This is a genomic window from Streptomyces sp. NPDC057002 (assembly GCF_042673825.1).
Taxonomy (GTDB): Bacteria; Actinomycetota; Actinomycetes; order Streptomycetales; family Streptomycetaceae; genus Streptomyces.
Genome location: NZ_JBHURZ010000010.1, coordinates 174480 through 231092 on the forward strand (window position 1 = coordinate 174480; position 56613 = coordinate 231092).

Sequence of the window (56613 nt, forward strand, 5' to 3'; positions counted from 1 at the left end):
CGGGAGTCGTGGCTGTGTGAGACGGACGCTGTTCATGAAACGCCCAGGACAGGCAAATCGCCGGCAGCGATCTCGGCTGGTCCCTCCACGACGCCGGAAGTAAGTGCGACTCGTACTGAAGCCGGCGTCGGACCGCCCGGGTGTGGTCGCGGACGCGGAGCAGGCCGATTACGTCTCCGTCAAGCCTTGGTGGACAGCCGGTAAGCACACGAGGCCCGGCCCAGCCGCGGCACCGGCCGGGCCTTGCGCTCAGCCACAGCCGAGATCGCGCACTTCCACTCCGGCCGAAGCGTCGACCTGTTATCTCACCGCCAGGATGACCCACCATCCGGCTCGTGCCGGGCTCGCACTGGCTGACCATCCGCCCGGAAGGCGACACGGACATCGATCTGCTCATGACCTTGGTCAGCGTCACCCTCCAGGCCCACCAGGGAGGACCGGGTTCAGACGGCACACCGCCCACGCCGTGCAATGATCATCTCGGCGCGGTGATCGTGCCCGAGCATGCCGGTGACGGCTGAGCGGACCATCCAGGCCGCCGGACAGTAGGCCGAGGCGTCGCGGCGGTGATCTCTGCGTTTTCGTGTGCCAGGCTCACGGGAGCGCTTCGAGACGCTCTAGGTGGTCCTCACCCCACTGACCGAGTGGGGTGAGAGCGGCAAGGAGCGAGTGACCGAAATCGGTCAGTGAGTACTCCACCTTCGGTGGGACCTGGTCATGGACCTCGCGGTGCACCAGGCCTCTGGCCTCCAGCTCCCGAAGTTGCAGGATCAGCATCCGCTCACTGATACCCACCACCGTCCGGCGCAACTCGCCGAAGCGCAGCGGCCCCTCGCCGAGCCAGAACAGGATCAATCCCTTCCATTTGCCTCCCATGACGTCGATGGCAGCGTCCAGGCCGCAGGTATAGCTCTGCTTCCGCACCAGCACTCCCCCTAACAAAACTGTGGGTACCAGACAGAATTGTAGGTACTTGTAGAAATGCTAGTGCCACCGGAGCATGGATCAGGCGTCGCACCAAGAGGGCATCAATTCCGTGCGATGCCGGCTATTTGACCCGTTTCACGCTTCAGATGAATCGGCATCAGGCAGGAGCAAACTTATGACCGGGCACCATCGCACTCCCGTGACCGTCGTCGGGCTGGGCTCGATGGGCAGCGCAGTGGCTGAGGCATTCATTGACGCCGGACACCGGACCACCGTCTGGAACAGGACAGCATCGAAGGCCGTGCCGCTCGTGTCCAAGGGCGCCGTGCACGCGCAGACTATGGACGAGGCAGTCGCAGCGAGTCCGCTGATCATCGCCTGCCTGACCACATACGAGAACACCATCGAGGCCCTGGAACCGGCCGCTGCCACGCTCAAGGGGCGGGCCCTGGTGAGCCTGAACAGCGGTTCGCCGGCCGGTGCCCGTCAGATGGCCGAATGGGCGCTCGGGCACAGCGCGCGTTACCTCGACGGGGCGATCAAGAACGTGCCGTCCGCCGTCGGAGCCGAGGACACCCTCCTGTATTACGGCGGCGACGACACCGTCTTCGACGAGTTCGCGGCGACGCTGCGGGTGTTGGGCGGCGACACCGTCTACCTCGGTACCGACGCCGATCTCGCCGCCCTGTACGAGATGGCGGTGGGCGGCACCCTGCTGCCCGCGCTCGTCGGCTTCTTCCAGGGCGCGGCAGCAGTGCAGGCGCGGGGCCTTGAGGTGGCCTCAATGGTGCGGTTCAGCATCAAGTGGTTCGAGATGATCAACTCGGTGCTGCCGGTCTTCGCAGAGGAGATTGACCGCGGCGACTACAGCAAGCCCGCGTCCTCAGTAAATCTGTTCCTGGCCGGAGCCGCCCATGACGAGGAACTCGGCAGGGAAGCAAACCTCGACATGGAGTGGCACAAACCCTTCCACGCCTTGCTGCAGCGAGCCGTCGAGGCCGGCTACGGCGACCACAGCATCTCCGCCCTGACAGAGATACTCAAGAACCCGGCGCCGACCGCCTAACCCGGGGGCGCACACAACTGTCGCCGGGAAGGTTCACCGGGGCAGCCTCGGCAGTGTTGGAGTCAGCCGTGCATTCTCCTTGTGTGCGGCGGTAGCAGTCCCGAAGAAAATGGATTGCCTTGGGGACAGCGCTCACGTTGGCCGGGCAGCATGGCTGAACTGCATACCGATCGCCTCACCCTTCGCCGATGGCGTGAATCCGACCTTGAACCATGGGCGGCGATGAACGCCGATCCCAGAGTTCGGGAGCACTTGGGCGACGTACTTACCCGTGAACAGAGCGATGCCTCTGTGGCGCGATTCCAGGCCGAGTTCGATCGTCGAGGCTATGGCTGGTGGGCGGTTGAGGTGCGGGCCACAAGTGAATTCATCGGCTTTGCGGGCTTGGACGAAGTGGACGAGGCCATGCCGTTCACTGGAGTGGAGATCGGCTGGAGGCTCGCCCGAGCATGACCCGGGACCCAGCCGACGACTTCGACGACCTCACAGCTCCCGAAGGGTCACTGCGTCCGAACGTGCTGTATCGAATTGCCCGCCGTACGAGGGTCTGACGTTCTCGGCTGGGTCGCTTGATCAGGCTGCGAGATAGCAACACCCCAGCTTCACAGCGGGTTGGTTGCGGGCGGGTCGGCGTAGGCGCCGTGCAGCATGCCGGTGGCCTGTCCGACTTCGATGAGATAGCCGTCCGGGTCGCGTAGATAGCACCGCAGCTCGGCCTTGCGGTCGATGGGTGGGGTGAGGAATTCGGCGCCCTTCGCACTCCATTCTCGGTGGCATGCCTCGATGTCGGCGACCCGGAGGTTGAGGAAGCTGCTGATCGTGCTGGGGTCGGTGGGTGGGCGCAGGGTGACGTCCGGCTTGTCCGGGGTGGGGCCGCCGCCCGGGTTCATGATGATCCATCCGTTGGCGAGCTTGATGGTGCAGGGGTTCTCCTCAAGCACCACCTCACCGCCGAGAACGTCAGTGTAGAAGGCGCGGGATCGGGCTACGTCGGTCACCGTCAGAAAGTGAGTGAGAAGGAGCCCGGAATCCGGGGCAGGAAAACCATCACGGCGCATGCAAGACCTCCAGGCAAATAGAAAGTTTCCTTTCATAGTGGTGGATGGGTGTCCGTAGGCAAGGATGGACACGGCAGGGACAGCCGACAGCCTGTCCGCCCGAGGCAAGGCGGGTCGATGCAATACATCGGCGCCTTCCTCGGCTCTTCCAGCCTGAAGCCCCTCCGACCCGACGCGGCTACGCCGTCGCCCAGTCAAGTCCGAGGTCGAGACGGGCGTTGGCCCGCTGCGCGGACGGCGTGGACTGGGGGACGAGGAGGCCGTCACGACAGCCGATTTCCTCGCCGCTCACACGGCGGCCGGGGACTCACTGCTGGGCGGGGTTCTGGTATCGCGGGGCGAGTGTGCTCGTGGACGAGGAGCGGAGCCCGAATTCCGCCGCGGCGATGCCATCCACCGCCTCGCCGTCGACCAGTCCGGGCACACACACGACCTCGCCGGTTTCCAAGGCCCTCAGCGAAGCGGTCACCACGTCCTCGACGGGCATGCCTCCGTCGTCGTGTACTCGGGCTACATCACCGGCTACCGGATCCTGGCCCTGGGCGAGATGGAACTCGGTTGCCGTCAGCCCGGGGCACAGCACCTGGACACGAACCGGCGCACCGTCCAACTCTGCGGCAAGGGTTCGGCTGAAGGTGACAACGTAGCCCTTGGTCCCTCCGTAGACCGCTCGCACCGGCAGCGGGTCCGGCGGAAGCGAACCGGCGAAGGCGAGGGTGGAAGCCACATTCACCACGGTGCCGCGGCCGCGTGCCAGCATGCCCGGCACGGCTGCACGAGCGAGCCGGGTGAGCGCCACCACGTTCACGGCCATCACCTGCTCCAGCAGTGCGGTATCGGTCTCGGCGAAGGGGCCGTAGCCGTTGATGCCCGCATTGTTCACCAGCAGCTCGACGTCGTCCTCGGCGGTCCGCCGGGCAACCCGGTCCAGGTCACCGGCATCGCCCAGATCCGCGACGACGGCTTCCACTCCTACGTCGTGCTGCCCGGTCAGCTCCGCGGCAAGTGCGCGCAGACGCTCTGCGCGACGCGCCACCAGCACCAGATCGTGACCATCCGCAGCGAGCCGACGTGCGTAGGCCGCACCGATGCCCGAGGAGGCACCGGTCACGATGGCTGTTCCCCTGGCGGGAAGTGATTCGGGATGGATAGTCATGAAGTCCTCCTTGCATTCGTGATTCGGCGGAGACGTCCCTCAGGTGGGCACCACCCGGGTCCAGGGCCGTCTCCGGCTACGCGGTGGTATGGCGCTCGATGTCGGCAGTGATGATCTGCAGGGCCTCGGTGATGCGGTCGTGGTGGGTGCGGTGGGAGACCACGCACACGCGCAGGGTGTAGCGGCCGTCGACCACCGTGCTGGAGAGCACGATGCGCCGGTGGCCGTTGATCCGCTCCAGCAGTCGGCGGCTGGCTTCGTCCGCCAGTTCGGCGGCGGCCCGACTGCCGTCGGCGGGACGGACGCGGAAGATCACGGTGGACAGGTCCGGGCGCTGCGGGACCTCCAGCTCCGCGACGCCGGACAGCGTGTCATGGACGTGTTCGGCCAGGTCGAGCTTCTCGTCCAGAGCCTTACGGAAGGCGTCCACCCCGTGCAGGTGCAGGGGAAGCCAGGCCCGCAGACCACGGATCTCGTGGGTCAGCTCGGGCCCGAGATGACCGGAGTCCGGGACGCTCCCCGCCGCCCCCATGTCCTGGAGGTAGCTGCCGGTGCCGTCGTGCGCGGCGTGCAGGGCGGCGAGGTCGCGGACGACCAGGGCGCCGGTGCCGAACGGCATGAACAGGGTCTTGTGCGGGTCCAGAGTGATCGAGTCGGCCTCCTCGAAACCGGCGAGGCGCTCTGAGCCGCGTGCGGTGAGCCGGAAGAAGCCTCCGTAGGCCGCGTCGATGTGGAACCACACGTCCTCGCGGCGGGCCAGGTCGGCCAGCTGCGGCAGCGGGTCGACGGTGCCGGTGTCGGTGGTGCCGGCCGTGGCCACCAACAGGAAGGGCCGCAGCCCGGCGTCCCGGTCGGCGCGGATCATCGCGGCGGCGGCCTCCGGGTCCATCCGCAGGTCCGGTGTGTGCGGCACGGTCCGTATGTGGGTGGCGCGGATGCCGGCGAGGCGGGCGGCCTTGGCGACGGAGTGGTGGGCGAAGGCGGTGGTGTAGACGGTGCCGTCTGCGAGTTCCTCGCCGAGCCTGTCGTGCCGGGCGGCGACCGTCGCGGAGAACGTGGCCATCGAGCCACCGCTGGTCAACAGGCCGCCGCTGCCCTCCGGGAGGCCGCACACGTCGCGGGCCATCCAGCGGATCACGCTCTCCTCCAGCGCGGCGAGGGCCGGAGCCACCGAGGCCAGGCCGCCGTAGCGGTTGACGGCACGGTTGTAGAACTCGGCGAGCGCGGCCGAGTACAGACCGCTGCCCGGGATGTACGCCAGATGGCCGGGCCCGGCCGTCTCCAGAGCGCAGTCGGCGGCCTCGTCCAGGCGCGCGAGCAGGGCCTTCAGGTCGCCGCCCCGGTCGGGCGGGGGTGCCAGGAAGGACTCCACGAGCTCGGCCTCGGCCTGCGGGGACAGGGGGCTGGTCGCGGGGCGGGCCGCGAGATTTTCGGTGCGGTCGACGACCCGGTCCAGGACGAGTCGGCCCATCTCGGTCATCGCGGCGCGGTCGGGTTCCAGGGGGAAGGGGTGCATGAGGCAGTCCGAAGGCGGTGAGAGGGAGTACTGAGGCGGCAGCGGGGCCGGCTTGGCGGCCGCAGTGCGTGACCAGAATGCACCGCCGAGCGCGGCACGCGATGGCGTAGTGAGTGCCAGTACGGCGATGCGGCGCAGGATTGTTCGCCGATACGGCCGATACGCTGCATTTCATGCCACACCCCATGTACGACCGCATCGACCGGGCAATCCTGGACCACCTCCAGCGCCACGGCCGCACCCCCAACGTCGACCTCGCCGAGGCCGTACGCCTGTCCCCCTCGTCCTGCCTGCGCCGCACCAAGGCGCTGGAGGAGGACGGGGTCCTGGCCGGCTACCGGGCCGATCTGGACCGCGAGCGCCTAGGCCTCGGACTGACGGTGTTCCTCTCCCTCAAGGTCGAGCACTCCCGCACCACCTCCCAAGTGGTCGAAGAGGCACTCAAGGCGATCGACCACGTGGTCGCCTGCCATGTCGTCTCCGGCGACGCCGACTTCTTCGTCGAACTCGCCGTACCGGACCTGCGCACCTTCGAAAAGGTGCTCACCGACCAGATCCTGGCCATCGGCCCTATCCGCGACGCCCGCAGCACCTTCTGCATCCGCACCGTCATCGACCGCGGCCCGCTACCCCTCACCTCCTGGCCAGCCCCACGCCCGTCTGACGTTCAGCGGCGACAAGCCGGTTGATGAGTTCACCCAGATCTGAGAAGTCCTGCCGCGTGACGTCGAACTCCGTGGCCGGCGGGCCGACGCGGAGGCGCCGAACGACAGGCGGATCGGCCTCGGCCGCCTGGTTCCGCCAGTCCGGTGGGATGGCCGGCAGGCGCCCCATGTCGCCTTCGACCACGAGGGACTGAACATCTGGGCGTTGGAGCGTGAGCACGGGTTCCAGCCGCTGCCAGATCGCGTCGGTGACCGGGCATCGAGTGGATGCCGCCGTCACGGCGCAGCCTCAGGGCGGTCGCGCGGAGCAGGTCGCGGGCCACCTCCTCTCCGTCGCGGTCGAGGAGGCTGTAGGGCTGTCCGAGAACGAGGTCGAGTTTGCCGATGTCATCGTCCGCAATGGGCAGCGAGACCAGGGGGCCAGTGGCCTGCGTGGGAAGCGCCTTGCAGACCGGCCGACTCGACAGGAACTCGAAGGCGCGGAAGGTCCAGCCATCCGGCCCACTGATCGACATCGGGCTGTACCTCTGCGTGCACGAGCCGTGCCAAGAAGGCCAGAAGCACCTCATCGTCGTGAACCGCGAGTCTGTCGACGCCAGCCTTATCAGGGACTCTTGGGTCTCATGGCTTGAGCGGGTGGCGTCGCGATCGAGGTCTCCAACACGGCGAGGCCGGTCCGTCACCACGCGGCCGATGCGCCCGCACCGGCGTGCTGCACGCCGCACGGGTCTGGCCGACCTACGCTCCAGCGCTGCCGTCCATCGGCCACCGCTGAGGGCTCTTTTCGCTGAAGAGCCACCCATTCCCTCGCCGCTACAGGCGGTCTGACCAGCACCCCAACACGCCTGGCACCCCATCAGAACGAGCGTCAAATCAGCGTCACGTCCGGCCCGAGCAGCGTGGTCTCCGAGACCTGCGGGCGAAGGATCATGGCCCGAATGACGATGGGGTAGCAGAAGGTGCCGGGAGGGTTTCCATTACCCGAGGACGTCGCGGTCGACATCGGTATCGGTCGCCGCCAGCACCGCGATCCGAGTCCGGGTGGTATCGAGCACGGCGAAAGCCAGGTCCGAAGTGTCATGGTGGAACCAGTCCGTGAATGCCATGAACCGCAGCCACCGGTGATCTGCCGCGCGCCGCACCGCTTCCAGAACAGGGATCCCGGCGGGCAGCCCCATGAGCGCGTAGAAACTCTCCCAGGCGTACAGCCTTGCGTACGCACCGCCCTGCTCCTGGCCGTTCACTCCGCCGGCATACGAAACCGAGAAGAGTTCGTTGAGAACATCGTCGGGTGTCGTCACGCAGGCGAGCGCGCTTCCCCGGCGGCTGCCCTCACCTTCCAGGCAGCGCAAAGGCAGTTCCTTGAGGAAGGAGATGCCGAAGTCGTCAGGGCTGAGCGGGCTCGGGAGCGTGAAGAACCGTGCCTCGGGCTCACGGGCCCATCCACCGGTCCGGAACGGTTTGGCAGCCGCATTCGTCCGTCCGTCGTCCGGAGCGTCCCCGGCACCGCGGCCCGCGACCGCACCGCCGTCGGTCGAAGGAGCCTCCGGGAAACGCGACCGGAGCTGCTTCGCGGTCTTGATCGATCCCAGTCCCCGGACACGAACCGTGAACCGGTGTTCGATGTCCAGTCGCGTCCTGGGCAGCCGGGCCAGCGGGTGCCCCAGCTCACGCAGCTTCTCGGCGTACGCGTCCAGGGAGCGACGACCGGTCCCCGAGCCGATCAGCGCCAGCTCTCCGAGGAGACAGGCGCGCAGCTCGACCGCCGGACCCAGGACCCCGTCCGGCAACTCGCCGACCAGAGGCTCGATGTCCCGCAGATGCTGAGCCTTGACCAGCTTCGCGGCCACGGAACGCAGCAATCGATCGCCTTCGCCGGGGGACATGGCCCCTTCGGACAGCAGCCGGCTCACGAGGTCCACAGCAAACGTCACACAGTCCCGCGAACGCGTGTCGGCGAGGGTCTCGGCGATCCGCCCGACGGTCCGCGCCACGGAGGCTCCACGGGGCCCGTCGCCGGCAGCCGTCCGGCACAGCCGCTCCGCCGCTTCGTACATTCCTTCCGGTCCGAGCTCAGCCGGATGCTGCGACTCCGGCCCGGGCCGCTCCCGGCGATGTCGATCGGAAGCGCCGTCGCCGGCATACGTGCCTTGAGTGGAGCCATGCGACGGGGGAAGAACGTGGGAAACCGGCCAACGGATTGGCATGTCCTTGATCTGGACAAGGATCCGACCCCCGGCGATCCGCAACGGGTGCGCAGGCTCGCCAAGGTCCTGCACGACTTCGCCGACGACGTGTCCGACGGGTTGCGTCTGGTCAAGGGCATGGCGGGCGAAAGCACCCTGGCGGAGTGGGCGGGCAAGTCGGCCACGGTCCTCAAGGAGGAGTTCTCGGGCGTCCCGAAGAACTTGAAGAAGCTGGAGAAGTCGTACGGGATGTGCGGCGACGCCCTCGCGGACCCCGCTGGAATTCGGTCTCCTCGGCCGCGTCCTCACCAAGTTGTGGAGAAGCCCAAGGTCAGATGGCATTCCTTCAACCCAGGAAGGGTGCGTCAGGGCCTCCGAGCGTAAAACGAGCGTCACGGCCGAGGGCCGAGTTCGCGTTCGCGTTCGCGTTCGCGTTCGGCGAGATACGGGCACGACTGTGGCTGGCACTCCCGCCCGGATGTGAGCGCGGGCGCAGGCTGGAGCCCCCATGGACCGCCAACCCGCCCCCGGGCACGCAGCGGTCGGCCCGACATGGAGCAGGGGTGGGGCGCCGTGTGTCGCCCCACCCCCGGGCCGAAGGGTCGAAGTCAGACGGTGGAGTGGAGTGGCTCGGAGTCGAGGGCCGCTGTCAGGCGGCCGGTGCGGTGCAGGCCGTAGAGGGCGGTCGCACATGCCAGGCCGAGGGCGAGCAGCGTGATCCACGGCAGCGCGGGAAGACCGGCTGCCCGTGCCGCATCGAGTGCGGCGCCCGTGGCCAGGTTCCCGACGGTGATACCGACCCCGCAGATCGTGTTGTACAGCCCGTAGTGCGTGGCGACGAGGCGGTCACCGGAGAGACGGACGATGGTGTCCATCTCGAACGGGTAGGCGATCATGGTGCCGATGGCCAGCAGCAGCGCGGCAAGCGTCGGTGGCACTGCCGCGACCAGCCAAAGCCCGATCCGGGACTCCGGTACGGGTACGGCGGTGGCGAGCAACAGGGGAACGAATGCCAGCCCCATGACCACCAGGCCGCGCACGAGCGCTTGGCCGGGCTCGTAGCGCGCCTTGCACCATGCGGTCACGCGCGTCTGTCCGAGGATCGTGGTCAGCCCGGAGACGGCGAAGAGCATCGCCACCGCGGCCGTGCCGAAGTTCCCGTCGCCACCGAGCCGGCGCACTTCCAGCGGAAGCGCCAGGTAGACCTGGAAGGACAGGACGTATGAGCCGATCATGGCGACGGAGAAGAGCAGGAACGGCCGGTTGGCGAGGATGCCGCGCCACTGGGCGAGTACGCCCTGACCGCCGTCGCCGTCCTGCGGCTTGGCGTCCTCGCCCCGCCGGGCGGGCAGCGCGCGGATCTGCACGATGCTCAGTACCGCGAAGATCGCGGCTGCCACCAGGCAGGTGATGCGGAAGTCCACGCCGGTCAGCACCATGCCCGCCAGCGGGCCCAGCAGGATGCCGGCCTGGTAGAACACGTTGAACAGGGCGAACGCCTCAACCCTGCGCTCCCCCGCGTCGGCCGCGAGGTATGCCCGAACGGCCGGGTTGAACAGTGCCCCGGCCAGCCCGGTCGCCGCGGAAGCGGCGAGCAGCGCGGGCAGCGAGTCGACCAGTCCGAGTGTCGCGAAGCCGAGGGTGCGCAGCACGCACCCGGCGACGATCATCGGCTTGTAGCCGAGGCGGTCGGCGAGCGTCCCGCCGACCAGGAACATGCCCTGCTGGCTGAAGTTGCGTACGCCGAGGACGAGTCCCACGATCCAGCCGGCCAGCCCGAGCGTTCCGGAGAGGTGGGCGGCCAGGTAGGGCATCAGCATGTAGAACCCGAGGTTGATGGTGAACTGGTTCACCATCAACAGCTGGACGCTGCGTTCGTACGACCGGACCTGGGTGAGCAGCCCCTTCACCGGCCCACCTCCGGGGAGTCGGACTCCACGCCGGGAACGTCCTCGGCGACGGCCGGCTCCGCGCCCCGCAGAGTGAGCGGATCGACCACAGTGGTGCACCGGGTCCAGCGCGTGGCCTCCTTCTCGTCCAGGCGGCCGATGAGCTCCGGTTCGGGCGCGGGTGGTGAGTTCAGCAGGCCGTGGGCGGCGCAGAAGTCGTCGTCGTAGACGGTCCCCAGGTAACGCTGCGGACCATCAGGGAAGATCGCGACGATCCGAGCGTCGGCGGGCATCGTTCGCGCCAGCCAGCCGGCCACCAGCGCGACCGCGCCGACGCTCCACCCTCCGGTGGCGTAGTGGGAGGCTGCCAGTTGGCGGCATGTCCACACGGCCTCGTGCGGGGCCACCCAGTGAACCTCGGAGAACTGCTCGTAGGCGACGTTGCGGGGGTGGATGCTGGAGCCGAGTCCGCGCATCAGCCGAGGGCGGGCGGGCTGACCGAAGATCGTGGAACCGGTCGTGTCCACTCCTACGACGGTCACGTCCGGGTAGAGCTGTCGCAGAACTCGAGAGACACCGGCCGAGTGACCGCCGGTGCCGACGCTGCACACCAGCACGTCGATGTGGCCCATCTCCGAGGCGAGTTCGAGCGCCAGCGGGGTGTAGGCGGCGACGTTGTCCGGGTTGCTGTACTGGTCCGGGCACCAGGATTCGGGGTGCTGCTCCAGCAGCCGCTGCACGCGCTCACGGCGGGCCTGCTGCCAGCCGCCCGTGGGATGAGGCTCGGAGACGACGTTGACCTGAGTGCCGTACGCGGTCAGCAGCCGGGTCATGGACAACTCCAGTCCCGGGTCGGTGACCAGGGTGACCGGGTGGCCGTACACCATCCCGGCCAGAGCCAGCCCCAGTCCCAGGGTGCCGCTCGTGGACTCGATGATCCGTCCACCGGGCCGCAGGTCACCACGGGCACGGGCCCGCTCCACCATGTGCAGCCCCGGGCGGTCCTTGATACCGCCGGGGTTGAACCCCTCAAGCTTCGCCCAGAGGCCACGCCCGGCCGGGGCCAGCGGCTCTGACACCCGCAGCAGCGGGGTATTGCCCACCAGCCCGGACAGGGCGGACCGGCCGGACACGGCCTTGGTCAATGACTGCATGTCTGTGTCTTCACTCTCGCTCGATGAATGCACGGTGCGGGTTCATCTCGCGCCCCACGGCGACAGGGCGGACCGAGGTCGGCGCTCAGGCGTTGGGGGCGCGGCAGCGACGGGGTCCGTCAGCTGCGAGCGAGTGGTCTAGATCCGCCACCGGGACGTACGGACGAGCGCCACACGCCCGGTGCGTGTGCTGCGACGTCTGCGCAATCCATGCCGTGCCGGCGGTCCTCCCACCACAGCGGACACGGCGACCAGGACGACCACGGCCATCGCGCCGAGGGGAAGTTCCTCCACCGACTGCGCCGCCGCGCGAACGACCATGCTCGACTCGCAGCCCTCGGAGCCGTGGGGGACGTGGGGCTCGTGAGGCTCCCCACCCGTGGCCATCGTCGAAGCAGCAGCGGAAACGGGTCCGGAAACGTGCGTCTCCTCGGCGGCGCCATGTATGACGGCGCACAGCATGAGCGCCATCACGAGGGCAGCGCGGATGACCGAGACGAGTCGGCGCGACCAGGCTGAAGGCGTACGAAGGTGTGTCGGCACAGGTCCTCCGCGCTGCTGTCGCATCTCCAAGGAAGCTGGAGTGAGGCGCAGGCATGGGTGGGGGCAGGACGGAATCGACGAACGTGCCGGCCCATCATGAGTACGGGACGACGCTCGTCTCGAGGTACCAGCCGAACCGGTGACAAACGGCGGGCTGTTGGAGGGTTACGTCCTTCTAGACCTGCTGCACTACGGAGGCTGCTCTCAAAGCCGCGGGTGGGGCACCGTCCATGGGCCTACCAGCCGCAGAAAATCTTGCGGTTGAGGCGTTATCAGTGCTGGCCGATTCGCGAACCGACGCTGCAAAGCAGGGCGACACCAGCGCAGAACCCTGCTGAGGCTGGCCCGATGCACACTGCTCACCAGGATGTGACGGCTCATGACCGCCGTGGTCATCATCCGAGGGTGCAGCGGGTGCGGTTGCGCTGATGGAGAGGTGTCCAGTGACGCTTTCGACGTGCGCGCCATGTGTCACGACGATCCCGAACAGCAGAACGGCCAGGGCCAGCACGCGCAGCACCGGGCCCGCGGAGCGGACCTTGAGCATGCGTGGAGGCGACCAAGCCGTAATCATGCCGTGATCCTAACGGCTTGTCGGCAGTGCTCGACCACCACTCTTGAAACACCGGACCAACTCGTCAGACGAATGGCTTGTTTGCTGTGGCGAGCGCATTCGGGCCAGGTTGATGGCTGCACAGGTCAGGCGGCCTCTCCGACCTCCGGCGGCTCCGCCGGCTTCCGCCCGTTCAAGACCTGGCGCACCCACCCCTCCGACAGGCACAACCGGGCCGCCAAGTCCGGCACCAGCACCCCACGCCGGTAGGCACCGCGCAGCGCTGCGTTCCTTCGCCCCTGCCACCGCTCCCGCGCCGCGCTGCTCGCCACCATTCGGTGCAGCACCACCGCCGCAGCGAGCAGCACCCAGCCCGCCGTGTTGTCCAGCCTGCGTTGCATGCAGATCCCCTTGTCGTCGCGGCACGTCCCCGCTGACAGACCACGGTCAGCTGTCGACGATGCGGCCACAAGGGCGCGAAAGCTTCATGCGCAAGCGCCCCCAGCAGAATCGGCCGTGCTTCGCCATACCGTCAGGTGTGCGACACCTCGAGCGGACGCTGTCCGCCGGCACTTGCCCACCGGCGGTTTTCGCGCATGGGGGACGTGGAAGTCGGCGCAAGTCGCGGACTCGGGTGGGTCAGGGACCGTCGGCCTATGGTGCCCGAGTTCGCCTCCTCGCGCGTCTCACCGGTCCCGGTGCCTCGTCGCACGCTGCCCAGGAGCGGCCACGACAAGAGGAGCTGGCCATGAACACCGGACTGCGGATCACCGTCTTCGCCGCGGCGCTCGCCACGACCTCCGGCGCCGCCACGCCCCACCGCGGCTGGGGCGCTCGTCATGCAGCGCGTCATCGGCGAGCCGAGCGGCCCTGTACACGGTCACCGCACGCGAACAGCCGCGCTGTCGACATCAACCCGCTCGAGAATCCCTGGCAGAACCTGCGGTGCAAGTTGGTCACCAACGCCGTCCGGCACGGCGAGGCGGACGACATCGGCCTCTCCATGTCGTGCTGGCGGGGCGAGGTCCGCGTCGAGGTGGCTGACGGGACTCCGGGCCGGCCTCAGGTGAGGAGACCGACCGCCGACGAGGAGAGCGGTCGCGGCATGCCGCCATCAATGCCTCGCTGGTCGGCCACGTCTGGGACTGGCTGTCCGACGGATGGCAGGAGCCGGCCGAGGCGCTGAAGAACGGCGAGGGGTTCACGCTCCCTCTCTCTGCCGGGCCGTACGAGTTCGTCTGGCACGCGCGTCCGGTGCGCTTCGTGCCGGTCGTCGGCGGGAGCCCTCTGCCTCACCTCGCGGAGGATGAGCAGGAATGGGACTGAACCCTCACGACCCTCACGCCCGCACCCGCCCCCGCCCCCGCCCCCGCCCCCGCACAGCCTCATCCCATCGGCCAGTGGCCTACCAGCGCGCCAAGCACAAAGGGCTCCCCCCCCCATGTCCGCACGGACATCGCCGAGGACGCCACAGCCAAGCCTGCGTAAACGAAGCGCTGAGGACAGACACAGGGTCAACCACCTCGCCTCACACAGACCCTCGACGGCAGGCACCCACCCGCGTATCCCCCGTGCCTGTCGTCGGGCTCATCGCGCCACCCGACGAAAGCGAGGGACAGATGAGCGTCACCGCGCCACCCGCCCGCACCCACGGAGCCACAAGCCCACTCCGCAGCCGGCCGGCCGTTCGCCGCTTCCTGGAAGGCCCCACTCTGACCCCGACCGACCTGCCCATGGTGCACATGGCGCCTGCGGCATCCGTGAGGTCCGTGGATCTGCGGTGGGGAGCGGCGTGGGAGGCGCGCAGATGTGCGCAGAGGGACTGATCGCCAGTCTGGGGGTCGCCGTGCAAGTACATCGGACTTGCGCAAGCGGACCCGGTCAGCGGTCTGTGGGCTGGCGCAGCCCGTTCGGGGGAACCCAGTCGACAATCCTGCGGTCACGGGGTCCCGGCGGTGATGCTGACGAACAGGGAGCCGATGGAAGGCAGGAAGAGATTGAGCAATACGAGGGCGGAGCTGATCCTGCGGGTGCTGGCCGACGGCTCTGATCCGGAAGCGGTGGAGCGACATGCACGATGGCTGCGCGAGGAGTTGGAGGAGCTGGAGGTCGACTCGCTCTCGGCGCTCGCGGGGGCGGAATCAGTTCCCGGCGCAAAGGGCGATGTCGAGGTGGTCGGCGCGATGTTGGTGACGCTGGCGCAGTCGCCGCAACTGCTGACCGTGCTGTTCGACACGGTGTGCAACTGGCTCGGCCGCCTGGGCGGCGGTGCGCCGTGCACCGTCCGAGTCGAGATGAACGGGGACGTGCTGGAATTGTCCAACGCCTCGGTGGAGCAACAGGATCGGCTGATCGGGGCGTTCGTGGCCCGCCAAACCCGGTGACTGCGGGCCTGGGGCGTTCTGCCCTGATCATTGCGAGCGACACCTTCGAAGACCCCGCCTTCCGGGCACTGCGGGCTCCGGCCCAGGACGCGGCGGAGCTCGCACGGGTGCTAGGGGACGATCAGGTCGGCGGCTTCGCCGTGCAGACCTCGGCCAACGAGCCCATGCACCTGGTGCTGGAACGGATCGAGGGGTTCTTCGCGGATCGCAGCCCGAGTGATCTGCTGGTGCTGTACTTCACCGGACACGGAGTGAAGGACGAGTCCGGTGAACTCCACTTCGTCTGCCGTACCACCAAGTTGAATCGCCTGGCCTCCACCGCCGTATCGGCCGCGTTCGTCAACCGGTGCATGGACCGATGTCGGGCGCGGAGCATCGTGCTGCTGCTGGACTGCTGTTACAGCGGGGCGTTCGCCCGCTCGATGCTGGCCAAGGCAGCGGACGGGACCGTGCAGGTGGCCGAGCAGTTTCCGGGCCGGGGCAGGGCCATCGTCACGGCGTCACGCGCGCTCGAGTACGCCTTCGAAGACGGCGAATTGACAGGCAGCTCGTCCGGAGGTCCGCAGCCGTCCCACTTCACGTACGCGCTGGTCACCGGCCTGGACACCGGGGCCGCCGACCGTGACGGCGACGGACTGATCACACTGGACGAGCTCTACGACTTCGTCCATGAGCGCGTACGGGAGGTGAGCCCTCGTCAGACTCCGGGGCTGTGGCAGCTCGGGGTGGAGGGGCGCCTGGTCATCGCCCGGTCCCGGACGGCGGCGGCGGAAACCCGGCTCACCGATGTGCTGGAGTCCGCGGACGGGCCGCTGAGGCCCGTGACTTTGTCCGCGCCGGCCCGCTATGCGGTGTGGCATGCGGTGTTGCTGGTGATGTGCCTCGGGCTCATGGTGGAGTCGGCTCTGCACATGGCGGTCTTTCGAGCGACGTTCTTCGCCTTGCTCGCCTGGAACGCCGGCGACTCCCTTCAGCGCGCCATGGGCGGCGTGTGCTTCTCCGATCAGGGCATGCTGGTGCGTTCGGCAGTGCGGACGCGGCTCATCCCGTGGCCTGAGGTGGCCGGCGTCGAGGCCCTGCGTACTCCGCTGGGCCACTCGGTCCTGGTACATCGCCTGAGCAGATACCCGAACCGGGGCCAACGGGTCATCCTGCCCGCCCCGCGCACCCACGTGTTCGCGCGCGACGCCGACTTCGACACCAAGCTGACCGCGATCCAGCGGTGGCGGGACCGCCTGTCGTCCATGCCACGCACCGCACCGACGAGTGCGGTGCGCCGCCTGTGGTACCTCGCCGCCTACCTCGCCATGCCCGCCTTGCTGTTCACCCAGAGCCTGGTCTGGGAGGGCGCGTACTGGAACCAGACCTGGTGGCCATGGCGCCATGAGGCGACGGCGCTCCCGCAGGACGCTTGCTCGGTCTTCGAACCCGTCCCCCCGGTCGTGACCGGGATCGTCGGCGAGGATGAAGGCGTGTCCGACGGACACAACGGCGCACTAAAACAGACGACCTGGTGCCAGTGGCAGCGCGGGATCACCGAGTTGAAAGTGACCTTCCACCGTCACGACAGCTTCGCGTTCAACACCGCCGGCGATGAAGCCCGTCTCTCCTTCGACGACATGCGGCAGACGGAGTTCCTGGGCTCGCGGCGGACGCTGACGAAGCTCGGCGACAAGGCGGTCGTGGACGACCCGGACCAACCGTGGACAGGCGGCTTCCACCAGGTTGGTGTCCTGGTCCTCGAATCCAACGTGGTCGTTCATGTCTCGTACGAGGGGAAGATGCAGCCCAGGACGGCCGTCCAGAAGATCGAGCAGATAGCTCGTATGACGATGCCTCAGATCGAGCACTCCTTCCGACACCGACTGTTCGGGCTGATCGAGATCTGATCTCCGCACTGATCTGGCCGGCCTCCGCTCCCGCACCGCCGTCCACCGGCCTGCCGAGTTTCACCTCGTGCACATCGGCGTCCGCCCCCGGACGCCTGCCCGGGTGTGGCTCAGGCGTCGATGATGACGGGGATGATGAGGGGCTTGCGGCGGTGGGTGCGGAATGCCCAGTTCGCCACGGCGCGGGCGACGAGTTGTTCGAGTTGGCGTGCGTCCCCGACGCCTTCCTCGGCGGCGGTGGCCAGGGTCTTCTCGATGACGGGGACGACCGGCTCGAAGGTGGCGTCGTCGTGGACGAAGCCCCGGGCCAGGAAGTCGGGGGCCTCGGCGAGGGCGCCGGTGTCCGCGTCGACGATCGCCACCACCGTGACCACGCCTTCGGCGGCAAGGGCGAGGCGGTCCTTGAGGGACGCTTCGGTGGCGCCGCCGACCTCCATGCCATCCACGTAGACGTTGCCGGCGGGGACCTTGCCGGTGATGGATGCGTGCCCGTCGACCAGGTCGACGACGACGCCGTCCTCGGCGATGACGACCCGCTCGGGGTCAACACCGGTACGGATGGCGAGGTCGGCGTTGGCCCGCAGGTGGCGCCATTCGCCGTGCACGGGCATGACGTTGCGGGGTTTGACGATGTTGTAGCAGTAGACGAGTTCGCCGGCGCTGGCATGCCCGGAGACGTGCACCTTGGCGTTGCCCTTGTGGACCACGTGGGCGCCCCACCGGGTAAGTCCGTTGATCACCCGGTAGATGGCGTTCTCGTTGCCGGGGATGAGGGAGCTGGCGAGCAGGACGGTGTCGCCCTTGCCGATGCGGATCATGTGGTCGCGGTTGGCCATCCGTGACAGCGCGGCCATCGGTTCGCCCTGGGAGCCGGTGCACACCAGAGTGATCTTGTGGTCCGGGAGCTTCTCCAGCTCCTTCGTGCTCACGACCAGACCGGAGGGGACCTTCAGATAGCCCAGGTCACGGGCGATGCCCATGTTGCGGACCATCGACCGGCCGACGAAGGCGACCTTGCGGCCGTGCTGGTGGGCGGCGTCCAGGACCTGCTGGATGCGGTGCACATGGCTGGCGAAGCTGGAGACGATGACCCGGCGCGGCGCGGTGCGCATCACCTGCTCGATCGCCGGGTTCAGCTCACGCTCGGAAGTGGTGAAACCGGGGACCTCGGCGTTGGTGGAGTCGGTGAGGAACAGATCCACGCCCTCCTCGCCGAGACGGGCGAAAGCCCGCAGATCGGTGATGCGGTCGTCGAGAGGAAACTGGTCCATCTTGAAGTCGCCGGTGTGCAGCACCATCCCGGCCCGGGTGCGGATCGCGACCGCGAGGCTGTCGGGGATGGAGTGGTTGACCGCCACGAACTCGCAGTCGAAGGGCCCGAAGCCACGCCGGTCGCCCTCCCGCACCCGCACCGTGCGCGGCCGGATGCCGTGTTCCTTGAGCTTGGCCTCCAGGAACGCCAGCGTCAGCTTTGAACCCACGACGGGGATGTCGGACCGTTCGCGCAGCAGGTACGGCACGCCGCCGATGTGGTCCTCGTGGCCGTGGGTGAGGACCACGGCCACGATGTCGTCCAGCCGGTCCCGGATCGAGGTGAAGTCCGGCAGGATCACGTCCACGCCGGGCTGGGTCTCCTCGGGGAACAGCACACCGCAGTCGACGATGAGCAGCTTGCCCGCGTGCTCGAAGACGGTCATGTTGCGGCCGATCTCACCCAGGCCGCCCAGGGCGATGACCCGCAGCCCTCCTTCGGGAAGGGGCGGTGCGGCCTTCAGCTCGGGGTGCGGATGACTCATACCCTGACGGTACCCGGAGAGCAGGACAGGGTGATCCACTACCTGTGCGATCTCTTCCTCCCGACAGGGTCGGGGCACCACAACGGGTTTCCGGGGACGATCCGATGACGTCGGCGGCCGGACAGGGAGGGGTCAAGGCGGCACCGCCTTCGGTGGGTCAGCCGTGCGCCCGGTGGTGCCGGCGAAGATCTCGTGCCCCCGCCGTGGTGGCCGGCCTCCGCGGCCTCCTGGTGCGCCTCGCCGCTGGGCCACTCGGTGTACAGCTGTGCCCGAGCGCCGTCGGCGCTGTGCGGGAGGTGCGCCCGATCTTGCCCGGGTGCCCGCCGCCCCTCGGCTGGGCGGTAATCACGGCGTCCGTGAAGGCGCACTGCCACTCGACTCCATGACGTCCAAGGCCGCGGTGACCAGGCGGCCGGCACAAGTGAGCCGCGGACCGCTGGGGTCTGGCCGGCCCGGTCGTCCAGCTTCCGGTCGAGGTAAGCCCTTGGCCGCGCAAGGCGCGCTCCGGCGGGGCGCCTCCCGCCTCGACCGCCGTCCCGAGGAGACCGACGCGGCCGCTACCGATCTTGCGCAGCTCGAGCGGCAGCAAATACTTGGCTAGCCACATGTTTGCTGTTACGGTATTTATGTGTCCAGCCACCTAAATGGGTGGGGTACGAGAGGAGTCGTCATGAAAGCCATCCTGTTCGACCGTTTCGGAGGCACGGAAGTGCTGCACGAGGCGGACATCGAGGTCCCGCAGCCCGGCCCCGGGCAGATCCGCGTCCGCGTCAAGGCGGCCGGGCTGAACGCGCTGGACGGCAAGATCCGCTCCGGGGCACTGGAGGCCGTGTTCCCCACGCCGCTTCCCTCCGTCCCCGGTCACGAGCTCGCCGGTGTGGTGGACGCCCTCGGTGAGGGCGTGCGGGACGTGCAGGTGGGTGACGAGGTGCTGGGCTGGTCGGACACCGGCTCGTACGCCGAGTACGCGCTGGCCACCGTCGTGGCCCCCAAGCCCGCCGGCCTCGACTGGCAGCACGCGGTCGCGCTGCCGGTGGCGGGCGAGACGGCCGAGCGGGTCCTGAACCTGCTGGGCGTCACCGCCGGGGAGACCGTGCTGATGCACGGCGCGGCCGGAGCGGTCGGAACCCTGGCGGTCCAGATCGCCACGGCCCGCGGAGCGCGTGTCATCGGCACCGCCGGCCCCACCAACCAGGACTACCTCGCCTCGCTCGGCGCCACCGCGACCCTCTACGGCGAGGGCCTGGTCGAGCGGGTCCGGGCGCTCGCCCCCGACGGCGTGGACGCGGTGTTCGACCTGGCCGGGAAGGGAGCGCTGGAGGACTCCATCGCCCTGCGCGGCGGCACCGAGCGCATCGTCACCATCGCCGACTTCCGCGCGCACCAGCTCGGCATCACTTTCGCCAACGGTCCCCAGGAACGCTCGGCCGCCCGCCTGGCCGCCCTGGCGCAGGACGCCGCGACCGGCAAGGTCGTCACCACCGTCACCGCCTACCCGCTCGACCAGGCCGCCACGGCCCAGCAGGTCAGCGACGCCGGGCATGTCCGGGGCAAGCTCGTCCTCACCCTCGACTGATCACGCCCGCCGCTGCACCACCCCACCCGCCGCTTATCCCGATGACCACCTGTTCATCACCGCACCGAAGGACCATCCATGCTGAATTCCCTGTGGACACCGACCACCGTCGGTGGCATTTCCCTCCCGCACCGCCTGGTCATGGCCCCCATGACCCGTGACCGCTCCACGCCGGAAGGCGTACCGACCGAGCTGAACGCCGAGTACTACGCCCAGCGGGCCTCGCACGCGCTCATCATCACCGAGGGCACCCAGCCGAACGCCGACGGCCAGGGCTATCTCCTCACTCCCGGCATACACAATGACGAGCAGATCGCCGGATGGCGCAAGGTCACCGACGCCGTGCACGCGGCCGACGGCCGGATCGTCATCCAGCTGATGCACACCGGACGCATCGCCCACCCCGACAACACCCCCCACGGGCGCCAGCCGGTCGCCCCTTCGGCGATCCGGCCGCAGGGCACGATGTTCACCGCGTCCGGGCCCCAGGAGATGCCGACACCCCGGGGCCTGTCGACGCAGGAGGTCGCGGCGACCGTCGACGACTTCCGCCGCGCCGCAGCGGCTGCCGTCGCAGCAGGCGCCGACGGCGTGGAGATCCACGGCGCCAACGGCTACCTGGTGCACCAGTTCCTCGCCGACAACACCAACCAGCGCACCGACCGCTACGGCGGTTCCCTCGAGGGCCGCATCCGCTTCGCCGTCGCGGTCGCCGCTGCCGTGGCCGACGAGATCGGTGCCGAGCGCACCGGCCTGCGCATCTCCCCCGGCAATCCGTACAACGACATGGCCGAGTCCGACACCGCCGAGCTGTATCCGGCGCTCCTGCGCGCCCTCAGCCCGCTCGGCCTCGCCTACCTCCACGTGATGCACGCAGGCGACGAGGAATTGCTGGGCACCCTGCGTGAACTGTGGCCGACCACGCTGATCCTCAACCGGGCCGGCACCGACCTGCCCACCCGCGCCAAGGACATCGACCACGGCACGGCCGACCTCGTCTCCGTCGGCGCCCTCGCGCTCGCCAACCCGGACCTCGTCGAGCGGCTACGCTCTGACGCGCCGCTGAACACCCCCGACCCGGCGACCTTCTACGGCGGCGGAGTGGCCGGCTACACCGACTACCCCACCTACACCGTCTGAGGAACCGCATGTCCGTCCCCACACCCCGCATCCCCAGCACGGCCAGCGAGGGGCCGATGAGCTACGCGATCTTTCAGCTCGCCCGTGCTCATCGGGCCCGCGCCGCCGCCATGCTCCGCGAGATGGACCTGCATCCCGGACAGGAACTGCTGCTGATGCAACTGCTGGACCGGGACGGCCAGACCCAGTCCGAGCTGCTCGAAAGCGTCGGCCTGGACCACTCCACGGTCTCGAAGTCTCTGCGCCGCATGCAGGACGCCGGCCTGCTCGTCCGCGAGCCGGCCGAACACGACCGGCGCGTCATGGTCGTCCACCTCACCGAGAAGGGCCGTGCCATGCGCGAGCCCATTGCAACCATGTGGCGAGCCCTGGAGAAGACCTCCGCGCTGAACCTGTCGGCGCAGCAGGCGGAATCCTTCGTCCGCACCGCCTACGCCATCGCCGACGCGATCAACAGCCGCGCTCTTCCGCAAGAAGAGTCCGAGTAACTCCCCTCGGCTCGCACCCCGGTTCCGGCCTGGAGTGCGCATAGTTTCCGGCGTTCCTGCGAAGTGGGCAGTGCTGCAGAGCACTCGGCTCACGAGGCCCGTGCTGAGCGGAGCCAGGCTTCCCGCCTGTCGGAAGAAGCCCGGTGAGCCGAGCCGGTGGATGTGGCGGGACTCCCGCTCACTCCGTACGTCAGGGAGAACGGGGCTGAGCGGGGCCTCAGTGTCAGGGGCAAGCGCGCGTCGTCCCGGTGGAAGCAGGACGGAACTCATTCGGGCGCAGGGTGACACCCCTGCCTGGCCGGCGAGCCCTTCTCCATGCCAACTGGCTGTACATCGAGGACGGACGCATCACCCGCGTCCGGGTCGCCTTCGACCTCCGAAAGCTCCTGCAGGCCGACGGCTCCCACGTCCCGCGGCCACCACTGCTCCGCCCAACCAATCCCCCACCACTGACCTGATGAAAGGTGACACCCCCATGACCACCACCCTCCCCGTCCTCGTCGTCGGCGCGACCGGCTCCCTCGGCGGCAAGGTCGTCGACGAACTGCTCAAGCGCGGCAAGAACGTCCGCGCCCTGGTCCGGCCGACCACCGACGCGAGCAGGCTCGAAAACCGGGGCGTCGAGATCGCCCGCGGCGACATGCTCGACCTCGACTCACTCGTCGCTGCCATGAACGGCGCCGATGCCGTCATCACCACCGCTGCCGGCTACACCCGGGGCGGCAAGAACGCGCAGGACATCGACACCGTCGGTAACGCCAACCTCGCCGAGGCCGCCCATCGCACCGGCATCCGGCGGTTCGTCCTGACCAGCATCCTCACCAGCGACCAGACCCCCCAAGTCCCGCACTTCTGGCACAAGAAGATCGCCGAGGACAAGCTCGAACAGCTCGGCGTCCCGTTCGTCGCGCTGCGCCCGGGGGCATTCCTCGACCAGGTCGCGAGCATGGCGGGCGACCCGGTCGACAAGGGCCGCATGTTGTGGATCGGCAAGGCCACCGTCCCGCTGACCTTCGTCCACACCTCCGATCTCGCGGCATACCTGGCGGCCGCCGTCGACGCCGAGGCCGACAACGGTGAGCGGATTGACATCGGCTGGGACCGTCCGGTCAGCATGCGAGAGGTGGCCGACGTGATGGGCCACCGGGCCGGAAAGAAGATCAAGGTGTGGGCCGTCCCGTCCGCCGTCGCCCGCGCCGCGGGAGCCGTCGCCGGCCGCTTCATGCCCCTGATCAAGGACATGGCCGCGATGTTCCGCTGGTTCGAGACCGGGCGCTACGTCGCCGACCCCCGCCGTCAGGAGCAGCTGTTCGGCCCCGTGCCCACGGCCGAGGACGCCCTCGCCCGGTTCACCGATGAGTTGCGCACCGCACAGCACCGGTGACAGACCCGCGTCCTATTCTCGCGGCCTGGCGGCCTGACCAGGACGCCTCGGGCCCATCCCTCCTGGTCGAACCGCTCCACAACCGTTCCGGCCGAGCGAACGGGGGGACGGCGGGGGCGCTCAGGCTTCCCCTCGGGATGAGGGGCCCGAAGCCTTGCGATCGCGGGGCTTCACCGGTGTCCTCCATTGACGATCAGATGTCCGCAACTGACTGCGGGATTCGCTGGATGTCGACAGAAGATCGAGAGGTGCTGCGGCGACCAGTCGCTGCGGGCCGCAGGGTGGCGACCCTGCGGGTCGTCCTCGATGAGTAAGGAATTGGCATGGGCAAGCGTGCAGCGTCCGCAGCCGCCGCCACTACGGCGATGCGAGCGGTTGTCGTCACTCAGCCCGGCGGCCTGGATGCCCTTCACGTCACCACGGTGCCGATGCCCGAGCCGCAGCCCGGGTGGGTGCGCATCAAGGTGAAGGCGTTCGGCGTCAACGAGTCCGAGGTCACCACCCGAAAGGGCGAGTCAGACTCGGAGGTCACCTACCCGCGCATCCCCGGCATCGAGGGCGTCGGTGTGGTCGACCAGGCCGACGAGGACAGCGGGCTGCGCCCGGGGCAGCAGGTGGCGACCATGATGGGCGGCATGGGCCGGTCCTTCGACGGCTCGTATGCGCAGTACGTGACCGTCCCCGCGGGGCAGGTCATCCCGTTCGAGACCGGCCTCCCGTGGGAAGTGGTCGGCGCACTGCCGGAGATGTTCCAGACCGCCTACGGTTCTATCGCCACGGGCCTCGGTCTGCAGGCGGGGCAGACGCTACTGATCCGCGGCGGCACCTCCACGGTCGGGCTGAGCGCGGCCACGATCGCGAAGGACCTCGGAGCCACCGTGCTGTCCACCACTCGCAGCCCGGACCGGGCCGGGGAACTGCGGGCCATCGGTGTCGACCATCCCCTGGTCGACAACGGCGCCATCGCCGACCAGGTGCGCGAGCTGATGCCGGACGGAGTCGACGCCGTACTGGAACTGGTGGGCTGCTCGGCCCTCGCCGACACCTTCCGCACCGTCCGCAGTCACGGCACCGTCTGCTTCACAGGAGCCCTGGCGGGCCAGTGGACGATCCCCGACTTCACCCCGTTCATGATCCCCAACGGGGTGCGGCTGACCAGCTACGCGGGCGGGGCCACCGACCTGCCGGCGCAGGTCTTCCAGCAGCAACTGCAAGCCATCGCCGCCGGACGGCTCAAGGCCCCGGTCGCGAAGGTCTACCACGGCCTGCGGCAGGTGCGCGATGCCCAGGCCGACGTCGAGGCCGGCACGACGCCGGGCAAGCACGTGGTGCTGCTCGACGACTGAGAAACACACCCATCCGCCGCCGGTCGCAGCCGGCCGGCAGCGGCATGCACGAAAAGGAGACTGTCATGGGCGTCAACAAGGAAGAAATCAGCAAGACCATCCTGGAACTGGAGAAGTCCTTCAACGAGCGGTGGAGCGTCGGCGACAACCGCGGCTACCTCGACAACTACGCCGAGGAGATCAGCTACTTCGACCCCATCGAAAAGGACCTGGTCGTCGGCCGTGACGCGACCGTCGCCCACATCGAGGCGATCTACTCCAACCCGCACATCGTGCGCAACGAGTACCTCAACCCCGTCGTGCACGTCAGCGACGACGGTGACTTCGCCGTCCTGGCCTACAACCTGAACACCTTCGTGCTCGACGACAACGGCAACGAGCGGCAGCTGCGCGCCTGGAACGCCACCGAGGCGTACCGGCTGATCGACGGCCAGTGGCGCATCGTGCACTCCAACTGGGCGTTCGCCCAGACCGCGACAGGCGCGATCGCGTCCTGACCGGGGATCCGAGATGACGCACCCCGGCCAGTGAGCGGTCGATCGACGGCGGCGGCCGACCCGGCCCATGTTCCGGACGCGATCAAGGCCGTGGCGGCCGGGCGGGTGCGAACTTGTGCCGCGCCCGCCTCACATGCCGGTCCTGGCTTCGCGGGCCGCGAAGGCGGCCGGGGTGAGACGGGTGTGGCCACGGAAGAAGCGGCCGAAGTTCGCGGGATCGGTGAACCCGAGATGGACGGCCACAGCCCGGGCGTCCCAACCGGCACCTCTCAGCAGGCGCCGGGCTTCGAGCAGCCGCCGCTCGTCGATGACTTCACGCACCCCCTTGCCGGTGGCGTCCCGGGCCGCGCGGCTGAGGGTGCGAACCGAACAGCCGAGCAGCCCGGCATAGTCCGCAGCCCGGTGCAGTTCCCGGAAGTGCAGCTCCAGGGCGTCCACGAACCGTGCGTACATGTCTCGGCGGCCCGTACCGCCCGCCGCCGTGCCGGTGGGGGTGACATCGGGGGAGTTGGCGAGGCGCAGCAGCAGCGATTCGAGCAGGCTGCGCCGCAGGGCGTGGTGGACATCGAGCCGGCGGCGCCCCAGTGCACGGTGCTCGTCCAGGAGCTGGAGCGCCGTCTGCCGCAGCCAGGCCGCGTCATCGGGGTGCGGGTTCAGTACGGCAGGGGCCTCGTGCGCGGTGAGCGGGGCCAGCAGGCGGGCGGCGTCGGACGTCAGCACGTCCGGCTCGAACAGGATGAACAAGCCGCGGACGGCACCCGGCGGATGCCAGCACTGCGCGTGCCCGGGACGCACCCACAGCCACTGGCCGCGTGCGACGGTCCGCGTGACGTGGTCGACATCGTGGAGCAGCTCACCCTCGGTCACCAGGATCAGGTAGTGGAAGGTGGCGCGGCCCGGACGAGGCGGATTCCACGGCCAGTCGTCGTGCTCGGCGAAGAAGTCCTCGACGGTGCTCACCTCAAGGCCGTACGGAGTGCCGACCGGGGGCTGGAAACCGTACAGCGGAACCGCGGCCTGCTCGCTGCGTCCGACGCGTGGAGAACGCCCGGGGTGTCGCTTGTCGACCATCACGTGTCCGCAGTTTACCGCCCGTTCCGCCCGCGTCGCTGGAAAGGATGGGGCGTGACGTCCGCGTCCTTGGCCTACGCCCTGCCCGCTACCACCCGAGGAAGGAAACACTCATGAACGGATCGACCCTGCAGACGTTCGCCGCCGAGTGCGCGGAGGAACTTGCCGGAGCGCAGCTGGAGCATCCCTTCGGCCCGGACTGGGAGGTCTTCAAGGTACGAGGCAAGGTGTTCATGCTGATGACCGAGGTCCCCGGGCGCCCCGTCGTGATCCTGAAGGCGGACCCCGGCGAGGCCCAGGCTCTCCGGGAAAACAACAGCCACATCACCCCCGGCTACCACATGAACAAGAAACACTGGATCACGCTGGAGGGCGGGACAGGCGTCTACAAGGAGCTCGTCAGGGAGCTCGTCACCGACTCCTACCTGCTCGTCGTCGCCCACCTGCCCAAGGCTGTGCAGCCCGTAGACCCGCACACCTACGGCACCAGCACGCAGGCGGCCCGGTGAGCGCGGCCGGTGACCGCCTCCAGGACCCCGCCCGCAAGGCGGCCCTCGCCCTGCCCGACGTCAGCCACGGACGCCCCTTCACCCCCGGACTCGACGTCGTCACCGATGACCCGGACGAACAGATCATCACGGTCAAGTGCGAGCCCGAGCACGCGCGGGCGCTGGAGCGCGGCTACGCCTCGATCGGCCTGGGCGCCATAGGCAGCCGGGCCGGCTACTAGGCCGAGACGCTCCTGGTTCATCGGAACCAGTCGTATGCGGGGCAAGCTGACGCTCGTAGCATTTCCTCGCGGGGCGGCACAAGCGTGCTGGATGATGGGGCGGTGCAGCTCCCCTACGTCTACCGCGTCACCAAGTACGACCCCGCCGACCGTGACGACCACGGGCATTACATCGGCAGGGAGGACACCGTCAGCGATCACGGCGAGGTCGAGGCGGCTTATCTTCAGGCGGTAGCGGCCTTCGCCGGGGACACTGGCGTCGATCACCTGGCCGTACGTGAACCACAGGTCCCGTCCTTCGCGCACTTCGGTGTGGAGCCTGCGGTGGACGGCTTTGGGTTGGACGGGCTTTTCCCTGCCGGCCCTACCGGTTTTCACGATGGGGCAGAAGTACCGCTCGAAGTCGGGCTGCAGTTGGTGCGCGCCATGTTGCGCGACATCGGCGCCTGGTGCCGGCTGGAGGCGGAAGGCGTGTTCGCAGTCCACGTGGGATGGGACCAGTACCTCTACATCAGCAGCAGCCGGCCTTGCGAGGAGGCGTTGGCCCGCACGCGGGAGCGGGGACTGTTCCCGGAACGCCTGGACGCCTCCCCGTACGCCTTCGAGGCCGAGGAGGAAGAGCAGGTCATCCAGCGGCCCGGCGATGACCACTTCTGGGCCGACCTGCACACGGCAGTCGCCACCGGCCGTGCCGGAATCCTGGAAGAGACGTATCTCGAAGGTGCCTCACGATGGCACCACCTCACCATCGACACCATCGACCCCGTTCGCGTTGGACTGGCTCCCCGGGCCCGTCTCGCCGTCTGGCCGCCCCTGTCCACCGACATCGACGCCGTCCTGAGAGCCCTGCCCGCTGACGGCCTCGTCGAAGGCGTGTGGCAGGACGACGACGGCAACATCCGCAGCGCCATCGCCGACGAGGACGCGTTCCCCGAACTGACCGCCCGGATATCCCGTTCCCATGCCGCAGCGCTCCTGTCTGTATATGCGGGTGAATCTGTGCCTCTGTGTACTGCTGTCATGCCCGACAACGACGGAGTCCTACGGGCTCGTTGGCGAACCGAGCCGACGCCGAGCGACCGCGACTGGACACTTCGTCAGCCCCAAGAGTGAGCGCTTCGACCGGTCTGTCTCAGATTGATGGCCGAACGGCCATCGAGTGGCCATCGGTCGTGAGATTCAGCCACTGAATCTGAGATCCCACAGCTGTTGCTGCTCGGGGTTGCTGCGGATGTCAGTCATGCCCCGAACCCTCTGGTCCGGCGCCATCAGCTTCGGCCTGGTCGCTTATCTGAACTAAAACCCGTAGCCGGGCTGTTGCTGGCCCACCTTGACCAGTTCGCCCCAGATGCGATTCGCGCCGGTTCCCGGCTTCACAGAAAACGTGCCGCGACCCGGGACGAGTCGCTGGCGTTCTTCGACGTTACGGACCGCCCGCGAGTCACCGAGCCACTCGTCCGCCGGCGTCGACCTCCGTCGCATACGGAGCAACGGCGTCAGCGCGTGAAGCTGTGCGCGGCACGCGGGAACCCGTCCCGCATCTCGTGCCGTCCGTCACCGGTGCGGCATCCCGGCCCGGCGCCGCAGGCACCTTCTCCGCGTGCCCGGACAGGGAGTACCGGGCCGCATCGGCGACCTGGCGCATTCGTCGCCTGCTGGCCCCTCCTCCCGCACCAAGCCGCAGGTTCCCGGCGATCGCCGAAGCGGCTCCTTGCCACCCGCGCCGTCCAGCTATAGTCTTACGGTCGTAAGTTAAACGATCGTAATTTAAATGAGGCAGGGAGCCTGTCATGGCGACACATCGGCCGGTAGCGCTCGTAACGGGGGCGTCTTCGGGGATCGGTAACACAACCGCTCGCGCCTTCGTCACAGCCGGGTTCGAGGTGATCGGAACCGGACGGAACACCTCGGGACTCACCCCGCCCGCCGGTGTGACCTTCCTCGACCTCGACGTGACCAGTGACGAATCCGTCACCACCGCAGTCCAGGAAGTGATCAAACGGTTCGGACGGATCGACGTCCTCGTCAACAACGCCGGTCTCGGCTCCGCCGGCGCCGCCGAGGAGAACTCCGTCGCCCAGGCCCAGAGCCTCTTCAACCTCAACTTCTTCGGTCTCGTCCGCATGACGAAGGCCGTCCTGCCGCACATGCGCGCCCAGGGCCGTGGACGCATCATCAACCTCTCGTCCGTCCTCGGCGTCATCCCGCAGCCCTACATGGCCCTCTACGTCGCCGCGAAGCACGCCATCGAGGGCTACTCCGAGTCCCTGGACCACGAGGTCCGCGAGCACGGCGTCCGCGTTCTGCTCGTCGAGCCCGGCTACACCCGGACCGCCTTCGACGCCAATGCCGCGCAGCCCGACACCCCGCTGCCGCTGTATGCGGAGCGGCGGCGTGTCTTCGACGAAGTGGTCGCTGCGGCTATGAAGAGCGGCGACGACCCTGCCGTCGTCGCCAAGGAGATTGTCACGGCAGCCACCGCCCCGAAGCCGAAGCTGCGCTACACCGCCGGTCCGCTCGCCTCACGCATCACCACCGCGCGACGCCTCGTCCCCACCGGGATCTTCGACAAGCAGATCCGCAGATTCAACCGGATGCCCGGCTGACGTCGCACCCGGCCCATCGACCTGCAGTGCGCGTGAGAGGCGCGTTCAGCTCTGACCTGACAAGGAGCATCCACATGGGAATCAGCACGGAAGCACAGCAGTTCGCGCAGTTCCTCGAAAGCGTGCGCGCGAAGGCGTCGACACCGGGCCTCGACCTGGCCGTCGTCCGCGACATCGTCGACACGCATGCTTCGGCATCGACCGAGCCGGAAGGCGTCACCTACGCCGACGTGGACGCGGACGGCGTCCCCGCCCTGTGGGCCATCCCCGAGGGCGCCGATCCCGACAAGGCGCTGCTCCACTTCCACTTCGGTGGATCGGTCGCCGCCTCGATCACATCGGATCGCAAGGCCGCCGGCCACATTGCCAAGGCGGCCGGAGCCCGCTCACTCGTCGTGGGCTTCCGCCTGGCGCCCGAGCACCCCCACCCGGCGCAGATCGACGACGCCGAAACCGCCTACCGGTGGCTGCTCGCACAGGGCTACGAGCCGCGGAACATCGGCAGCACCGGCCACTCCATCGGAGGCACCCTCGCGGTCGCGCTGCCGCTGCGCCTGCTCGCCAGGGGCGAGGCCGCCCCTGGGGCGATCATCAGCATCTCGCCCTGGACCGACCTCACCATCAGCAACCCGAAGGTGGACGAGAACGAGGAACTCGACAAGATGCTCAGCCGGGACATCCTCGAGCAGTTCCGAGCGGCTTGGCTGCAGGACCCCGGCGTGGACTTCACCGACCCCGACATCAGCATCCTCAACGCCGACCTGACCGGCCTGCCGCCCACGGCCCTCCACTACGGAGAGTACGAGGCGCTTGCCGGCGAGGGCGCCGACTTCGGCCGCCGACTCGCCGACTTCAAGATCCTCTCCGAGGTCCGCCCACTGCCCGAGGGGCAGCACTCGTTCATCCTGGGCGCGGGGCGCGTGCCCGAGGTGGACCGGGCGATCGAGCAGATGGGTCAGTGGCTTCGACGGCACCTCGGCAGCTGATGCGGGGGCCGGCCCGACATGCGCATCGTCCGCCGAAAGGCAATCAAAAAGATCACACAAAGGGATGGCTGACATGAAGGCATTCATCGTCGAGAAGTACGGCAAGGACGGCCTACGCGCCGCAGACGTTCCCGAGCCCACCGTAGGCGACGGCGACGTCCTGGTTCGAGTGAGCGCCACCAGCATCAACCCGCTGGATAAAATGGTCCGCAACGGGGAGTTCAAACGACTCCTGACGTACAAGCTTCCGTTCGTGCTCGGCCACGACGTCGCCGGCATTGTGACGCAGGTCGGGTCGGCCGTGCGCGACGTAAAAGTCGGCGCCGAGGTCTACGCACGTCCCCGCGACCTGCGGATCGGAGGCTTCGCCGAGTTCATTGCGATCGACCAGGACGACGTCTCACCCAAGCCGGAGTCACTCACCCTCCGCGAGGCGGCCGCGGTGCCGCTGGTGGCCCTGGCAGCCTGGCAGATCCTCGTCGACCACGCCCACGTGAAGCCGGGCCAGAAGGTGCTCATCCATGCCGGTGCCGGCGGACTTGGATCGACCGCCATCCAGCTCGCCAAGCACCTCGGCGCCACAGTGGCGACGACCGCGAAAACTGATTCCGAGAAGCTGGTCAGGAGCCTCGGCGCCGACATCGTCGTCGACTACACCAAGGAGGACTTCTCGCAGGTGCTGTCCGGCTACGACCTGGTGCTGGACTCGGTGGGTGGAGTCAACCTCGAGAAATCGCTGACCGTGCTGAAGCCCGGCGGCCTGGCCATCAGTGTCGTCGGCCCGCCGGACGCCGCGTTCGCCAAGCAGCTCGGCGCCCCATCCCTCCTCGGTCTGGTCATGGACATGCTCAGTCGCAAGATCCGCAAGCAGGCCAAGGCCCTGGGCGTGCGCTACCAGTTCTTCTTCATGCAGGCGAACGGCGCCCAGCTGCACGAGCTCGCCGCCCTCTACGACAACGGACAGCTCCGCCCGGTCATTGACCGAACGTTCCCCTTCGACCAGACACTCGAAGCGATGGCGCACGTCGAGCAGGGCCGCACCACGGCCGGAAAGGTCGTGATCTCGATGGCGCCCGACAACGACTGAATCGGGCCGGCCGCAGAGAAGGCGTGTCGGTACTCCTATACACCATCGGCACATCATTGGAGTACGTTCGCAATCCAATACGATGGCGAAGCGCGGGTGACCTTTCCGGCGCACAAAGGAGCAAGCGCGTGGCGCGTTACGGGAAAGAGCACAAGCAGGCGACGAGGCAGCGGATCATCGAGACCGCCGGCCGCCGGTTCAAGCGGGACGGTATCGACGGCTCGGGCATCTCGACGCTGATGGCGGACGCCGGACTGACCAACGGCGCCTTCTACGCCCACTTCGCATCCAAGGACGACCTCGTGGCCACCGCGGTCGCGGACCAGTTGCGCACCCAGTACGCGAACGTCATCGAGCAGGCGGCCCCCGGCATCGCCGGAGTCGAGCAGATCGTACGGTGGTATCTGTCGCCCCAGCACCGCGACAGTCCCGACGACGGCTGCCCCTCCGCGGCACTCCTCGACGAGATCGGGCGCTGCGCGGACGAGACCAAGCAGGCGTACACCGACGGCGTGCTCGCCGTCATCGACGGTATCACCGCTCGCCTGGCGCCCGCCGATCCGCGCTCGGTGCACACGAAGACCCTCAGCGTCTACGCCATGATGGTCGGAACGCTGCAGCTCTCCCGCGCCCTGACCGACCGGCGACTCTCCGACGAACTCCTCGACGAGGGCATCCGCAACGCCCTCACTCTGCTCGGCGTACAGGCGTCCCGCTGACGCGCCGCAGAACCACCCGGCAGCCTCGACGAGCCGCTCCACACCACGCCCCGGCCGGGTGGTTTCGTAGGCGAGAGCGAGCAACGTTTGTCGACGGTCCTGGACGGCACTCAGCGATCAGACGGCTCGAAAATCGCGCCTGGACCCAGGACGACCACCTCACGCTCCGTCAGAAACAGCGTCGAACGAGCGTCAAGACATTTACCGAACCCGTCCCTCACGGAGTTGAGGCAGAGCGTTCTCGACCCACGCCCCCGCTGCGAAACCGCAGGTGAGGCACGAGGCAGGAACCTGCAGCACGCTCCACGCGGTGGACCTACGGAAACATGTCGACACGTCCCGCCCGCAACCTGGGGAATTGAAAATCACCAGGTCAGAGGCCCTTTGCTGCGGGCTCAAGAATAGCCACGCACTCCACGTGCGACGTCATCGGAAACAGATCAAACGCCCGAAGCGTCCGCACCCGATACCCCCCGTCCCGGAAATACCCCAAGTCCCGCGCCAGCGCCGCCGGATCGCAAGCCACATACGCGATCCGCCGCGCGCCGAGCGACGACAGATGCTCGACCGTCTTCCGCCCAGCCCCCGCCCGCGGCGGATCAAGCACGATCAGGTCGACCTCCGTGATGCCCGTACGCGGCAACACACTCTCGACCTTGCCCTGCTCGATACGCACGCGGTCGAAGTCCGCGAGATTGTGCCGGGCGTCCTCCACCGCACGCTTGGTGGACTCGATGCCGAGGACCGCGCCCTGGTCGCCGACCCGGTCGGCGAGGGCGCCCGCGAAGAGGCCTACGCCGCAGTACAGGTCGAGGGCCATGTCGCCCTTGCGCGGCAGCAGGCCCTGCATGACCGCGGTCACCAGGGTGTCGGCCGACTTCGGGTGGACCTGCCAGAAGCCGCCGTTGCCGACCCGGTGGGTCCGGCCGTCCGCGCGTTCGCGGACGAAGGGGCGGCCGTGGACGCGGTGGACACCGCCGTCGCGCTCGTCCACCCGCAGAACGGACACGGGGCGGTCCAGTTCGACCAGCGGCAGACGCGCGCCCGGCTTCGGCGTCAGGACCACCTGGCGGTCCTGCGACCCCGTCGCCGCGATCGCCTCGACGGAGTCCATGCCGGTCCAGTCGCGCTTCTCGATGCCCAGCTCGCTGACCTCCTCGGCGGCGATCATGCAGTGGTCGATCGGCTCGACCTCGTGGGAGCGGTGCCGACGCAGGCCCGCCCGGCCGTCGGCGGTGACGGCGTACTGGACGCGGGTGCGCCACGCGGGGACCTGGCCCGCGGGCAGCTTGTCGCCCTCGGCGGGCAGCACCGTGCCGTCCCAGCCGGCCTCCTCCGGCGTGAGCCCGGCGAGCCGCTGGAGCTGTTCGGCGATGACGTCGGCCTTCAGGCGCCGCTGCGCGCCCGGCTTGGCGTGCTGCCAGTCGCAGCCGCCGCAGCGGCCGGGGCCGGCGAACGGACAGGGCACGTCGATCCGGTCCTTGGAGGCGTCCAGGATGTCGATCGCGTCGGCGCGCAGGAACCGGGCGCCCTCCTCGCCGTCCGTCACCCGCGCCACGACCCGCTCACCGGGCAGCGCGTGCCGGACGAACAGCACCTGGCCCTCGGACGTACGGGCGATGCAGTGGCCGCCGTGGGCGACGGGGCCGACCTCGACCTCGTACTCCTCCCCCACCAGCGACTTCCTCGGTTCTGCCTGCATGGCGGGGTGACTCCAAAAGCGTGAGGGGAAACGATCAAAGGGACGCGGCCGAACGGAACGGCCGGACAACAGCCCACCAGTCTACGTGGCTGCCGCCCGGCCGAATCACCCCCGTTTCCCGAGGCCTCGCCTCAGGTCTTGTGCTCGGAGGACTCCTTCTGCCGCACCTGAGCCGGGCCGCGCCGCACCGACCCCGGCGCGTTCCACTCCTGCTGCTTGCGGGCCCGCCGCTTGGCCGCCTCGGAGGACTGGAGCTGGTACGGCACCGAGGTCACCATGATCCCCGGCGTGAACAGCAATCGGCCCTTCAGCCGCAGGGCGCTCTGGTTGTGCAGCAGATGCTCGTACCAGTGGCCGACGACGTACTCGGGGATGATCACGGACACCGCGTCCCGCGGCGACTCCTTGCGCAGGCTCTTGACGTACTCGATGATCGGCCGCGTGATCTCGCGGTAGGGCGAGTCCAGGACCTTCAGCGGTACGTCGATGCCGCGCCGCTCCCACTCGTCCCTGAGCGCCTTGGTCTCCGCCGGGTCGACGTTGACGCTCAGCGCCTCCAGGCTGTCCGAGCGCATCAGCTTGGCGTAGGCCAGGGCGCGCAGGGTCGGGCGGTGGATCTTGGAGATCAGGACGACGGAGTGGATGCGGGAGGGCCGCACGCTGTCGTCGCTCGGGCCCTCGGGGGCGGCGATCTCCTCGGCGACGCGGTCGTAGTGCTTACGGATGGCCGACATCGTCACGTAGAAGATCACCATGCCGAGCAGGGCGACCCACGCACCGTGCGTGAACTTGGTGACGAGGACGACCACCAGCACGAGGCCGGTGAAGAACGCGCCGAAGGCGTTGATCGCCCGGGAGCGGATCATGTGGCGGCGCTTGGCCTGGTCGCGCTCGGTGGCCAGGTGGCGGTTCCAGTGCCGGACCATGCCGGTCTGGCTGAGCGTGAAGGACACGAACACGCCGACGATGTAGAGCTGGATCAGGCGCGTGGAGTCGGCGCCGTAGATCCCGACCAGGAGTCCGGCGGCGCCGGCGAGGAGCACGATGCCGTTGGAGAAGGCCAGGCGGTCGCCGCGGGTGTGCAACTGGCGGGGCAGGTAGCGGTCCTGGGCGAGGATCGAGCCGAGCAGCGGGAAGCCGTTGTAGGCGGTGTTCGCGGCGAGGAACAGCACCAGCGCGGTGGCCGCGGCCAGGATGATGAAGAGGAAGCTGCCCTTGCCGAAGACGGCCTCGGCGACCTGGGAGATCACCGGGTTCTGGACGTAGTCCGCGCCGAGCGGCACGCCGTTGTGGACGAGGTCCTTGGCCGGGTTCTCGGCCATGCGGACGTCGGTGGCGGCGGCCAGCGCGATGATGCCGCAGAACATGGTGACGGCCAGCAGGCCCATCATCGCGAGGGTGGTCGCGGCGTTCTTGGACTTGGGCTTGCGGAAGGCCGGGACGCCGTTGGAGATCGCCTCGACGCCGGTGAGTGCGGCACAGCCGGAGGAGAAGGCGCGCAGGAGGAGGAAGACCAGGGCGAAGCCGGCCAGGCCCTGGTGCTCGGGTTTGATGACGTAGTCCGCCGTCGGGGCGCGCATGGTGTCGTCCAGGACGAGTCCGCGGAAGGCACCCCAGGCGATCATGGTGAAGACGCCCGCGACGAAGATGTACGTCGGAATCGCGAACAGCGAGCCCGACTCCTTCACACCGCGCAGGTTCATCAGCGTCAGCAGCACGATCACGCCTATCGCGCAGAGCACCTTGTGCTCGACCACGAACGGGATCGCCGAGCCCAGGTTCTCGATGCCGGAGGAGATCGACACCGCGACGGTGAGGACGTAGTCGACGAGCAGCGCGCTGGCGACGGTGAGGCCGGCCTTGGGGCCGAGGTTGGTGTTCGCCACCTCGTAGTCGCCGCCGCCGCTGGGGTAGGCGTGCACGTTCTGCCGGTACGAGGCCACCACGGTGAACATCAGTACGACGACGGCGACGGCGATCCACGGACTGAAGTGGTACGCCGTCACGCCCGCGATGGACAGGACCAGCAGCACCTCCCCGGGCGCATACGCCACAGAGGACAGCGGGTCGGAGGCGAAGACGGGTAGTGCGATGCGCTTGGGCAGGAGGGTCTCCCCCAGCCGGTCACTGCGCAGTGCGCGCCCGATCAGGATCCGCTTGGGCACGTCGGTCAGTTTGGACACAACAGAGGATCGTAAGCGTTCGATTGCGGGCTCGCCCACCCGCCACCCCTCATCAGCTTCCCATCTGCCCTCCGAGTGAATTCGCAGGGCGCCGCGGCTGCGGATTCCGCAGGTCACCGGCTTCTCATGCCTATATGACTAAGCCCCGTCCCTCACCAGGCCGTTGTCGACCCCGGAGGTCCCATGCACACGCCCGCAGAACTGATCGGCGCCGCGGCCACCGTCATCGCCCTCGGAATCCTGACTCTCGCGAGCGTGCGCAGCATCAACCGCCGCTGACGAGGTCGCCGACCCGGGCACACAGTTCCGCCCGCCCGATGCTGTCGGCCCGGGTCGACGGCACCGTGCAGGCGTACGCCCCGGCCACCGTGCCGTACAGGGCGCAGCGGCGGGGCGGCTCGCCGTTCAGCCAGGCGTAGAGGAACGCGGCGGCGAAGGCGTCGCCGGCGCCGTTGGAGTCGACCACCGGCGCCGGAGGTGTCGCGGCGGGTACGTGGGTCAGCTCGCCGTCGGCCAGCAGGTAGGCCCCGTCGGCCCCGGCGGTGGCGACGACCACCCGGGCCCTGCCCCGCTCGGTGATCCGCCGCATGGCGCGCTCCGGGTCGGCCAGGGCCGCGCTGGACAGGAAGACCAGGTCGGCCTGGTGCGCGAAGATCTCGTGGTACGGGTTGGACCCGTCCCAGTCGTGCAGGTCGGTCGAGACGGTCACGCCGGCCTCGCGCAGGGCGGGCAGCGCGTGGCCGCAGGGCTGGGTGATGACGACGTGGGCGTGCCGGCTGACGGCGGCCAGCTCCCGCAGGGCGGCTTCGGGCAGCCGGTCGGTCTCCGCCGAGCGCGTGGCGTCGTAGAGGGAGAGCCGCTTGCCGTCCGGGCCGACGAGGTTGACCGCCCGTTTGGTGCCGAGCGGCTGGGGGACGGCGGTGAGCGCGATGCCGCGGTCGCGGTGCAGGGCGCGGACGAGGTCGCCCTCGGGGTCGTCGCCCAGCATGTCGAGGTGGTGGGTGCGCAGGCCGAGCGCGCTCGTGCCGAGGGCGACGAAGTCTCCGCTCTGGCCCGCGCGCGTCACGATTCCGGGCCGGATCATGTGGCTGTCGGCGAGCGGAACGGGCAGCTCGGGCACGTGCACGATGGTGTCCACGCCCGCGCCGCCCAGGACCAGGACGTCGATCTCGGTACTCATGGTGTCTTCCTCCCCCGCCGAGGGCCGGGTCGAAGCCCGCTCCTACCTGGGCAGGGCCGTCGGCAACCCCCTCGACTTTGCCGATACGTTGGAGTCGGGCAGTCGAACGCGGCACCGCCCCCGCAGGGCATCATGGCCTGATTCCACCGGCATGATGTTGCCCGGCGGTCCGCACGCAGGCCGCGATGTGATGCCCGGCGAGCCGAAAGAGAGACATGATCACGACATTCATGAAGGTCAGAGGGCCTGCAGGAAGCGCGGTGTGACGCGATGCATATTGTCATCATGGGTTGCGGGCGGGTGGGCTCCGCCCTGGCCCAGAACCTGGAGCAACAGGGCCACACGGTCGCCGTGGTCGACCAGGACCCCACCGCCTTCCGCCGCCTGGGGTCCTCCTTCGGCGGCCGCCGGGTCACCGGGGTCGGCTTCGACCAGGACACCCTGCGGGAGGCCGGCATCGAGGAGGCCGGCGCCTTCGCCGCCGTCTCCAGCGGTGACAACTCCAACATCATCGCCGCACGTGTGGCCCGCGAGATGTTCGGCATCGAGAACGTCGCCGCCCGCATCTACGACCCCCGCCGCGCCGAGGTCTACCAGCGTCTGGGCATCCCCACCGTCGCGACCGTCCGCTGGACGGCCGACCAGATGCTGCGCCGGCTGCTGCCCTCCGGCGCCGAGCCGCTGTGGCGCGACCCCACGGGCGGGGTCCAGCTGGCCGAGGTGCACGCCTCCACCGCGTGGGTCGGCCACAAGATCAGCCGGCTCCAGGAGGAGACCGGTGTGCGCGTGGCGTTTCTGACCCGGCTCGGCGAGGCGGTCCTGCCCACCTCGCAGACGGTGTTGCAGGAGGGCGACCTGGTGCACGTGATGATGCGCACCGACGAGGTCGACACGGTCGAGGCGGCGTTCGCCAAGGGTCCCGAAGAGGAGGGCGGTCACTGATGAGGGTCGCCATTGCCGGAGCCGGCGCGGTCGGCCGCTCGATCGCGGGCGAGCTGCTGGAGAACGGCCACGAGGTCCTGCTCATCGACAAGGCGCCGACGGCCATCTCGGTCGAGCGCGTCCCGCAGGCCGAGTGGCTGCTCGCCGACGCCTGCGAGATCACCTCCCTGGACGAGGCGGCCCTCCAGCGCTGCAACGTCGTCATCGCCGCGACCGGCGACGACAAGGTGAACCTGGTCGTCTCGCTGCTCGCCAAGACGGAGTACGGCGTGCCGCGGGTGGTCGCGCGGGTGAACAACCCGAAGAACGAGTGGCTCTTCAACGAGTCCTGGGGCGTGGACGTCGCCGTCTCCACCCCGCGTCTGATGTCCGCCCTGGTCGAGGAGGCGGTGAGCGTGGGCGATCTGGTGCGCCTGCTCCGCTTCAGCCACGGCGACGCCAACCTGGTCGAGCTGACCCTGCCGGAGGAGTCGGCCCTGGCCGGCACGCAGGTCGGCGACGTCGAGTGGCCCGAGGACACGTCCCTGGTGACGATCATCCGCGGCACCCGCGTCCTGACCCCCTCCCGGGAGGACTCCCTGGAGGCGGGCGACGAACTCCTCTTCGTGGCCGCGCAGGCACGCGAGGAGCAGTTGGAGGACCTGCTGTCGGTCCGGCGGGACAGCGCGAAGAGCTGAGCGGAGCAAGCGGGAAGGGGCGTCCCGAGCACTCGGGACGCCCCTTCTCTCAGCTCTGGAGACTCACTGCTCGGCGGACCGGGCGGCAGCCTCCCGCTCCCTCTCCTCCGCGGCCTTCTCCTCCGCCTCCATCTCCGCGAACACATCGATCGGCGCGGGCGCCTTCGCCAGGAACACCCAGGTCAGCCACACGGCGAGCAGGAACGGCGGGATCTTCAGGGCGATCAGGACCCAGCCCAGCTGCGTGGTGTCGGCCCACCAGTACAGCGGGAAGAGGATCGCGCACTTGGCGAGCAGGATCGCGCCCCACGCGTAACTGGCCTTGGCGTAGGCCTTCTTGCGGCCGGGGTTCCGCGTGCGCCAGGAGAGGTTCTCCTTGAAGACCGGGCCGAGGATCAGCCCGATCAGCGGGACACCGCACAGCGTCGTGACGATGTACGCGAGTCCGAGGCCCAGCGTGTAGAGCATGCCGGGCAGGTAGAAGTCCTTGGCGTTGCCCGTCATCATCGCGAAGACGACACCGAAGGCCACACCGAAGACACCGCTGAAGGCGTGCTTGACGGTGTCCTTCATCACCAGCCGCACCGCGACCAGCACCAGCGACACGGCCAGCGCCGCGATCGCCGACAGATGCAGGTCCTTGTTGATCGTGTAGATGCTGACGAAGAGCAGGCCGGGCAGCACCGTCTCGACCATGCCCCGGACGCCGCCGAACGCCTCGAACAGGGCGGCCTCGGTCACCGCCCGGTTGTCGTCCGCAGATGTCTCTTCGGTCGGCTTGTCGAGCGACGTCACCGGCTACTCCCGTCCGAGGGGTCTCAGTTCGTACTTGGGGTTGAACAGCACCCGGCGGCCGCGGCTCATCGAGACCCGGCCCGATGCGATCAGCTTGCGCCCCGGTTCTATGCCCACGATGGAGCGCCTGCCGAGCCACACCACGTCCAGCGCGGCGGAGCCGTCGAACAGCTCGGCCTCCAGGGCCGGGACTCCCGCACGCGGCCGCAGGGTGACCGTGCGCAAGGTACCAGTAACCGTCACTATCTGCCGGTCCTGACAGTCTCCGATCCGGATACAGCCGGCCGTCTCGGAGTCCTCCCGCAGCTCCTCGGACTCCAGGTCCTCCTGCGACGAGGAGAGCCGGTCGAGCATGCGCCGGAACCGGCCCGCCGGCTTCTGCGAACGAGGAACAGCACTCATATCTGAAGCGTACCGGGGCGTGCTGACATCTCCGTACCCGTGGGGCAGGGCCCGAACCGGCGGGTCCCGGCCACCTGCGAAGGGCCCTACCTCTCGAACCGATAGCCCATCCCCGGCTCCGTGATGAAGTGCTTCGGATGCGAGGGGTCCGCCTCCAGCTTCCGCCGCAGTTGTGCCATGTACACGCGCAGATAGTTGGTCTCCGTCCCGTACGACGGCCCCCACACCTCCTGGAGCAGCTGCTTCTGCCCGACCAGGCGGCCGCTGTGGCGCACCAGGACCTCCAGCAGATGCCACTCCGTCGGCGTCAGGCGTACGTCCTTCCCGGCGCGGTTGACCTTCTTCGCGGCCAGGTCGACGGTGAACTCGTCGGTCTCCACGATCACGTCGTCCTCACCTCCTCCGGCCGGCTCGGCCCGGCGCACGGCGGCCCGCAGCCGGGCCAGCAGCTCGTCCATGCCGAACGGCTTGGTCACGTAGTCGTCGGCACCCGCGTCCAGCGCCTCCACCTTCTCGTCGGAGGAGTGCCGGGCGGAGAGCACCAGGATCGGTACCCGCGTCCAGCCGCGCAGGCCCCTGATCACCTCGACGCCGTCCATGTCGGGCAGTCCGAGGTCGAGGACGACCACGTCGGGGTGGCGGGCGGCAGCGAGCTCGAGAGCGCCGGCGCCGTCGTGGGCCGCGTCGACCTCGTACTTGCGTGCCTTGAGGTTGATCACGAGAGCGCGCACGATCTGGGGCTCGTCGTCGACCACCAGGACGCGGGTCATGAGACCTGCCTTTCGGGTTCTGCCGCGTGGAACGGCTCCGGGCGGGTTCCCGCCGCGCGGAGGGTGAGGACCATGGTGAGCCCGCCGCCGGGCGTGTCCTCGGCGTTCAGGGTGCCGCCCATGGCCTCGGCGAAGCCGCGCGCCACCGCGAGCCCCAGACCCACGCCGGCGCCGCGCGGGGCGTCGCCGTAGCGCTGGAAGGGTTCGAATATGCGGTCCTTGGCCTCGTCGGGGACGCCCGGCCCCCGGTCGACCACCCGCACCTCCACCCGGTCGGCGAGCGCGCTCGCGGCGACCAGCACGGGCGAGCCGGCCGGACTGTACTTGACGGCGTTCTCGACCAGGTTGGCCATCGCCCGCTCCAGCAGCCCCGGGTCCACGGCGACCATCGGCAGGGTCTCCGGCACGTCCAGGCCGGCGCTGCCCTCGGGCACCCCGCCGAGCGCCATCGGCACCACTTCGTCGAGGTCGATCTCGCGGATCAGCGGGGTGACCGTGCCGGTCTGGAGGCGGGACATGTCGAGCAGGTTGCCGACGAGATGGTCGAGCCGGTCGGCGCCCTCCTCGATGCCCTCCAGCAGTTCCGCCCGGTCCTCCTCGGACCACTCGACATCCTCGGAGCGCAGGGAGGACACCGACGCCTTGATCCCGGCGAGCGGGGTGCGCAGATCGTGGCTGACGGCGGCCAGCAGCGCCGTACGGATGCGGTTGCCCTCGGCGAGCGCGCGGGCCCGGTCGGCCTCCTCCTGGAGCCGGCGGCGGTCCAGTACGACGGCGGCCTGGGCGGCGAAGGCGGCCAGCACCCGGCGGTCCTCGGCGGGCAGGACGCGGCCGGTCAGCGCGAGCGCCATATGGTCGCCGACCGGCATGTCCACATCCGCCTGCTCGGGCCGCTCCACGGGATGCCCCTGCCCGACGCGGCCCGCGCAGGTCCACGGCTCGACATCGCTCGCGCGCTCCAGCAGGGCCGCCGACTCCATGCCGAAGGTCTCCCGGACCCGTTCCAGCAGGTCCTCCAGGCCGGTCTCGCCGCGCAGCACGTTGCCCGCGAGGAAGGAAAGGATCTCGGACTCGGCCCGCAGCCTGGCCGCCTGGTGGGTGCGGCGGGCCGCGAGGTCGACCACGGAGGCCACCGCCACACCGACGGCCACGAAGATCACGATGGCGACGATGTTCTTCGGGTCGGCGATGGTCCACCGGTGCAGCGGCGGTGTGTAGAAGTAGTTCAGCAGCAGCGATCCCACCGCCGCCGAGGCCAGTGCGGGGAGCAGCCCGCCGAGCAGGGCCGCCGCCACCGTCAGCGCCAGAAACAGCAGCATGTCGTTGGCGAGGCCGAGGTCCACGGTGTTGAGCAGCGCCGCCAGGGCCGGCGGGCCCGCGACGCCGACGACCCAGCCCCACACCCGCCGGGAGCGCCCGAGGCGCGCGTCCCGGGCCACCGGAAGGCCGCGGCCCTTGGCGACCTCGTCGTGGGTGACGATGTGCACATCGAGGTCGGGCCCGGACTCCCGGGCGACCGTCGCGCCGACACCGGGCCCGAAGACGTACTGCCAGGTCTTGCGGCGCGAGGACCCCAGCACGATCTGGGTGGCGTTCACGCCGCGGGCGAAGTCGAGCAGGGCGGCCGGTATGTCGTCGCCCACCACGTGGTGGAAGGTTCCTCCGAGGTCCTCGGCCAAGGTCCGCTGCATCGCCAGTTCCTTGGGCGAGGCGGAGGTCAGCCCGTCGCTGCGGGCTATGTAGACGGCCAGCACCTCGCCGCCGGCGCCCTTCTCGGCCAGCCGGGCGGCGCGGCGGATCAGCGTCCGGCCCTCCGGACCTCCGGTCAGGCCGACGACGATCCGCTCGCGCGAGCCCCAGATCCTCGACACCCGGTGCTCGCTGCGGTACTGGGTGAGATAGGCGTCGACCCGGTCGGCCACCCACAGCAGCGCCAGCTCGCGCAGGGCGGTCAGGTTGCCGGGCCGGAAGTAGTTCGACAAGGCCGCGTCGACCTTGTCCGGCTGGTAGATGTTGCCGTGCGCCATCCGCCGCCGCAGCGCCTCTGGCGACATGTCGACGAGTTCGATCTGGTCGGCCCGCCGTACCACCTCGTCCGGCACGGTCTCCTGCTGCCGCACGCCGGTGATCGACTCCACGACGTCGCCGAGGGACTCCAGGTGCTGGATGTTGACGGTCGAGATCACGTCGATACCGGCCGCCAGCAGTTCCTCCACGTCCTGCCAGCGCTTGGCGTTGCGGGAGCCGGGGACGTTCGTGTGGGCCAGTTCGTCCACCAGTGCGACCTGGGGGCGGCGGGCGAGGACGGCGTCGAGGTCCGTCTCGGGAAAGACGCCGCCGCGGTACTCGAGCTGCCTGCGCGGCACCTGCTCCAGGCCGTGCAGCATCACCTCGGTGCGGGGCCGGCCGTAGTGCTCGACGTAGGCCACCACACAGTCGGTACCCCGCTCGACCCGGCGATGCGCCTCGGAGAGCATCGCGTACGTCTTGCCGACACCCGGTGCCGCACCGAGGTAGATCCGAAACTTGCCGCGTGCCATGGCCTCATTGTCTTCCGGTCCGCTGTTTGCGCAGCGTCGACCTTACGGCCGGCGAATGCGGCATACGGGTGCCGGGCGCGCCCGCGGACCGTCTTTGACGGAACTCTGACGCGCCCGGCAGGTCAGGGCCTCACGCGGGATTGTCGCCGTGGGTGAGGGTCTCCCAGGCGACGAAGAGGTTGTTGCTGCCGGCCGGGCGGCCCCGCAGGGTCAGCGTCCCGGTGTTGGTCATGGCGTGTCCGAGACGGTTGGCCAGGGCGTTGTGGCCGACCTCGGGGACCGGCCCGAGACCGGGCTTGAGCGAGCCGCCGCACAGCCAGCCCGGGGCGGCGGTGCCGAGCTCGTACTTGGCGTGGAAGCCGAGCCCGTGCCGCAGCCGCTCGCCCACGTCGGTGCCGTAGAGGTCCTGGCCCTGGATCCGGCTGGTCTCGGCGACGTGCGAGATGGCGGAGAGGCCGTAGCCGGTGTGGGTGAAGTCCCGGCAGCTCTCCTGGCTGAGCCCGTCGACGAAGGTCGACTGCCCCTGCCAGTACCGGACGATCTTCTCCCGGGTGTTCAGGTTCTGGCTCGGCACGGTCTTCGGCAGCGCACCGTCGGAGGCCAGGTAGACGTAGGCGGCCGTACGCGTCCGGAACTTCGCCATGGCCTTGTCGTACGACGCCTTGTCCTCCAGGAAGACGGAGATGCCGACGGCGGCCTCCATCATCGACAGCTCCCAGTTCCCGTTGGAGTGGGAGCCGTTGATCACCTCGGGGAGGTAGACGTTGCGGAGCATGGTGGCGAAGCGGCCGGAGTTCCCCCAGGTCCCGGTGTAGGTGTACTTGATGATCTCGGCGGCCTTGGGCCAGGAGGAACCGGCCCAGCCGGTCTGCAGGGGCGCGTTGCTGTTGGTGTGGTCCCTGATCACGGCCGACCAGGCGTCCATCAGCTCGATCGCCTTGCGCGCGTGCCGTTCGTCGCGGGTGACGTACCAGGCGAGGGCCTGGGTGTAGGCGGCGATCGCGTCCTCGCGTTCGTCGGTGCAGCCGTGGTTGGGGTTGGAGTACGAACCGCACTCGACGACGGCCCGGGGCGCGGGCGTGCGGTTCAGGTCGGCGTACTTGCTCGCCATCATCCGGTCGAAGGCGCCCTTCCAGGGCTGGGCGCCGGAGTCGACCTTGGAGCGGGCGAAGTCCAGCTGCCCTTTGGAGACGGTGACTCCGGGGTGGACGAAGCTGCTGGGAGCGGCGTTCGCGGGCCAGGCGAGGAGGCCGGCGACGAGGGAGGCCGTGGCGGCCGACAGAGCGGTTCTGCGCATGCGTAGGAGCCTTCCGTTCTCGTATGTGAACGTGAAGCGCCTTTATGAACAGACGCGGTGAACGGAGACGGTAGGTACAGACCAATAACCCGTCAAGGCTTCACGCATGAGCACGCATGAGAAAGGGCCGCACCCCCTGGGGGGTACGGCCCTGCTGTCTCTACGAGCCTCAGCGGACCTCGGTGATCTCCGGTCCGCGCTGGAGCTGGCCCATTCCGCCCGCGAAGCGGGAGCCCTCCTCCTGCTGGACGCCCTCGGGCACCATCTGGGCGTCGTTCGGCAGCTTCAGGACGATCGGGTCGCGGGGCGCCATCGGGCCCTCGCCGCGGACCACGACCGTGTCCCGGAAGATCTGTTCGAGCAGCCCGGCGGCCTGCGGCTGCACCGCGCCCTGGCCCGAGATGACCCCGCGCAGGAACCACCGGGGGCCGTCCACGCCGATGAACCGCACGACCTGGAAGCCACCGGTGCCGTCCGGCAGTAGTACCGGCACCTGGGCCCGCAACTCCCAGCCCAGCGGCCCCTCGACCTCGTCGACGATGCCGCCCTGCTGGGTGATGCCCGAGCCGATCTCCTCGCGCACCTCGCCCCAGATGCCCTCGCGCTTGGGTGCGGCGAAGCCCTGCAGCTGGATGGCGCTGTCGCGCAGCACGACCGTCGCCGCCACGATCGCGTCGCCCGCGACCTCGACCCTGAGCTCCATGCCCTCGACGCCCGGCACGAACAGACCGCCCAGGTCGACCCGGCCCTCGGCCGGATCGTGGACCTCGGAGTCGTCCCAGGGCCCGTCGGGCCGCGGCGCCGGCTCGAGCCTCAGGCGCTCGCCCTCATCCGCCTCACTGTCGACACCGTCGACGACCTGCTCGGTCTCGCCGGCCGCGTCCTCGGCGGCATCCCTATTCTTGCGACGTCCGAACACGTCACTGTCCTTCCCGGTCGGATACGACCGAAGCGTATCGATTCCCACCCGTCCGACCGCCCAGGGCGGCCTGACCGCTTGTGCCGCTCGTCCCGTCCACCGCCGCATGGCCTCCGGTGGACCCGAAGCCCCCCTCGGCCCGCGCCGAGTCGGGAAGTTTTGCCACCTCTTGGAAGCGAACCTTCTCGACCTGCTGGACTACCAGTTGGGCAATCCGGTCGAAGCGCTCGAACCGCACGCACTCGCGCGGGTCGAGATTCACCACGATCACCTTGATCTCCCCACGGTACCCGGCATCAACCGTCCCCGGGGCATTCACCAGGGCGACGCCGCAGCGGGCGGCCAGGCCGGATCGCGGGTGCACGAAGGCCGCGTACCCCTCCGGCAGCGCCACAGACACTCCCGTGGGCAGCACGGCCCGCTCGCCCGGCTCCAGTTGGCACGCCTCGGTGGTGCGCAGATCGGCTCCCGCGTCACCGGGCTGCGCATACGACGGAAGGGGTACTTCCGGATCGACGCGCCGGATCAGCACGTCGAGGGGCTGACGGCTCACGGGGCTCGCGGGAGTCATGGGGCTTTCCGGGCTCGCGGGGTCGGTGGGGCTCACGGGGTCGGCCGGGCTCACTGGGCCGGTGGGCCTCACGGGGCCTTCCAGGCTCACGGGTTCACCTCAAAGGCGCGGGCGCGCCGGACCTGGTCCGGGTCGTTCATGGCCGCCTGGATCTCCTCCTGGCGGCCGTGCTCGACGAAGTGGTCGACCTTCACCTCGACGAAGAGCGCGTCGGCGCGCACGGCGACGGGTCCGTCGGGGCCTCCCACGCGTCCGGTCGCGGTCGAGTAGATCTTCCGCCCGGCCACCGCCGTCACCTCCGCCTGAAGGTGCAGCGTGGTGCCGACGGGCACGGGCCCCATGAAGTCGGTCTCCAGCCGCCCGGTCACGGCGATCGTGCGCAGCAGCCAGTTCAGCGAGCCGAGGGCCTCGTCCAGGGCGCTGGCGAGCACCCCGCCGTGTGCGAGGCCGGGGGCGCCCTGGTGGGCGGGCCGCACGGTGAACTCTGCGGTGAGTGACACGCCCTCGCCGGCCCGCGCCTCCAGGTGCAGCCCGTGCGGCTGGTCACCACCACAGCCGAAACACTGGCCGTAGTGCGCGCCGAGGAGCTCACCGGGCGCCGGAGCGTCCGGATGCCGCACCGGTCGCACGGCGTCGGCCGGAGGCTGAAGAGCTGCGGAAGTACGACTCACAGCCGGAGACCTTACCCGCGCGTCGGCCCCTTCCGGACACCGTGTCAAGCTTGGCTCCATGCAGCTCTCCGCCGCCCCGTACGAAGAACGCCTCACCGCCCCCCGGACCTGGTGGCTGATCTCGTTCCTCGTCGGCGTCTCGATGGCCCTGATCCTGCTTCCGTTCGGCACGCTGCCCATGCTCGGCGGCCTGGCCGGAGGCACCGCGGTCGCGGCCGTCGCGGCGAGTTCGTACGGCTCGGTCCGCATCCGCGTGGTGGGCGACTCGCTGATCGCGGGCGAGGCGAAGATCCCGCTGGCGGCGCTGGGCGAGGCGGAGATCCTGGACGCGGAGGGGGCGCGCGCCTGGCGCACCCACAAGGCCGACCCACGCGCCTTCATGCTGCTGCGCGCCTACATCCCCACGGCCCTGCGCGTGAAGGTCACGGACCCGGAAGACCCGACTCCGTACCTGTACCTGTCCACGCGCGAGCCGGAGCGTCTGGCGGAGGCGCTGAAGGCCACGAGGCCGGCGAAGTCGGAGTAGCACATCCGAGCGTCGCTTCACCCGACGGCGGACGGGCGGCTTCAGCGTCCGTCGTCGCGCTTGTGCGTGTCGTCGCGTTTCGAGTCCGCTTCGCGACCCAGGGGGTCGTTCGTGATCTCACCCATCTCCAGGGCGTCCGCCGGACGTTCCAGGGCGGGAAGCGCCTCGAGAGCCTCCCAGGGCACCTGGAGCTCGCGCAGGTCCTTACGGATCCGCGCGGCGAGCTTTCTCGTCTCGCTGCGGTTCATGGCCGCCCCCACGGCGGCGCCCACCAGGAACGGGATCAGGTTCGGCATGCTGCGGACCATCCGCTTCATGATCCGCTGCCGCAGCTCCCGCTTCATGCGGCTGTTCAGCGCCACGCTCAGCGTCGACGGCTTGGTCGCGTCGATCCCGCGCTCCCCCGACCACGAGTCGAGATACGCGGTGCTGCGCTGCTTGAGGTTGCCGGGCGGCCGTACGCCGTAGACCTCGTGGAGTTCGGCGATCAGCTTGAGCTCGATCGCGGCGACGCCGGTGACCTCGGCGGCCAGTTCCGTCGGCAACGCGGGCGGTACGGGAAGCATCGCGGCCGCGCCGATGCCGGCTCCGACCGTCGCCGTCGCGCTCGCGGCGCCCGCCACGAGTTTGTCCGCGAGCTCTTCGGGCCCGAGGCCCGGGAACTGCCTGCGGAGCGTCGCCAGGTCCCGTACGGGGATCCGCGGCGCCAGTTCGATGATCCGGTCGGCGAGGTACGCGAGCCCCGCCCGGGCCCGGACACCGCCCTTGCGGGCGCTCTCCCTGGCCCTTTCCCGGATCGTCCCCGCCCGCCGTCGGGCGACGGGTGCGGGGACGTCCACGGACGCCGGGAGGTCACTCCGGTCCGCGGCCGGTTCGAGCGAGGCCGCCCCCGTGCCGGTTGGGCCTCGCTCGTCGTCACGCGCGCCGTACTGCGGGCCGTCCATCGGCCCTTCGTCCGCTTTCCGCTTGGAGAAGCGGCGCTTCCAGGGAGGGGTCGAGCCAGTCACGGCCGACCCGTCCTCAGTCGCAGTCGCGGCAGATCGGCTGACCGTTCTTCTCCCGGGCCAGCTGGCTGCGGTGGTGCACCAGGAAGCAGCTCATGCACGTGAACTCGTCCTGCTGCTTCGGGAGCACCCGGACGGCCAGTTCCTCGTTCGAGAGATCGGCTCCGGGCAGCTCGAGGCCTTCGGCGGCCTCGAATTCGTCGACGTCCACTGCGGAAGCCGACTTGTCGTTCCGCCGGGCCTTCAGTTCTTCGAGGCTGTCCGAGTCAACGTCGTCATCGGTCTTGCGTGGAGTGTCGTAATCGGTTGCCATGGTCGCTCTCCCCCTCTGGGTGTCTGCGGTGTCTCCAGCGCACGTAACGCGTGAGAGGCCGGACTTGTGCCCGACCTGAGGCGGAGATTTTGCCTCACATCAAGGTCTGTTACTCAATCGACACCCAACCGGACTCCTCACGAGTGATCGGCTTGGATGGCGATGGGGACCGTACACGGTCCGAATGCCGCACCTCAAAGGCGTCTCACCCTGTACTTCCCGTGATCAAGACCCCCGAAAACCGGGATTTTCCCGGCTTTCCGACAGGGTCCATGATCACGGAGAGTAGATGGCCGGAAAGGCGCCCCTGTGATCGATCACACACGGGGTGCCCGAGGTGAGGCCTCAGAAATTCCGCGCAAAGCGAACATCCCCGTGCACCGCCGAGTTGATCGGCGACATGATCTCAGATGGGCAGCGTGACTCGCATCACGAGCCCACCTCCCTCGCGGGGCTGGGCGTAGATGTGCCCGCCGTGCGCCCGGGCCACGGACCGGACGATGGACAGACCGAGTCCGACGCCCTTGTCGCTGCCCGTGCGCTCCGTGCGCAGCCGCCGGAACGGCTCGAAGAGATTGTCGATCTCGTACGCCGGCACGACCGGGCCCGTGTTCGAGACGACCAGGACCGCCTGGCCGTGCTGAACGTCGGTGGTGACCTCGACCCAGCCGTCCTCGGCCACGTTGTAGCGCACGGCGTTCTGCACCAGGTTGAGCGCGACCCGCTCCAGCAGCACGCCGTTGCCCTGGACGACCGCGGGCTTCTGTTCGCCACGGATCCGCACGCCCTTGTCCTCGGCCTCGCCGTGCACCTGGTCGATGGCCTGCGAGGCGACCTCGGCCAGGTCCACCGGCCCCCGCTCCACGATCTGGTTGTCGCTCCGGGCGAGCAGCAGCAGGCCCTCGACGAGCTGCTCGCTGCGCTCGTTGGTGGCCAGCAGCGTCTTGCCGAGCTGCTGGAGCTCCACCGGTGCGCCCGGGTCGGACAGGTGCACCTCCAGGAGCGTGCGGTTGATCGCCAGCGGCGTCCTCAGCTCGTGCGAGGCGTTGCCGACGAAGCGCTGCTGGGCGGTGAAAGCGCGCTGCAACCGCTCCAACATGTCGTCGAAGGTGTCCGCCAGCTCCTTCAGCTCGTCGTCCGGGCCGTCCAGCTCGATCCGGCGGGACAGGTCGGAGCCGGCCACCGTGCGGGCGGTGCGGGTGATCCGGCCCAGCGGCGACAGGACCCGGCCGGCCATGGCGTAGCCGAAGGCGAAGGCGATGACCGCCAGACCCAGCAGCGCCAGGAGCGAGCGGCTGAGCAGGTTGTCCAGGGCGTGCTGACGCTGGTCGTTGACGCACTGGTTCATGGCGTCGTTGAACTCGCTGGGCGAGGCCTGGCCGGGCAGGTTGCAGATGTCGCTGGTGACCTTGCCCTCGACGATCTTGAACGGCAGCTCGCTGCCCACGTTCAGCGCCTGCGCGGCCAGCAGGTAGATGATCGACAGCAGCAGGATGCCGGCGATCAGGAACATGCCGCCGTAGAGCAGCGTGAGCCGTATGCGGATGGTCGGGCGCAGCCACGGGAAGGGCGGCGCGGGCCTCCTGGGGTCCCAGGTGGGCTTCGGGGGCGCCTGCGGGGGCGCGGGAGTCGCTGCCACGGGGTATCAGATCCGGTAGCCGGAGCCGGGGACGGTGACGATGACGGGCGGCTCGCCGAGTTTGCGGCGCAGGGTCATGACGGTCACGCGCACGACGTTCGTGAACGGGTCGGTGTTCTCGTCCCAGGCCTTCTCCAGCAGCTGCTCCGCCGAGACGACGGCGCCCTCGCTGCGCATCAGCACCTCCAGGACGGCGAACTCCTTGGGAGCGAGCTGGACCTCCTTGCCGTCGCGGAATACCTCGCGGCGGTTGGGGTCGAGCTTGATCCCGGCGCGCTCCAGGACCGGCGGCAGGGGCATGCTGGTGCGCCGGCCGAGGGCCCGCACGCGCGCGATGAGCTCGCTGAACGCGAAGGGCTTGGGCAGATAGTCGTCGGCGCCGATCTCCAGCCCCTCGACACGGTCGCTGACGTCGCCGGAGGCCGTGAGCATCAGCACGCGCGTGGGCATGCCGAGCTCGACGATCTTGCGGCAGACGTCGTCGCCGTGCACCAGCGGGAGGTCGCGGTCGAGAACGACCACGTCGTAGTCGTTGACGCCGATGCGCTCCAGGGCGGCCGCACCGTCGTACACGACGTCGACGGCCATGGCCTCCCGGCGCAGTCCGGTGGCCACCGCATCGGCGAGCAGTTGCTCGTCCTCGACGACGAGTACGCGCACGTCCCTGGTCCTTCCCTCATGTCCACCCGCACCGCGCTTCTCGGGCGCATGCGGGCAGGGGTCTTCGACGGTCTGTTGGTGTGTTGCCCTCCATCCTGCCCTTTTCGGCCATAAGTCGGAGGTAAGGCGGGTGAGGGAGAGGTCGGGCGCGGGTGTGGCCGCGGGGAATAGGAGATTTTCTCCTCCGGTTAGGTTTCCACGGAAGGGAGCTTGGGGAGGACGGCTTTACATCCCACGATCACACTCTGCTGGCACCGCACCACCATGCGGTGCGCATCAATCCGCTTTTCCGCAGGGCGGGGCGTGGGTGTCCGGCACCGTCGCCGCCCAGCTGAGCGGCGCTGGGCATCCACCGGAGACGTGATCGTCCCTTCCGAACGGCACACCCCCGTGCCAACGACCCACGACCCAGGACGAGGGGGCGCAGCATGGACGCATTCACCGCAGGACTTCTGCAGCGCATAAGGGCGACCGAGTCCGATCTGTCCCGGGCTCAAGACGAGGGCGACGACTTCCTCGTCGAAGTGGAGCAGGGCGAGCTCGACGACCTGCGCCGCCTCGCCGCCGAGCACGGTGTGGAGGTCAGCGCGACGAGCGTCTGATCAGGCCGTACGAAGCGGGCCCCGGCGAATCCAGCGCCGGGGCCCGCTTCGTCGTCCTACGGACCCGTTCACCCGGTGTTCAGCACGGCGCGGGCCGTCGTACGCCGGTCCGGGCCGGCCTCAGTCGTGCCAGGCGCCGAAGTCCTCCAGGAGGCGCTGGAGGGGTTCGAAGACGCCGGGGGTCCCCGCGACCGTCAGATCACCGGACGGGCGTTCTCCGGGGCGTCCACCGGTCAGGGCGCCCGCCTCCCGGGCGATCAGGTCACCCGCCGCCAGGTCCCAGGCGTGCAGACCGCGCTCGTAGTAGCCGTCCAGGCGTCCCGCGGCCAGGTCGCACAGGTCGACCGCGGCCGAGCCGCCGCGCCGGATGTCGCGCAGCAGCGGGATCAGCCGCTGGGCGACCTCGGCCTGGTGGGCGCGGACCTCGGCGACGTAGTTGAAGCCCGTCGAGACCAGCGCCTGGTCCAGGGGCGGCGCGGGGCGGCAGGCCAGCCGGCGCTCCCCGTCCCAGGCGCCCGTGGCCCAGGCACCGCCGCCGAGCACGGCGTGGAACGTCTCGCCGCGCATCGGGGCCGTGACGACTCCGGCGACGGTCTCGCCGTCCTGCTCGGCGGCGATGGAGACGGCCCAGGTGGGCAGGCCGTACAAGTAGTTGACCGTGCCGTCGAGCGGGTCGATCACCCAGCGGATGCCGCTCGTGCCGTCGCTGGAAGCGCCCTCCTCACCGAGGAAGCCGTCGTCCGGGCGGCGCTCGGCGATCAGGCCGGTGATCAGCTTCTCGGCCGCGATGTCCATCTCCGTGACGACGTCGATGGGGCTGGACTTGGTCGCGGCGACCGCCAGGTCGGCCGGGCGCCCGTCCCGCAGCAGCGCGCCCGCGCGGCGGGCGGCCTCCTGGGCGAGTTCGAGCAGGTCCGTGTGCAGGGGGTCGGTCACGGGGCTCCTCACGCGTAGGTGCTGTCGGCGCCCGCCGCGGCGGGCCGGGGGGCGCGGGCCGGGCAGCAGCCGACCGGGCAGAGGTCGTGGCTCGCCCCGAGGGCCCCCAGGGCGCAGGGGGTGACCTTCTGCCCGCGCTCGGTGGCGGCCCGCTCCACGACCAGCTCGCGGATCGCGGCGGCGAACCTCGGGTCGGCGCCGACGGTGGCCGAGCGGCGCATAGGCAGTCCCAGCTCCTCGGCCTTGGCCTTGGCCTCCGTGTCGAGGTCGTACAGGACCTCCATGTGGTCGGAGACGAACCCGATGGGCGCGATCACGACGGCCGGGACACCGGCCGCGTGCCGCTCCTCGATGTGGTCGCAGATGTCGGGCTCGAGCCACGGGATGTGCGGGGCGCCGGAGCGGGACTGGTAGACGAGCTGCCAGGGGTGGTCGACGCCGGTGCGCTCGCGGACGGCGTCCGCGATCAGCTTCGCCACGTCCAGGTGCTGTCTGACGTAGGCGCCGCCGTCGCCGTGGTCCTCGACGGGCCCGGAGGTGTCGGCGGAGGCCGTCGGGATCGAGTGGGTCGAGAAGGCGAGGTGCGCCCCGTCCCGGACGTCCTCGTCGAGTTCGGCGAGGGACCGGAGCACCCCGTCGATCATGGGCTCCAGGAAGCCGGGGTGGTTGAAGTAGTGCCGCAGCTTGTCGATCTTCGGCAGCTCCAGGCCCTCGGCTTCCAGGGCGGCGAGCGCGTCGGCGAGGTTCTCGCGGTACTGCCGGCAGCCCGAGTACGAGGCGTAGGCGCTGGTGGCGAGGACCAGAACGCGGCGGCGGCCGTCGCGGACCATCTCGCGCAGCGTGTCCGTCAGGTACGGCGCCCAGTTGCGGTTGCCCCAGTACACCGGCAGGTCGAGGCCGTGGTCGGCGAAGTCCTTGCGCAGGGCGTCCAGCAGGGCGCGGTTCTGGTCGTTGATGGGGCTGACCCCGCCGAACAGGAAGTAGTGCTGCCCGACTTCCTTGAGGCGTTCCTTGGGGATGCCACGCCCGCGCGTCACGTTCTCCAGGAACGGGACCACGTCGTCCGGGCCTTCCGGGCCGCCGAAGGAGAGCAGCAGCAGGGCGTCGTAGGGGGTGACATCGCGCGCGTCTGGCATGGGTCGATCCTGCCACCCTGCACTGACACCCGGGAAACGGCGGGGTGACACCTGCGCGGCAGCCGGGTCGGGGCGGATCCGTGGCTGGTCCGAACGGGTACCACAGGGCGTTCCGGGACGTAAGCTGTGTCGACTGCGTTCGCAGCTTACTGAGCCTTTCGGAGACCCCGTTGCCCAGCCCCTACCGCGCCCTGTTCGCAGCTCCAGGCTCCAAGGGTTTCTCCGCCGCCGGCTTCCTCGGTCGCATCCCGGTGTCGATGATGGGCATCGGCGTGGTCACGATGATCTCCCAGCTCACCGGGCGCTACGGGCTGGCGGGCGCCCTCTCGGCCACCATCGCGCTCTCCGCCGCGGTGGCCGGACCGCAGGTCTCGCGGCTGGTCGACCAGTACGGACAGCGGCGGGTGCTGCGCCCGGCGACCCTGATCTCGCTGACCGCTGCGGCCGTGCTGCTGTTCGCCGCGCACTACGGGTGGCCGGACTGGGTGCTGTTCGTGGCGTGTGCGGGCATCGGCTGCGTACCGAGCGTCGGCGCGATGATCCGGGCCCGCTGGGCGGCCCTGTACCGGGGCACGCCGCAGTTGCACACCGCGTACTCCTTCGAGTCCGTGGTGGACGAGGTGTGCTTCGTCTTCGGGCCGATCATCTCCATCGGTCTCTCCACGGCATGGTTCCCGGAGGCCGGTCCGCTCCTCGCCGCCTGCTTCCTGGCGGCCGGCGTGTTCTGGCTGACCTCGCAGCACGCCACCGAGCCCGAGCCGCACCCGCGCGAGCGGCACGGCGGCGGCGGTTCGGCGATCCGCGCGCGGGGCCTTCAGGTCCTGGTGGCCACCTTCGTGGCGACCGGGGCGATCTTCGGGGCGGTCGACGTGGTCACCGTGGCCTTCGCCGACGAGGAGGGGCACAAGGCGGCCGCGAGTATCGTCCTCGCGCTGTACGCGGCGGGGTCCTGCGTGGCGGGCATGATCTTCGGGCTCCTGCACTTCGCCGGGGCGCGGGAACGTCGGTGGTTGCTGGGCGTGTGCGCCATGGCCGTGAGTATGATCCCCCTCCTACTGGTCGGAAACTTGCCGTTTCTGGCCGTGGCGCTGTTCGTTGCGGGTCTGTCCGTCGCTCCGACGATGGTCACGACGATGTCCCTCATCGAAGAGCACGTACCACGTGCGCAGCTCACCGAGGGCATGACCTGGGTGAGCACCGGGCTCGCGGTGGGGGTCGCGCTCGGCTCCTCCGCGGCCGGCTGGGTGATCGACGCGGCCGGGGCGCGTGCCGGGTACGGGGTTCCGGCGGTGGCCGGGGCCGTCGCGGTCGCGGTGGGTTTCCTGGGATTCCGCCGGCTCAAGCGGCCGGCTCCGGGTCGGGGAGGCTCCGTTGAGCAGCACAGCGAACGGAAAGAACGGCACGTGGCGTAACTGGGGCGGCAACGTCTCCGCGCGTCCCGCGCGGCAGGTCACCCCGGCCTCGGTCGACGAGCTGGCCGCGGCCGTGCGGCGGGCCGCCGAGGACGGCCTCAGGGTGAAGGCCGTCGGCGCCGGGCACTCCTTCACGTCCATAGCCGCGACGGACGGTGTATTGATCCGCCCTCAACTGTTGACCGGCATACGTGGCATTGATCGCGACGCCATGACGGTCACGGTGGAGGCCGGCACCCCGCTCAAGAGGCTCAACATGGCCCTCGCGCGTGAGGGCCTGTCGCTCACCAACATGGGCGACATCATGGAGCAGACCGTCTCCGGGGCCACCAGCACGGGCACGCACGGGACGGGCCGCGACTCCGGCTCGATCGCCGCCCAGATCCGGGGGCTGGAACTGGTCACTGCCGACGGTTCGGTGCTCAGCTGCTCCGAGAAGGAGAATTCGGAGGTCTTCGCCGCCGCCCGCCTCGGCCTCGGCGCGCTGGGCATCGTCACCGCGATCACGTTCGCCGTCGAGCCTGTCTTCCTGCTCACGGCCCGCGAGGAACCGATGCCCTTCGACAGGGTCCTCGCCGACTTCGAGGAACTCTGGGCCGAGAACGAGCACTTCGAGTTCTACTGGTTCCCGCACACCGGCAGCACCAACACCAAGCGCAACAACCGCAGCGCGGGCCCGGAGAAGCCCGTGCCGCAGCTCAAGAGCTGGCTGGAGGACGAGTTCCTCTCCAACGGCGTCTTCCAGGTGGCCAACTGGGTCGGCCGCGCGGTGCCCGCCACGATCCCCGCGATCGCGCAGATCTCCAGCAAGGCCCTGTCGGCGCGGAGCTACACCGACATCCCTTACAAGGTCTTCACGTCTCCGCGCCGGGTGCGCTTCGTGGAGATGGAGTACGCCGTTCCGCGCACGGCCGTCGTCGACACGCTGCGCGAACTGAGGGCCATGGTCGACCGCTCCGGCCTGCGGGTCAGCTTCCCCGTCGAGGTGCGCACCGCTCCCGCCGACGACATCACGCTGTCCACCGCCTCCGGCCGCGACACCGCGTACATCGCCGTCCACATGTTCCAGGGCACGCCCTACCAGCGGTACTTCACCGCGGCCGAGCGCATCTTCACCGCCCACGAGGGCCGTCCGCACTGGGGCAAGGTCCACACCAGAGACGCCGAGTACTTCTCCCGGGTGTATCCGCGCTTCGGCGAGTTCACGGCACTGCGGGACCGTCTCGACCCTGATCGGCGGTTCCAGAACGACTACTTGCGGCGGGTTCTGGGGGCGTAGGCGACGCGCTGGGGGTTGTGTTCCCGGGGTCCTCACTCCCCCCGT

General features: G+C 69.4%; 52 protein-coding genes and 2 pseudogenes (1 of these 54 cut by a window edge). 26 read left to right on the plus strand and 28 right to left on the minus strand.

The genetic code is table 11. From position 1 onward, the window contains the following. Window positions 1-335 precede the first annotated feature (335 nt). A complete protein-coding gene (locus ACFT32_RS38380; RefSeq protein WP_382498426.1) occupies window positions 336-521 on the plus strand; it encodes a hypothetical protein in 186 nt (61 codons plus the stop codon). A 73-nt stretch (window positions 522-594) separates the two neighbouring features. On the opposite strand, the gene ACFT32_RS38385 is transcribed toward ACFT32_RS38380, so the two are convergent. After that, entirely contained in the window at window positions 595-924 is a 330-nt protein-coding gene (locus ACFT32_RS38385; protein ID WP_382498427.1) for a winged helix-turn-helix transcriptional regulator, read from the minus strand. Between the two features lie 178 nt (window positions 925-1102). Between ACFT32_RS38385 and ACFT32_RS38390 the strand changes: the two genes are divergently transcribed. Together ACFT32_RS38390 and ACFT32_RS38395 are read left to right on the plus strand one after the other, a co-directional pair. After that, the gene (locus ACFT32_RS38390) at window positions 1103-1993 is read left to right on the plus strand and encodes an NAD(P)-dependent oxidoreductase (RefSeq protein WP_382498428.1); all 891 of its coding nucleotides are present in this window, start codon (window positions 1103-1105) and stop codon (window positions 1991-1993) included. Between the two features lie 150 nt (window positions 1994-2143). Further along, a pseudogene (locus ACFT32_RS38395) lies at window positions 2144-2544 on the plus strand (GNAT family N-acetyltransferase). Between the two features lie 51 nt (window positions 2545-2595). On the opposite strand, the gene ACFT32_RS38400 reads toward ACFT32_RS38395, so the two are convergent. From ACFT32_RS38400 to ACFT32_RS38410, 3 genes are all read right to left on the minus strand, one after another. Next, window positions 2596-3051 (minus strand): VOC family protein, encoded by a 456-nt coding sequence (locus ACFT32_RS38400; RefSeq protein WP_382498431.1) that lies wholly within the window; start codon window positions 3049-3051, stop codon window positions 2596-2598. A 307-nt stretch (window positions 3052-3358) separates the two neighbouring features. Then, the gene (locus ACFT32_RS38405; protein WP_382498432.1) at window positions 3359-4207 is read right to left on the minus strand and encodes an SDR family NAD(P)-dependent oxidoreductase; all 849 of its coding nucleotides are present in this window, start codon (window positions 4205-4207) and stop codon (window positions 3359-3361) included. A 76-nt stretch (window positions 4208-4283) separates the two neighbouring features. Then, the gene (locus ACFT32_RS38410) at window positions 4284-5723 is read right to left on the minus strand and encodes a pyridoxal phosphate-dependent decarboxylase family protein (protein ID WP_382498434.1); all 1440 of its coding nucleotides are present in this window, start codon (window positions 5721-5723) and stop codon (window positions 4284-4286) included. Between the two features lie 173 nt (window positions 5724-5896). On the opposite strand from ACFT32_RS38410, the gene ACFT32_RS38415 reads away from it, so the two are divergent. Beyond that, window positions 5897-6412 carry an Lrp/AsnC family transcriptional regulator gene (locus ACFT32_RS38415; protein ID WP_382498436.1) on the plus strand — a complete coding sequence of 172 codons (516 nt, stop codon included), beginning with the start codon at window positions 5897-5899 and terminating at the stop codon, window positions 6410-6412. A gap of 953 nt (window positions 6413-7365) precedes the next feature. On the opposite strand, the gene ACFT32_RS38420 is transcribed toward ACFT32_RS38415, so the two are convergent. Further along, a complete protein-coding gene (locus ACFT32_RS38420; protein ID WP_382498689.1) occupies window positions 7366-8595 on the minus strand; it encodes a DUF6183 family protein in 1230 nt (409 codons plus the stop codon). On the opposite strand from ACFT32_RS38420, the pseudogene ACFT32_RS38425 reads away from it, so the two are divergent. Then, a pseudogene (locus ACFT32_RS38425) lies at window positions 8551-8844 on the plus strand (hypothetical protein); the annotation flags it as partial. The gene ACFT32_RS38420 and the pseudogene ACFT32_RS38425 overlap by 45 nt on opposite strands. A gap of 338 nt (window positions 8845-9182) precedes the next feature. Here ACFT32_RS38425 and ACFT32_RS38430 read toward each other — a convergent pair. The 3 genes from ACFT32_RS38430 to ACFT32_RS38440 form a co-directional block, all read right to left on the minus strand. Continuing rightward, complete coding sequence (locus ACFT32_RS38430; RefSeq protein WP_382498438.1) at window positions 9183-10484, minus strand: MFS transporter; 1302 nt, start codon at window positions 10482-10484, stop codon at window positions 9183-9185. Next, on the minus strand, window positions 10481-11617 hold the full coding sequence (locus ACFT32_RS38435) for a PLP-dependent cysteine synthase family protein (RefSeq protein WP_382498440.1): 1137 nt from the start codon (window positions 11615-11617) through the stop codon (window positions 10481-10483). The genes ACFT32_RS38430 and ACFT32_RS38435 overlap by 4 nt, the downstream gene beginning before the upstream one ends. Before the next feature lie 1242 nt (window positions 11618-12859). Then, window positions 12860-13114 (minus strand): hypothetical protein, encoded by a 255-nt coding sequence (locus ACFT32_RS38440; protein WP_382498442.1) that lies wholly within the window; start codon window positions 13112-13114, stop codon window positions 12860-12862. A gap of 1578 nt (window positions 13115-14692) precedes the next feature. Here ACFT32_RS38440 and ACFT32_RS38445 point away from each other — a divergent pair. Together ACFT32_RS38445 and ACFT32_RS38450 are read left to right on the plus strand one after the other, a co-directional pair. After that, window positions 14693-15097 (plus strand): hypothetical protein, encoded by a 405-nt coding sequence (locus ACFT32_RS38445; protein ID WP_382498444.1) that lies wholly within the window; start codon window positions 14693-14695, stop codon window positions 15095-15097. Then, entirely contained in the window at window positions 15094-16986 is a 1893-nt protein-coding gene (locus ACFT32_RS38450; protein ID WP_382498447.1) for a caspase domain-containing protein, read from the plus strand. The genes ACFT32_RS38445 and ACFT32_RS38450 overlap by 4 nt, the downstream gene beginning before the upstream one ends. A gap of 110 nt (window positions 16987-17096) precedes the next feature. Here ACFT32_RS38450 and ACFT32_RS38455 read toward each other — a convergent pair whose 3' ends face one another. Further along, complete coding sequence (locus ACFT32_RS38455) at window positions 17097-18782, minus strand: ribonuclease J (RefSeq protein WP_382498449.1); 1686 nt, start codon at window positions 18780-18782, stop codon at window positions 17097-17099. Between the two features lie 670 nt (window positions 18783-19452). On the opposite strand from ACFT32_RS38455, the gene ACFT32_RS38460 reads away from it, so the two are divergent. From ACFT32_RS38460 to ACFT32_RS38485, 6 genes are all read left to right on the plus strand, one after another. Continuing rightward, the gene (locus tag ACFT32_RS38460) at window positions 19453-20358 is read left to right on the plus strand and encodes an NADP-dependent oxidoreductase (RefSeq protein WP_382498451.1); all 906 of its coding nucleotides are present in this window, start codon (window positions 19453-19455) and stop codon (window positions 20356-20358) included. A gap of 78 nt (window positions 20359-20436) precedes the next feature. Next, window positions 20437-21498, plus strand: a complete 1062-nt coding sequence (locus tag ACFT32_RS38465) for an alkene reductase (RefSeq protein WP_382498453.1) — start codon at window positions 20437-20439, stop codon at window positions 21496-21498. 8 nt (window positions 21499-21506) lie between these two features. After that, the gene (locus ACFT32_RS38470; RefSeq protein WP_382498456.1) at window positions 21507-21986 is read left to right on the plus strand and encodes a MarR family winged helix-turn-helix transcriptional regulator; all 480 of its coding nucleotides are present in this window, start codon (window positions 21507-21509) and stop codon (window positions 21984-21986) included. Between the two features lie 475 nt (window positions 21987-22461). Beyond that, on the plus strand, window positions 22462-23370 hold the full coding sequence (locus tag ACFT32_RS38475; protein ID WP_382498458.1) for an SDR family oxidoreductase: 909 nt from the start codon (window positions 22462-22464) through the stop codon (window positions 23368-23370). A 365-nt stretch (window positions 23371-23735) separates the two neighbouring features. Beyond that, the gene (locus ACFT32_RS38480; RefSeq protein WP_382498691.1) at window positions 23736-24716 is read left to right on the plus strand and encodes an alcohol dehydrogenase catalytic domain-containing protein; all 981 of its coding nucleotides are present in this window, start codon (window positions 23736-23738) and stop codon (window positions 24714-24716) included. Window positions 24717-24781: 65 nt separating this feature from the next. After that, window positions 24782-25213 (plus strand): YybH family protein, encoded by a 432-nt coding sequence (locus tag ACFT32_RS38485; protein WP_382498459.1) that lies wholly within the window; start codon window positions 24782-24784, stop codon window positions 25211-25213. 129 nt (window positions 25214-25342) lie between these two features. Here the strand turns inward: ACFT32_RS38485 and ACFT32_RS38490 are convergent, their stop codons facing one another. Further along, entirely contained in the window at window positions 25343-26287 is a 945-nt protein-coding gene (locus ACFT32_RS38490) for a helix-turn-helix domain-containing protein (protein WP_382498461.1), read from the minus strand. Between the two features lie 110 nt (window positions 26288-26397). On the opposite strand from ACFT32_RS38490, the gene ACFT32_RS38495 reads away from it, so the two are divergent. The 7 genes from ACFT32_RS38495 to ACFT32_RS38525 all read left to right on the plus strand — a co-directional run bounded on the left by ACFT32_RS38495 (window position 26398) and on the right by ACFT32_RS38525 (window position 32412). After that, the gene (locus tag ACFT32_RS38495; protein WP_382498464.1) at window positions 26398-26793 is read left to right on the plus strand and encodes an MmcQ/YjbR family DNA-binding protein; all 396 of its coding nucleotides are present in this window, start codon (window positions 26398-26400) and stop codon (window positions 26791-26793) included. After that, complete coding sequence (locus tag ACFT32_RS38500; RefSeq protein WP_382498466.1) at window positions 26790-27014, plus strand: hypothetical protein; 225 nt, start codon at window positions 26790-26792, stop codon at window positions 27012-27014. The genes ACFT32_RS38495 and ACFT32_RS38500 overlap by 4 nt, the downstream gene beginning before the upstream one ends. A 102-nt stretch (window positions 27015-27116) precedes the next feature. Further along, window positions 27117-28127, plus strand: a complete 1011-nt coding sequence (locus ACFT32_RS38505) for an RNA-binding protein (RefSeq protein WP_382498469.1) — start codon at window positions 27117-27119, stop codon at window positions 28125-28127. A gap of 677 nt (window positions 28128-28804) precedes the next feature. Next, window positions 28805-29620, plus strand: coding sequence for an oxidoreductase (locus ACFT32_RS38510; RefSeq protein ID WP_382498472.1), 816 nt, complete (start codon window positions 28805-28807; stop codon window positions 29618-29620). A gap of 74 nt (window positions 29621-29694) precedes the next feature. Then, entirely contained in the window at window positions 29695-30606 is a 912-nt protein-coding gene (locus tag ACFT32_RS38515) for an alpha/beta hydrolase (protein WP_382498474.1), read from the plus strand. Window positions 30607-30679: 73 nt separating this feature from the next. Beyond that, the gene (locus tag ACFT32_RS38520) at window positions 30680-31693 is read left to right on the plus strand and encodes an NADP-dependent oxidoreductase (protein WP_382498476.1); all 1014 of its coding nucleotides are present in this window, start codon (window positions 30680-30682) and stop codon (window positions 31691-31693) included. A gap of 128 nt (window positions 31694-31821) precedes the next feature. Next, window positions 31822-32412: a TetR/AcrR family transcriptional regulator gene (locus ACFT32_RS38525; RefSeq protein WP_382498478.1), complete on the plus strand. Its 591-nt coding sequence runs from the start codon at window positions 31822-31824 to the stop codon at window positions 32410-32412. A gap of 373 nt (window positions 32413-32785) precedes the next feature. Here the strand turns inward: ACFT32_RS38525 and ACFT32_RS38530 are convergent, their stop codons facing one another. The 3 genes from ACFT32_RS38530 to ACFT32_RS38540 form a co-directional block, all read right to left on the minus strand. Continuing rightward, window positions 32786-34114, minus strand: a complete 1329-nt coding sequence (locus tag ACFT32_RS38530; protein WP_382498481.1) for a class I SAM-dependent RNA methyltransferase — start codon at window positions 34112-34114, stop codon at window positions 32786-32788. 131 nt (window positions 34115-34245) lie between these two features. Then, window positions 34246-36297 (minus strand): APC family permease, encoded by a 2052-nt coding sequence (locus tag ACFT32_RS38535; RefSeq protein WP_382498483.1) that lies wholly within the window; start codon window positions 36295-36297, stop codon window positions 34246-34248. Window positions 36298-36562: 265 nt separating this feature from the next. After that, window positions 36563-37477, minus strand: a complete 915-nt coding sequence (locus tag ACFT32_RS38540; RefSeq protein ID WP_382498485.1) for an adenosine kinase — start codon at window positions 37475-37477, stop codon at window positions 36563-36565. Between the two features lie 270 nt (window positions 37478-37747). On the opposite strand from ACFT32_RS38540, the gene ACFT32_RS38545 reads away from it, so the two are divergent. Next, complete coding sequence (locus ACFT32_RS38545) at window positions 37748-38419, plus strand: TrkA family potassium uptake protein (RefSeq protein ID WP_215118079.1); 672 nt, start codon at window positions 37748-37750, stop codon at window positions 38417-38419. Continuing rightward, a complete protein-coding gene (locus ACFT32_RS38550; protein WP_189721784.1) occupies window positions 38419-39096 on the plus strand; it encodes a TrkA family potassium uptake protein in 678 nt (225 codons plus the stop codon). Before ACFT32_RS38545 ends, ACFT32_RS38550 begins: the two co-directional genes overlap by 1 nt. Window positions 39097-39159: 63 nt before the next feature. On the opposite strand, the gene ACFT32_RS38555 is transcribed toward ACFT32_RS38550, so the two are convergent. The 8 genes from ACFT32_RS38555 to ACFT32_RS38590 all read right to left on the minus strand — a co-directional run bounded on the left by ACFT32_RS38555 (window position 39160) and on the right by ACFT32_RS38590 (window position 47061). Then, a complete protein-coding gene (locus ACFT32_RS38555; protein WP_382498486.1) occupies window positions 39160-39891 on the minus strand; it encodes a DUF3159 domain-containing protein in 732 nt (243 codons plus the stop codon). Window positions 39892-39894: 3 nt separating this feature from the next. Then, window positions 39895-40293: an OB-fold nucleic acid binding domain-containing protein gene (locus tag ACFT32_RS38560; RefSeq protein ID WP_382498488.1), complete on the minus strand. Its 399-nt coding sequence runs from the start codon at window positions 40291-40293 to the stop codon at window positions 39895-39897. Window positions 40294-40379: 86 nt separating this feature from the next. Further along, entirely contained in the window at window positions 40380-41063 is a 684-nt protein-coding gene (locus tag ACFT32_RS38565) for a response regulator (RefSeq protein WP_382498489.1), read from the minus strand. Continuing rightward, on the minus strand, window positions 41060-43603 hold the full coding sequence (locus tag ACFT32_RS38570; RefSeq protein WP_382498491.1) for an ATP-binding protein: 2544 nt from the start codon (window positions 43601-43603) through the stop codon (window positions 41060-41062). Before ACFT32_RS38570 ends, ACFT32_RS38565 begins: the two co-directional genes overlap by 4 nt. 130 nt (window positions 43604-43733) lie before the next feature. Next, window positions 43734-44900: an alginate lyase family protein gene (locus tag ACFT32_RS38575; RefSeq protein WP_382498492.1), complete on the minus strand. Its 1167-nt coding sequence runs from the start codon at window positions 44898-44900 to the stop codon at window positions 43734-43736. 169 nt (window positions 44901-45069) lie between these two features. Beyond that, complete coding sequence (locus ACFT32_RS38580; protein ID WP_382498493.1) at window positions 45070-45819, minus strand: DUF3710 domain-containing protein; 750 nt, start codon at window positions 45817-45819, stop codon at window positions 45070-45072. A gap of 1 nt (window position 45820) precedes the next feature. Then, a complete protein-coding gene (dut, locus tag ACFT32_RS38585; protein WP_382498495.1) occupies window positions 45821-46372 on the minus strand; it encodes a dUTP diphosphatase in 552 nt (183 codons plus the stop codon). 104 nt (window positions 46373-46476) lie between these two features. After that, window positions 46477-47061: a PaaI family thioesterase gene (locus tag ACFT32_RS38590; RefSeq protein WP_382498497.1), complete on the minus strand. Its 585-nt coding sequence runs from the start codon at window positions 47059-47061 to the stop codon at window positions 46477-46479. 58 nt (window positions 47062-47119) lie between these two features. On the opposite strand from ACFT32_RS38590, the gene ACFT32_RS38595 reads away from it, so the two are divergent. Next, window positions 47120-47587 carry a DUF3093 domain-containing protein gene (locus tag ACFT32_RS38595; protein ID WP_382498498.1) on the plus strand — a complete coding sequence of 156 codons (468 nt, stop codon included), beginning with the start codon at window positions 47120-47122 and terminating at the stop codon, window positions 47585-47587. 41 nt (window positions 47588-47628) lie between these two features. Here the strand turns inward: ACFT32_RS38595 and ACFT32_RS38600 are convergent, their stop codons facing one another. The 4 genes from ACFT32_RS38600 to ACFT32_RS38615 form a co-directional block, all read right to left on the minus strand. Continuing rightward, entirely contained in the window at window positions 47629-48594 is a 966-nt protein-coding gene (locus tag ACFT32_RS38600; RefSeq protein WP_382498500.1) for a hypothetical protein, read from the minus strand. A 13-nt stretch (window positions 48595-48607) separates the two neighbouring features. Continuing rightward, window positions 48608-48904 carry a DUF4193 domain-containing protein gene (locus ACFT32_RS38605; RefSeq protein ID WP_003993510.1) on the minus strand — a complete coding sequence of 99 codons (297 nt, stop codon included), beginning with the start codon at window positions 48902-48904 and terminating at the stop codon, window positions 48608-48610. A 406-nt stretch (window positions 48905-49310) separates the two neighbouring features. Next, the gene (locus ACFT32_RS38610) at window positions 49311-50543 is read right to left on the minus strand and encodes a sensor histidine kinase (RefSeq protein WP_382498502.1); all 1233 of its coding nucleotides are present in this window, start codon (window positions 50541-50543) and stop codon (window positions 49311-49313) included. A 6-nt stretch (window positions 50544-50549) separates the two neighbouring features. Beyond that, complete coding sequence (locus tag ACFT32_RS38615) at window positions 50550-51203, minus strand: response regulator transcription factor (RefSeq protein WP_111580853.1); 654 nt, start codon at window positions 51201-51203, stop codon at window positions 50550-50552. Between the two features lie 428 nt (window positions 51204-51631). On the opposite strand from ACFT32_RS38615, the gene ACFT32_RS38620 reads away from it, so the two are divergent. Continuing rightward, window positions 51632-51805, plus strand: a complete 174-nt coding sequence (locus ACFT32_RS38620) for a hypothetical protein (protein ID WP_382498504.1) — start codon at window positions 51632-51634, stop codon at window positions 51803-51805. Window positions 51806-51925: 120 nt separating this feature from the next. On the opposite strand, the gene ACFT32_RS38625 is transcribed toward ACFT32_RS38620, so the two are convergent. Continuing rightward, on the minus strand, window positions 51926-52741 hold the full coding sequence (locus tag ACFT32_RS38625; protein ID WP_382498506.1) for an inositol monophosphatase family protein: 816 nt from the start codon (window positions 52739-52741) through the stop codon (window positions 51926-51928). A gap of 8 nt (window positions 52742-52749) precedes the next feature. Continuing rightward, window positions 52750-53877 carry a ferrochelatase gene (locus ACFT32_RS38630; RefSeq protein WP_382498507.1) on the minus strand — a complete coding sequence of 376 codons (1128 nt, stop codon included), beginning with the start codon at window positions 53875-53877 and terminating at the stop codon, window positions 52750-52752. Between the two features lie 170 nt (window positions 53878-54047). Here ACFT32_RS38630 and ACFT32_RS38635 point away from each other — a divergent pair, with 170 nt between their 5' ends. Together ACFT32_RS38635 and ACFT32_RS38640 are read left to right on the plus strand one after the other, a co-directional pair. Continuing rightward, a complete protein-coding gene (locus ACFT32_RS38635; RefSeq protein WP_382498509.1) occupies window positions 54048-55289 on the plus strand; it encodes an MFS transporter in 1242 nt (413 codons plus the stop codon). Next, a complete protein-coding gene (locus ACFT32_RS38640) occupies window positions 55249-56568 on the plus strand; it encodes a D-arabinono-1,4-lactone oxidase (protein ID WP_382498511.1) in 1320 nt (439 codons plus the stop codon). Before ACFT32_RS38635 ends, ACFT32_RS38640 begins: the two co-directional genes overlap by 41 nt. A gap of 32 nt (window positions 56569-56600) precedes the next feature. Here the strand turns inward: ACFT32_RS38640 and ACFT32_RS38645 are convergent, their stop codons facing one another. Further along, on the minus strand, window positions 56601-56613 hold the final stretch of the coding sequence (locus ACFT32_RS38645; protein ID WP_382498513.1) for a hypothetical protein. 140 nt of this gene lie beyond the right edge of the window; the window shows 13 of its 153 coding nt (coding positions 141-153); its start codon lies beyond the right edge, outside the window; its stop codon occupies window positions 56601-56603.

What these genes read in the sequence shown, in the direction of transcription:
- ACFT32_RS38420 (WP_382498689.1), bottom strand. Translation starts at nt 8,595, where the DNA reads ATGCCAATCCGTTGGCCGGTTTCCCACGTTCTTCCCCCGTCGCATGGC.
- ACFT32_RS38470 (WP_382498456.1), top strand. Translation starts at nt 21,507, where the DNA reads ATGTCCGTCCCCACACCCCGCATCCCCAGCACGGCCAGCGAGGGGCCG.
- ACFT32_RS38465 (WP_382498453.1), top strand. Translation starts at nt 20,437, where the DNA reads ATGCTGAATTCCCTGTGGACACCGACCACCGTCGGTGGCATTTCCCTC.
- ACFT32_RS38410 (WP_382498434.1), bottom strand. Translation starts at nt 5,723, where the DNA reads ATGCACCCCTTCCCCCTGGAACCCGACCGCGCCGCGATGACCGAGATG.
- ACFT32_RS38520 (WP_382498476.1), top strand. Translation starts at nt 30,680, where the DNA reads ATGAAGGCATTCATCGTCGAGAAGTACGGCAAGGACGGCCTACGCGCC.
- ACFT32_RS38445 (WP_382498444.1), top strand. Translation starts at nt 14,693, where the DNA reads ATGGAAGGCAGGAAGAGATTGAGCAATACGAGGGCGGAGCTGATCCTG.
- ACFT32_RS38540 (WP_382498485.1), bottom strand. Translation starts at nt 37,477, where the DNA reads ATGAGTACCGAGATCGACGTCCTGGTCCTGGGCGGCGCGGGCGTGGAC.
- ACFT32_RS38415 (WP_382498436.1), top strand. Translation starts at nt 5,897, where the DNA reads ATGCCACACCCCATGTACGACCGCATCGACCGGGCAATCCTGGACCAC.
- ACFT32_RS38575 (WP_382498492.1), bottom strand. Translation starts at nt 44,900, where the DNA reads ATGCGCAGAACCGCTCTGTCGGCCGCCACGGCCTCCCTCGTCGCCGGC.
- ACFT32_RS38400 (WP_382498431.1), bottom strand. Translation starts at nt 3,051, where the DNA reads ATGCGCCGTGATGGTTTTCCTGCCCCGGATTCCGGGCTCCTTCTCACT.
- ACFT32_RS38565 (WP_382498489.1), bottom strand. Translation starts at nt 41,063, where the DNA reads ATGACCCGCGTCCTGGTGGTCGACGACGAGCCCCAGATCGTGCGCGCT.
- ACFT32_RS38480 (WP_382498691.1), top strand. Translation starts at nt 23,736, where the DNA reads ATGCGAGCGGTTGTCGTCACTCAGCCCGGCGGCCTGGATGCCCTTCAC.
- ACFT32_RS38435 (WP_382498440.1), bottom strand. Translation starts at nt 11,617, where the DNA reads ATGCAGTCATTGACCAAGGCCGTGTCCGGCCGGTCCGCCCTGTCCGGG.
- ACFT32_RS38510 (WP_382498472.1), top strand. Translation starts at nt 28,805, where the DNA reads ATGGCGACACATCGGCCGGTAGCGCTCGTAACGGGGGCGTCTTCGGGG.
- ACFT32_RS38495 (WP_382498464.1), top strand. Translation starts at nt 26,398, where the DNA reads ATGAACGGATCGACCCTGCAGACGTTCGCCGCCGAGTGCGCGGAGGAA.
- ACFT32_RS38630 (WP_382498507.1), bottom strand. Translation starts at nt 53,877, where the DNA reads ATGCCAGACGCGCGCGATGTCACCCCCTACGACGCCCTGCTGCTGCTC.
- ACFT32_RS38545 (WP_215118079.1), top strand. Translation starts at nt 37,748, where the DNA reads ATGCATATTGTCATCATGGGTTGCGGGCGGGTGGGCTCCGCCCTGGCC.
- ACFT32_RS38440 (WP_382498442.1), bottom strand. Translation starts at nt 13,114, where the DNA reads ATGCAACGCAGGCTGGACAACACGGCGGGCTGGGTGCTGCTCGCTGCG.
- ACFT32_RS38390 (WP_382498428.1), top strand. Translation starts at nt 1,103, where the DNA reads ATGACCGGGCACCATCGCACTCCCGTGACCGTCGTCGGGCTGGGCTCG.
- ACFT32_RS38570 (WP_382498491.1), bottom strand. Translation starts at nt 43,603, where the DNA reads ATGGCACGCGGCAAGTTTCGGATCTACCTCGGTGCGGCACCGGGTGTC.
- ACFT32_RS38405 (WP_382498432.1), bottom strand. Translation starts at nt 4,207, where the DNA reads ATGACTATCCATCCCGAATCACTTCCCGCCAGGGGAACAGCCATCGTG.
- ACFT32_RS38550 (WP_189721784.1), top strand. Translation starts at nt 38,419, where the DNA reads ATGAGGGTCGCCATTGCCGGAGCCGGCGCGGTCGGCCGCTCGATCGCG.
- ACFT32_RS38485 (WP_382498459.1), top strand. Translation starts at nt 24,782, where the DNA reads ATGGGCGTCAACAAGGAAGAAATCAGCAAGACCATCCTGGAACTGGAG.
- ACFT32_RS38455 (WP_382498449.1), bottom strand. Translation starts at nt 18,782, where the DNA reads ATGAGTCATCCGCACCCCGAGCTGAAGGCCGCACCGCCCCTTCCCGAA.
- ACFT32_RS38595 (WP_382498498.1), top strand. Translation starts at nt 47,120, where the DNA reads ATGCAGCTCTCCGCCGCCCCGTACGAAGAACGCCTCACCGCCCCCCGG.
- ACFT32_RS38620 (WP_382498504.1), top strand. Translation starts at nt 51,632, where the DNA reads ATGGACGCATTCACCGCAGGACTTCTGCAGCGCATAAGGGCGACCGAG.
- ACFT32_RS38530 (WP_382498481.1), bottom strand. Translation starts at nt 34,114, where the DNA reads ATGCAGGCAGAACCGAGGAAGTCGCTGGTGGGGGAGGAGTACGAGGTC.
- ACFT32_RS38515 (WP_382498474.1), top strand. Translation starts at nt 29,695, where the DNA reads ATGGGAATCAGCACGGAAGCACAGCAGTTCGCGCAGTTCCTCGAAAGC.
- ACFT32_RS38475 (WP_382498458.1), top strand. Translation starts at nt 22,462, where the DNA reads ATGACCACCACCCTCCCCGTCCTCGTCGTCGGCGCGACCGGCTCCCTC.
- ACFT32_RS38560 (WP_382498488.1), bottom strand. Translation starts at nt 40,293, where the DNA reads ATGAGTGCTGTTCCTCGTTCGCAGAAGCCGGCGGGCCGGTTCCGGCGC.
- ACFT32_RS38460 (WP_382498451.1), top strand. Translation starts at nt 19,453, where the DNA reads ATGAAAGCCATCCTGTTCGACCGTTTCGGAGGCACGGAAGTGCTGCAC.
- ACFT32_RS38605 (WP_003993510.1), bottom strand. Translation starts at nt 48,904, where the DNA reads ATGGCAACCGATTACGACACTCCACGCAAGACCGATGACGACGTTGAC.